The 54,478-nt window shown below is 70.0% G+C and carries 63 protein-coding genes and 2 tRNA genes (1 of these 65 only partly in view); 48 read left to right on the top strand and 17 right to left on the bottom strand.

From position 1 onward, the window contains the following. The first annotated feature begins 66 nt into the window (after positions 1-66). Both DP107_RS01140 and DP107_RS01135 read left to right on the top strand, forming a co-directional pair. A complete protein-coding gene (locus DP107_RS01140) occupies positions 67-618 on the top strand; it encodes a hypothetical protein (protein ID WP_144260292.1) in 552 nt (183 codons plus the stop codon). Positions 619-837: 219 nt separating this feature from the next. Beyond that, positions 838-1,410, top strand: a complete 573-nt coding sequence (locus DP107_RS01135) for a GNAT family N-acetyltransferase (protein ID WP_144260291.1) — start codon at positions 838-840, stop codon at positions 1,408-1,410. Positions 1,411-1,655: 245 nt separating this feature from the next. Here DP107_RS01135 and aroC read toward each other — a convergent pair whose 3' ends face one another. Beyond that, positions 1,656-2,894, bottom strand: a complete 1,239-nt coding sequence (gene aroC / locus DP107_RS01130) for a chorismate synthase (RefSeq protein WP_144260290.1) — start codon at positions 2,892-2,894, stop codon at positions 1,656-1,658. Between the two features lie 145 nt (positions 2,895-3,039). On the opposite strand from aroC, the gene DP107_RS01125 reads away from it, so the two are divergent. Beyond that, the gene (locus tag DP107_RS01125; RefSeq protein ID WP_144260289.1) at positions 3,040-3,765 is read left to right on the top strand and encodes a fumarylacetoacetate hydrolase family protein; all 726 of its coding nucleotides are present in this window, start codon (positions 3,040-3,042) and stop codon (positions 3,763-3,765) included. Positions 3,766-3,814: 49 nt separating this feature from the next. Here the strand turns inward: DP107_RS01125 and DP107_RS01120 are convergent, their stop codons facing one another. Then, entirely contained in the window at positions 3,815-4,234 is a 420-nt protein-coding gene (locus DP107_RS01120; protein ID WP_144260288.1) for a universal stress protein, read from the bottom strand. 100 nt (positions 4,235-4,334) lie between these two features. Between DP107_RS01120 and DP107_RS01115 the strand changes: the two genes are divergently transcribed. From DP107_RS01115 to DP107_RS01070, 10 genes are all read left to right on the top strand, one after another. Beyond that, positions 4,335-4,691: a winged helix-turn-helix domain-containing protein gene (locus DP107_RS01115; RefSeq protein WP_144260287.1), complete on the top strand. Its 357-nt coding sequence runs from the start codon at positions 4,335-4,337 to the stop codon at positions 4,689-4,691. 69 nt (positions 4,692-4,760) lie between these two features. Further along, entirely contained in the window at positions 4,761-5,054 is a 294-nt protein-coding gene (locus DP107_RS01110) for a DUF7521 family protein (RefSeq protein WP_144260286.1), read from the top strand. A 193-nt stretch (positions 5,055-5,247) separates the two neighbouring features. Then, complete coding sequence (locus tag DP107_RS01105) at positions 5,248-6,156, top strand: 1,4-dihydroxy-2-naphthoyl-CoA synthase (protein WP_144260285.1); 909 nt, start codon at positions 5,248-5,250, stop codon at positions 6,154-6,156. Positions 6,157-6,228: 72 nt separating this feature from the next. After that, the gene (locus DP107_RS01100) at positions 6,229-7,485 is read left to right on the top strand and encodes a sensor histidine kinase (protein WP_144260284.1); all 1,257 of its coding nucleotides are present in this window, start codon (positions 6,229-6,231) and stop codon (positions 7,483-7,485) included. 58 nt (positions 7,486-7,543) lie between these two features. Next, positions 7,544-8,545: a PLP-dependent cysteine synthase family protein gene (locus DP107_RS01095; protein WP_144260283.1), complete on the top strand. Its 1,002-nt coding sequence runs from the start codon at positions 7,544-7,546 to the stop codon at positions 8,543-8,545. Between the two features lie 69 nt (positions 8,546-8,614). Further along, positions 8,615-9,064 (top strand): hypothetical protein, encoded by a 450-nt coding sequence (locus tag DP107_RS01090; RefSeq protein ID WP_144260282.1) that lies wholly within the window; start codon positions 8,615-8,617, stop codon positions 9,062-9,064. 134 nt (positions 9,065-9,198) lie between these two features. Next, entirely contained in the window at positions 9,199-9,813 is a 615-nt protein-coding gene (locus tag DP107_RS01085; RefSeq protein WP_144260281.1) for a HalX domain-containing protein, read from the top strand. A 218-nt stretch (positions 9,814-10,031) separates the two neighbouring features. After that, a complete protein-coding gene (locus tag DP107_RS01080; RefSeq protein WP_144260280.1) occupies positions 10,032-12,287 on the top strand; it encodes a PKD domain-containing protein in 2,256 nt (751 codons plus the stop codon). Between the two features lie 132 nt (positions 12,288-12,419). Continuing rightward, a complete protein-coding gene (locus DP107_RS01075; protein ID WP_238330732.1) occupies positions 12,420-12,932 on the top strand; it encodes a CAP domain-containing protein in 513 nt (170 codons plus the stop codon). Beyond that, a complete protein-coding gene (locus tag DP107_RS01070) occupies positions 12,925-13,977 on the top strand; it encodes a hypothetical protein (RefSeq protein WP_144260278.1) in 1,053 nt (350 codons plus the stop codon). The genes DP107_RS01075 and DP107_RS01070 overlap by 8 nt, the downstream gene beginning before the upstream one ends. A 30-nt stretch (positions 13,978-14,007) precedes the next feature. Here the strand turns inward: DP107_RS01070 and moaA are convergent, their stop codons facing one another. Then, positions 14,008-14,985 (bottom strand): GTP 3',8-cyclase MoaA, encoded by a 978-nt coding sequence (moaA, locus tag DP107_RS01065; RefSeq protein ID WP_144260277.1) that lies wholly within the window; start codon positions 14,983-14,985, stop codon positions 14,008-14,010. A 132-nt stretch (positions 14,986-15,117) separates the two neighbouring features. On the opposite strand from moaA, the gene DP107_RS01060 reads away from it, so the two are divergent. Then, the gene (locus DP107_RS01060; protein ID WP_185977119.1) at positions 15,118-16,263 is read left to right on the top strand and encodes a DUF7351 domain-containing protein; all 1,146 of its coding nucleotides are present in this window, start codon (positions 15,118-15,120) and stop codon (positions 16,261-16,263) included. A 27-nt stretch (positions 16,264-16,290) separates the two neighbouring features. Here DP107_RS01060 and psmA read toward each other — a convergent pair whose 3' ends face one another. Then, a complete protein-coding gene (gene psmA, locus DP107_RS01055; protein WP_144260276.1) occupies positions 16,291-17,031 on the bottom strand; it encodes an archaeal proteasome endopeptidase complex subunit alpha in 741 nt (246 codons plus the stop codon). Further along, positions 17,028-17,789 (bottom strand): proteasome subunit beta, encoded by a 762-nt coding sequence (locus tag DP107_RS01050; protein WP_144260275.1) that lies wholly within the window; start codon positions 17,787-17,789, stop codon positions 17,028-17,030. Before DP107_RS01050 ends, psmA begins: the two co-directional genes overlap by 4 nt. A 279-nt stretch (positions 17,790-18,068) precedes the next feature. Here DP107_RS01050 and DP107_RS01045 point away from each other — a divergent pair, with 279 nt between their 5' ends. The 15 genes from DP107_RS01045 (at position 18,069) to rpsB (ending at position 25,750) form a co-directional block, all read left to right on the top strand. Continuing rightward, complete coding sequence (locus DP107_RS01045; protein WP_144260274.1) at positions 18,069-19,127, top strand: Mrp/NBP35 family ATP-binding protein; 1,059 nt, start codon at positions 18,069-18,071, stop codon at positions 19,125-19,127. Then, the gene (locus DP107_RS01040) at positions 19,124-19,390 is read left to right on the top strand and encodes a hypothetical protein (RefSeq protein ID WP_144260273.1); all 267 of its coding nucleotides are present in this window, start codon (positions 19,124-19,126) and stop codon (positions 19,388-19,390) included. Before DP107_RS01045 ends, DP107_RS01040 begins: the two co-directional genes overlap by 4 nt. A gap of 172 nt (positions 19,391-19,562) precedes the next feature. Further along, a tRNA-Ser gene (locus DP107_RS01035) sits at positions 19,563-19,644 on the top strand. Positions 19,645-19,663: 19 nt separating this feature from the next. Then, a complete protein-coding gene (locus DP107_RS01030) occupies positions 19,664-20,194 on the top strand; it encodes a 30S ribosomal protein S13 (protein WP_144260272.1) in 531 nt (176 codons plus the stop codon). Continuing rightward, on the top strand, positions 20,194-20,718 hold the full coding sequence (locus tag DP107_RS01025) for a 30S ribosomal protein S4 (protein WP_144260271.1): 525 nt from the start codon (positions 20,194-20,196) through the stop codon (positions 20,716-20,718). The genes DP107_RS01030 and DP107_RS01025 overlap by 1 nt, the downstream gene beginning before the upstream one ends. After that, positions 20,715-21,113 (top strand): 30S ribosomal protein S11, encoded by a 399-nt coding sequence (locus DP107_RS01020; RefSeq protein ID WP_144260270.1) that lies wholly within the window; start codon positions 20,715-20,717, stop codon positions 21,111-21,113. The genes DP107_RS01025 and DP107_RS01020 overlap by 4 nt, the downstream gene beginning before the upstream one ends. A 1-nt stretch (position 21,114) precedes the next feature. After that, positions 21,115-21,873, top strand: coding sequence for a DNA-directed RNA polymerase subunit D (locus tag DP107_RS01015; RefSeq protein WP_144260269.1), 759 nt, complete (start codon positions 21,115-21,117; stop codon positions 21,871-21,873). A gap of 200 nt (positions 21,874-22,073) precedes the next feature. Next, positions 22,074-22,158 (top strand) — tRNA-Leu (locus tag DP107_RS01010). A 27-nt stretch (positions 22,159-22,185) separates the two neighbouring features. Next, on the top strand, positions 22,186-22,542 hold the full coding sequence (locus tag DP107_RS01005) for a 50S ribosomal protein L18e (protein ID WP_144260268.1): 357 nt from the start codon (positions 22,186-22,188) through the stop codon (positions 22,540-22,542). Next, the gene (locus DP107_RS01000) at positions 22,539-22,976 is read left to right on the top strand and encodes a 50S ribosomal protein L13 (RefSeq protein WP_144260267.1); all 438 of its coding nucleotides are present in this window, start codon (positions 22,539-22,541) and stop codon (positions 22,974-22,976) included. The genes DP107_RS01005 and DP107_RS01000 overlap by 4 nt, the downstream gene beginning before the upstream one ends. 2 nt (positions 22,977-22,978) lie before the next feature. Beyond that, a complete protein-coding gene (locus DP107_RS00995; protein ID WP_144260266.1) occupies positions 22,979-23,377 on the top strand; it encodes a 30S ribosomal protein S9 in 399 nt (132 codons plus the stop codon). Positions 23,378-23,404: 27 nt separating this feature from the next. Continuing rightward, positions 23,405-23,599 (top strand): DNA-directed RNA polymerase subunit N, encoded by a 195-nt coding sequence (locus DP107_RS00990; RefSeq protein ID WP_144260265.1) that lies wholly within the window; start codon positions 23,405-23,407, stop codon positions 23,597-23,599. Beyond that, positions 23,596-23,790, top strand: coding sequence for a DNA-directed RNA polymerase subunit K (locus tag DP107_RS00985; RefSeq protein ID WP_394348509.1), 195 nt, complete (start codon positions 23,596-23,598; stop codon positions 23,788-23,790). The genes DP107_RS00990 and DP107_RS00985 overlap by 4 nt, the downstream gene beginning before the upstream one ends. Then, positions 23,787-24,989 (top strand): phosphopyruvate hydratase, encoded by a 1,203-nt coding sequence (gene eno, locus DP107_RS00980; RefSeq protein WP_144260264.1) that lies wholly within the window; start codon positions 23,787-23,789, stop codon positions 24,987-24,989. The genes DP107_RS00985 and eno overlap by 4 nt, the downstream gene beginning before the upstream one ends. Then, complete coding sequence (rpsB, locus tag DP107_RS00975) at positions 24,986-25,750, top strand: 30S ribosomal protein S2 (protein WP_144260263.1); 765 nt, start codon at positions 24,986-24,988, stop codon at positions 25,748-25,750. The genes eno and rpsB overlap by 4 nt, the downstream gene beginning before the upstream one ends. Before the next feature lie 138 nt (positions 25,751-25,888). On the opposite strand, the gene DP107_RS00970 is transcribed toward rpsB, so the two are convergent. Next, positions 25,889-26,086: a hypothetical protein gene (locus tag DP107_RS00970; protein ID WP_144260262.1), complete on the bottom strand. Its 198-nt coding sequence runs from the start codon at positions 26,084-26,086 to the stop codon at positions 25,889-25,891. A gap of 97 nt (positions 26,087-26,183) precedes the next feature. Then, a complete protein-coding gene (locus DP107_RS00965; protein WP_185977118.1) occupies positions 26,184-26,735 on the bottom strand; it encodes an NUDIX hydrolase in 552 nt (183 codons plus the stop codon). Positions 26,736-26,855: 120 nt separating this feature from the next. On the opposite strand from DP107_RS00965, the gene mvk reads away from it, so the two are divergent. The 3 genes from mvk to DP107_RS00950 all read left to right on the top strand — a co-directional run bounded on the left by mvk (position 26,856) and on the right by DP107_RS00950 (position 29,240). Continuing rightward, on the top strand, positions 26,856-27,866 hold the full coding sequence (mvk, locus tag DP107_RS00960; protein WP_144260260.1) for a mevalonate kinase: 1,011 nt from the start codon (positions 26,856-26,858) through the stop codon (positions 27,864-27,866). Then, entirely contained in the window at positions 27,863-28,654 is a 792-nt protein-coding gene (locus DP107_RS00955; RefSeq protein WP_144260259.1) for an isopentenyl phosphate kinase, read from the top strand. Before mvk ends, DP107_RS00955 begins: the two co-directional genes overlap by 4 nt. A gap of 202 nt (positions 28,655-28,856) precedes the next feature. Beyond that, positions 28,857-29,240, top strand: coding sequence for a DUF7522 family protein (locus DP107_RS00950; RefSeq protein WP_144260258.1), 384 nt, complete (start codon positions 28,857-28,859; stop codon positions 29,238-29,240). 21 nt (positions 29,241-29,261) lie between these two features. Here DP107_RS00950 and DP107_RS19710 read toward each other — a convergent pair whose 3' ends face one another. Then, entirely contained in the window at positions 29,262-29,417 is a 156-nt protein-coding gene (locus DP107_RS19710; RefSeq protein ID WP_185977117.1) for a hypothetical protein, read from the bottom strand. A 257-nt stretch (positions 29,418-29,674) separates the two neighbouring features. Between DP107_RS19710 and DP107_RS00945 the strand changes: the two genes are divergently transcribed. The 4 genes from DP107_RS00945 (at position 29,675) to DP107_RS00930 (ending at position 33,731) form a co-directional block, all read left to right on the top strand. Further along, the gene (locus DP107_RS00945) at positions 29,675-30,688 is read left to right on the top strand and encodes a hypothetical protein (protein ID WP_144260257.1); all 1,014 of its coding nucleotides are present in this window, start codon (positions 29,675-29,677) and stop codon (positions 30,686-30,688) included. Positions 30,689-30,735: 47 nt separating this feature from the next. After that, the gene (locus DP107_RS00940) at positions 30,736-31,632 is read left to right on the top strand and encodes an MBL fold metallo-hydrolase (protein WP_144260256.1); all 897 of its coding nucleotides are present in this window, start codon (positions 30,736-30,738) and stop codon (positions 31,630-31,632) included. A gap of 92 nt (positions 31,633-31,724) precedes the next feature. Further along, positions 31,725-33,209, top strand: coding sequence for an IMP dehydrogenase (guaB, locus tag DP107_RS00935; RefSeq protein ID WP_144260255.1), 1,485 nt, complete (start codon positions 31,725-31,727; stop codon positions 33,207-33,209). Between the two features lie 117 nt (positions 33,210-33,326). Then, a complete protein-coding gene (locus tag DP107_RS00930; protein WP_144260254.1) occupies positions 33,327-33,731 on the top strand; it encodes a pyridoxamine 5'-phosphate oxidase family protein in 405 nt (134 codons plus the stop codon). Between the two features lie 27 nt (positions 33,732-33,758). Here DP107_RS00930 and DP107_RS00925 read toward each other — a convergent pair whose 3' ends face one another. Both DP107_RS00925 and DP107_RS00920 read right to left on the bottom strand, forming a co-directional pair. Then, a complete protein-coding gene (locus DP107_RS00925) occupies positions 33,759-35,639 on the bottom strand; it encodes a PAS domain-containing sensor histidine kinase (RefSeq protein ID WP_185977116.1) in 1,881 nt (626 codons plus the stop codon). 76 nt (positions 35,640-35,715) lie between these two features. Continuing rightward, positions 35,716-36,087: a DUF555 domain-containing protein gene (locus DP107_RS00920; RefSeq protein WP_144260252.1), complete on the bottom strand. Its 372-nt coding sequence runs from the start codon at positions 36,085-36,087 to the stop codon at positions 35,716-35,718. A 187-nt stretch (positions 36,088-36,274) separates the two neighbouring features. Between DP107_RS00920 and twy1 the strand changes: the two genes are divergently transcribed. Next, a complete protein-coding gene (gene twy1, locus DP107_RS00915) occupies positions 36,275-37,252 on the top strand; it encodes a 4-demethylwyosine synthase TYW1 (protein WP_185977115.1) in 978 nt (325 codons plus the stop codon). Position 37,253: 1 nt separating this feature from the next. Here twy1 and DP107_RS00910 read toward each other — a convergent pair whose 3' ends face one another. Next, positions 37,254-38,366, bottom strand: a complete 1,113-nt coding sequence (locus DP107_RS00910; RefSeq protein ID WP_144260250.1) for a chymotrypsin family serine protease — start codon at positions 38,364-38,366, stop codon at positions 37,254-37,256. Between the two features lie 355 nt (positions 38,367-38,721). Here DP107_RS00910 and DP107_RS00905 point away from each other — a divergent pair, with 355 nt between their 5' ends. From DP107_RS00905 to DP107_RS00890, 4 genes are all read left to right on the top strand, one after another. Continuing rightward, positions 38,722-39,426 (top strand): DUF120 domain-containing protein, encoded by a 705-nt coding sequence (locus DP107_RS00905; protein ID WP_144260249.1) that lies wholly within the window; start codon positions 38,722-38,724, stop codon positions 39,424-39,426. After that, positions 39,423-40,112 carry a 3,4-dihydroxy-2-butanone-4-phosphate synthase gene (gene ribB, locus DP107_RS00900; RefSeq protein ID WP_144260248.1) on the top strand — a complete coding sequence of 230 codons (690 nt, stop codon included), beginning with the start codon at positions 39,423-39,425 and terminating at the stop codon, positions 40,110-40,112. Before DP107_RS00905 ends, ribB begins: the two co-directional genes overlap by 4 nt. Positions 40,113-40,255: 143 nt before the next feature. Continuing rightward, the gene (locus DP107_RS00895; RefSeq protein WP_144260247.1) at positions 40,256-41,185 is read left to right on the top strand and encodes a branched-chain amino acid transaminase; all 930 of its coding nucleotides are present in this window, start codon (positions 40,256-40,258) and stop codon (positions 41,183-41,185) included. A gap of 194 nt (positions 41,186-41,379) precedes the next feature. Continuing rightward, positions 41,380-42,303, top strand: a complete 924-nt coding sequence (locus tag DP107_RS00890; protein WP_144260246.1) for an alpha/beta fold hydrolase — start codon at positions 41,380-41,382, stop codon at positions 42,301-42,303. Positions 42,304-42,560: 257 nt separating this feature from the next. Here DP107_RS00890 and thsA read toward each other — a convergent pair whose 3' ends face one another. Together thsA and DP107_RS00880 are read right to left on the bottom strand one after the other, a co-directional pair. Beyond that, the gene (thsA, locus tag DP107_RS00885; protein WP_144260778.1) at positions 42,561-44,255 is read right to left on the bottom strand and encodes a thermosome subunit alpha; all 1,695 of its coding nucleotides are present in this window, start codon (positions 44,253-44,255) and stop codon (positions 42,561-42,563) included. A gap of 183 nt (positions 44,256-44,438) precedes the next feature. After that, positions 44,439-45,071, bottom strand: a complete 633-nt coding sequence (locus DP107_RS00880) for a KH domain-containing protein (RefSeq protein ID WP_144260245.1) — start codon at positions 45,069-45,071, stop codon at positions 44,439-44,441. 210 nt (positions 45,072-45,281) lie between these two features. Here DP107_RS00880 and lrpA1 point away from each other — a divergent pair, with 210 nt between their 5' ends. From lrpA1 to DP107_RS00855, 5 genes are all read left to right on the top strand, one after another. Further along, a complete protein-coding gene (lrpA1, locus tag DP107_RS00875) occupies positions 45,282-45,710 on the top strand; it encodes an HTH-type transcriptional regulator LrpA1 (RefSeq protein ID WP_144260244.1) in 429 nt (142 codons plus the stop codon). Positions 45,711-46,018: 308 nt separating this feature from the next. After that, the gene (locus DP107_RS00870) at positions 46,019-46,498 is read left to right on the top strand and encodes an SRPBCC family protein (protein ID WP_144260243.1); all 480 of its coding nucleotides are present in this window, start codon (positions 46,019-46,021) and stop codon (positions 46,496-46,498) included. Positions 46,499-46,540: 42 nt separating this feature from the next. After that, complete coding sequence (locus DP107_RS00865) at positions 46,541-47,077, top strand: hypothetical protein (protein WP_144260242.1); 537 nt, start codon at positions 46,541-46,543, stop codon at positions 47,075-47,077. Positions 47,078-47,150: 73 nt separating this feature from the next. Beyond that, entirely contained in the window at positions 47,151-47,885 is a 735-nt protein-coding gene (locus DP107_RS00860) for a nucleoside phosphorylase (RefSeq protein WP_144260241.1), read from the top strand. 159 nt (positions 47,886-48,044) lie between these two features. Continuing rightward, positions 48,045-48,227: a hypothetical protein gene (locus DP107_RS00855; RefSeq protein ID WP_144260240.1), complete on the top strand. Its 183-nt coding sequence runs from the start codon at positions 48,045-48,047 to the stop codon at positions 48,225-48,227. A gap of 207 nt (positions 48,228-48,434) precedes the next feature. Here the strand turns inward: DP107_RS00855 and DP107_RS00850 are convergent, their stop codons facing one another. Beyond that, complete coding sequence (locus DP107_RS00850) at positions 48,435-50,327, bottom strand: LEA type 2 family protein (protein WP_144260239.1); 1,893 nt, start codon at positions 50,325-50,327, stop codon at positions 48,435-48,437. 186 nt (positions 50,328-50,513) lie between these two features. Between DP107_RS00850 and DP107_RS00845 the strand changes: the two genes are divergently transcribed. Beyond that, complete coding sequence (locus DP107_RS00845) at positions 50,514-51,317, top strand: shikimate dehydrogenase (RefSeq protein ID WP_144260238.1); 804 nt, start codon at positions 50,514-50,516, stop codon at positions 51,315-51,317. A 62-nt stretch (positions 51,318-51,379) separates the two neighbouring features. After that, positions 51,380-52,012, top strand: coding sequence for a helix-hairpin-helix domain-containing protein (locus DP107_RS21025; protein ID WP_144260237.1), 633 nt, complete (start codon positions 51,380-51,382; stop codon positions 52,010-52,012). Between the two features lie 157 nt (positions 52,013-52,169). Here the strand turns inward: DP107_RS21025 and DP107_RS00835 are convergent, their stop codons facing one another. The 3 genes from DP107_RS00835 to DP107_RS00825 form a co-directional block, all read right to left on the bottom strand. Then, positions 52,170-52,859, bottom strand: a complete 690-nt coding sequence (locus DP107_RS00835) for a competence/damage-inducible protein A (RefSeq protein ID WP_144260236.1) — start codon at positions 52,857-52,859, stop codon at positions 52,170-52,172. Between the two features lie 76 nt (positions 52,860-52,935). Further along, positions 52,936-53,856, bottom strand: a complete 921-nt coding sequence (locus DP107_RS00830) for a DUF5803 family protein (RefSeq protein ID WP_144260235.1) — start codon at positions 53,854-53,856, stop codon at positions 52,936-52,938. Continuing rightward, on the bottom strand, positions 53,853-54,478 hold the 3' portion of the coding sequence (locus DP107_RS00825) for a DUF2110 family protein (RefSeq protein ID WP_144260234.1). It continues 52 nt past the right edge of the window; only the last 626 of its 678 coding nucleotides appear in the window; its start codon lies off the right edge, out of view; the stop codon is at positions 53,853-53,855. Before DP107_RS00825 ends, DP107_RS00830 begins: the two co-directional genes overlap by 4 nt.

The raw sequence follows: 54,478 nt of genomic DNA, 5'->3' as shown, positions 1-54,478 counted from the left end.
ACACCTCGGGCCCCGTGACCGCCCGCGGGCGACACGCTCTTGAGCCCGACGGCCGGATGCGCCCACATGCGCGCTCGCGACCGGCAGGACATCGTCGAGGAGGTGGTCGAGTCGAACGCCGACCCGGCCGGCTGGCGCGCCATCGCCGGCGACCGCCGTGACGGTCTCGGCGAGGACCTCTTCCTCGGCCACCCCGACGCGGGGGTGTTCCAGCTCAAGACCTACGCCCGGACCCCGTTCGACGTACAGGGCGTCGGCGGCGAGGTGGCCCGGCGCATCGACGACGACCTCGACCCGCTGTTCCCCGACGAGGATGACGGCGGCCGGTTCGGCGTCCAGTCGGCCCCCGAGGACGAGGACGCCGAGACGGAGGTCGCCGAGGAACTGGAAGCGGTCATCGAGACCCACGCCGACGCGCCGACGACCGGCGACGCGCTGTTCGCCGACGTGATGGAGGCGCTTGACGCCCCCGCCTTCGGCCCGATGGAGTACGAGTTCGACGACCGGCCCGACGAACTCGACGACCTCTCGGACGTCTTCGAGGCGGCCGACGAACTGCTCTCGACGGAGCTCGACGACCTCATCGAGGCCGACGGCGTGGGCCGCGGGTTCCACTGAACGAGGGCCCGTCCCACCAGCTCGTTCCTGTTATCGGTATCTTACCTCGTGTGTGGCGTATAATAGGGCAAAAATGTCCAAAATCGACTTGTAGTGAGTATTATAGATATATGTGGGTCGGTGTCGAAGAACCGCCCGCCCGGCCCGGGACGGGCCCGCCGAACCCACTGCCGACACCACCGACGCCACATCTATGCGACCGCCAACCCAACACGAGCCATGTCCTTCCTGTGCGGTGAGCGGGTCGAGCTGGAACCGCTGGACCCGGACGACGGGACCCACGTCGAGGCGTACCGAGAGACGCGGAACCTGCAGCCGATGCGCGAGACCGGCGGCTACGAGGCCGGCCTGACGGCCGCGGAGGCCCGCGACCGCATCCGCGAGCGGCGCGGGACGGAGGGGGCCATCTGCGCGATACGCGCCGAGGGGACGGTCCAGGGCTGGGCGGGGGTCGCGCTGCACGACGACCGGGCGCGCGAGGGCGAGGTCAGCTACTACGTCCTGCCGGGCGGCCAGGGGAAGGGGTACGCCACCGACGCCGTCCGGACGCTGGCGGCGTTCGCGTTCGACTCGCTGAACGCCCACTCGCTCGTGGGCCGTGTCCGCGCGGACAACGACCCGAGCCGCCGCGTCGTCGAGAAGGCCGACTTCACCCACGAGGGGACGCGCCGGGAGTCGCTCTACACGGACGGGACGTACCACGACGTCGCCATCTACGGGCTGCTCCGCGAGGAGTTCGAGGCGGCCCGAGCCCCGGACGACGCGGAGGAGGGGGCGGACGAGCAGGACTGACCCGAACGGCGCCTGAAGCCTCATGCCCGCCCGGCACGGGAGGACGGACCTGCGACGGCGGGCGTCCGCGGCGGCTGCTCCGGGCAACGGGACCGTGGCCCGGCGGGTCCTCCGACGGGTCGATTTCCGGGCCGGCAGCCGGCGCTTCCGCTTCGACGGCGACCGGTTCCGGGCGACGGTCGGGTCCACACGCCGGAGCCGTGACCCGGACGGGAGCCGGAACGACCGCCCCCGGGTCGGGGTAGTCAGTCGTCGTCCTGGTCCACGACCTCGGCGCTGGTGGCGGCGTCGTCGGGGTCGTTCCGCGGCGAGGAGGGGTGGTAGTCGGTCTCGTACTCGCCGGGACGGCCGTCGACCCGGTCGGGGTTGATGCGGCCGGCCAGCAGCATGAAGTCGAGCACCGTACAGTGCAGCATCGCCTCGACGACGGGCACGGCTCGCGGCGGGAGCGAGGGGTCGTGGCGGCCGACGACCTGCACCTGTTTTTGTTCCTCCGTCTCCCAGTCGTAGGTGGTCTGCTCCTTCGGGATGCTGGTCGGCGCGTGCCAGGTCATCTCGCCGTAGATGGGCTCGCCGGTGGTGATGCCGCCCTGGAGCCCCCCGTGGTCGTTGCCGACGGGGACGGGGTCGCCCGCCTCGGCGACGACGTCCTCCGGTGCGTCCTCGGCCCCCATCCGGGTCCAGTCCTCGTTCCGGTCGATGCCCCGGACGGACGCGGCCTCGCGTCCGAGGCCGAACTCGAAGGCCGTCGTCGCCGGAACGGACAGCATGGCCTGTCCGAGCCGCGCCGGGAACGAGTCGAACCGGGGCGCACCCAGCCCCCGCGGCACCCCGCGCATCTCGAACTCGATGACGCCGCCGATCGAGTCGCCCTCCTCCTGGTAGCGGTCGATGGCCTCACGCATCTCCTCGGCGGTCTCCGGGTGGGCACAGCGCACCTCGTTCTCCTCGGTGTGTTCGAGCATCTCCTCGAAGCTCACCTCCGGCGCCCGGATGTCGCCGATCTGGTTGACGTGGGCCTTGATCCGCACGTCGTGGTCGCTCGCCGCCAGGACCGCCTTCGCGACGGCGCCCGCGGCGACCCAGTTCACCGTCTCCCGGGCCGAGGAGCGCCCGCCGCCGCCCCAGTTCCGAGTGCCGAACTTCGTCGAGTAGGTGTAGTCGCCGTGGCTCGGCCGCGGGGCCGTCACGAACGGCTCGTACTTCCCCGAGCGGGCGTCCTTGTTCTGGATCACCATCCCGACCGGCGTCCCGGTGGTGTAGCCGTCCTGCACGCCGGACTTGATCGACACCTCGTCGGGTTCGCCCCGGGAGGTCGTGATCATCGACTGGCCGGGCTTGCGCCGGTCGAGCTCGCGCTGGACCGTCTCCTCGTCGATGGGGACGCCCGCGGGACAGCCGGAGACGGTGCAGCCCATCGCCTCGCCGTGGCTCTCGCCGAACGTCGTGAACCGGAAGAGCCGGCCGAACTCGTTGCCGTTCATTGGTATCGTTTGTGTGGTGGTCGCATTTAGGTGGTGCGTTCCGGGCAGGACTGGACCGCCCGGAGGGTGGCGTCGGTGGCGGGTTCGCACCCGCCGGCGAGCCGGAACCGACAGGTTCCTACCGCCGACGGCCGCGCACCCCGTCATGCCCAAGCTAGCGCGCATCGAGACGGACGCGGGCGTCGAGCGCGGCGAGTACGAGGATGGCGTGGTCACGGTCGACTCGGGGACGTACGACGTGGCGACCGACGAGGCGACGCTGCGTGCGCCCTGCGAGCCGTCGGTGTTCTACTGCGTCGGCCGCAACTTCGGCGAGAAGGTCGAGCAGATGGACTACGAGATCCCCGACGAGCCCGACTTCTTCATCAAGCCGCCCGTCTCGCTGCACCCGCCCGAGCAGCCAATCCCGTACCCCGCTTTCTCCTCGGAGCTGACCTACGCCGGCGAGCTGGCGGCGGTCATCGGCGAGCGCTGCACGCACGTCGCCGAGGACGCGGTCGACGACGTGATCGAGGGGTACACGATACTCAACGACCTGGACTGCCTGGACCAGGAGCGCCGCACGGCGCGGAAGGCGTTCGACGCGAGCGGCCCGCTCGGACCCGTCGTCGACACGGACGTCGACCCCGTGGGTCTGGAGATGGAGACCCACATCAACGGGGAGCGCCGCCAGCACGACAACACCGAGAACATGTTCATCGGGCCGCGCGAGGTGGTGGCGTTCATCTCCGAGCGGTTCACCCTGACGCCCGGCGACGTGGTCTCCTTCGGCTCGCCGGCCAACCCCGGCCTCGTCGAGCCGGGCGACGAGATCGAAATCCGGTACGAGGGCATCGGGACGCTGCGGAACACGGTCGGCGCGCGCGACTAGCCCCGGCCGGGCCGGGGGTGCGTGCAACCGCAGCGTGGCCCCCGCCCCCCTACCGCACCACCAGCACCGGCCTGTCGGCCCCGTTCACGACCCGCTCGGCCGTCGAGCCCATGTTGATCCGTTTCTCGCGCCCCTCGCGGCCGTGTGTGCCGACGACGATGAGGCCCACGTCCACGTCGGCCGCGCAGGCGAGCACCTCGCGGAAGGGGACGCCGTCGCGGACATCCGTCTCGACGTGGACCCCACTGGCGCTCGCGGTCCCGGCGGCGTCGTCGACGGCCGTCTGTGCGCGCTCGCGCAGTTCCGCCCGAGTGTCGTCGGTGTCGTCGGCCGCGAGCGCGATGCGCTCGTCGGCGACCGAGAGGGCGTGCAGCGTGGCGCCGTGGGCGTCGGCGGTCGTGACGGCGTGGTCGAGCGCGGCGCCGGCGGCCTCGCTGCCGTCGGTCGCGAGCAGGATGGCGTCGTACATGTCCCGGCGGAGGCAGTGGGGATACTTGAAACCGCCCCCGACGCCGCGCCGGCGGGGGGGTGGCAGAAAAGCCTTTGACCTGCCCCTCCGACCTCCGCGTGTGGATGAAGAGCGCAGTATCGAGGAGATACTGAACACGATCGGCGATGAACACGCCAGAAGGGTCCTCGCGGCCATCAGCCGGAACCCCCGCTCGGCGAAGGAGTTGGCCGGCGAGTGCGACCTCTCGCTGCCGACCATCTACCGGCGGCTAGAGCTACTTCAGGAGCACGAACTCATCACCGAGCGGACGGCGGTCGCGGAGGACGGCAACCACTACAACATCTACGAGTGTAACTTCGACTCTACCGTCATCAGCTTAGAGGACGAGGAGTACAAGATGCGCATCTACCGGGAGGAGAACCTCCCAGACCGGTTCGGCAAGCTCTGGGACGAACTCGGCGCCGAGTCCGAGTGACGGGGCGGCTCCCGAGTCGGAAACCGACCGGGTGGTTTTTTGACCCGGTGGGACGCCTCCACAGTAAGGATGGTCGACGTGTTGCAGGGGGTGCTCATCCTCATGCGGCTGATACTGTTCGGGCTCTCGCTGGGACTGACCGTCATCAGTTTCCAGTCCTACCAGCGCCGGCAGTCCCAGCGGCTCCAGTACGCCTTCATCGGCTTCGCCTTCATCAGCATGGGCGTGGCCGTCACCAACCTCACCACGCAGATCGGCACCACGGGCGCGGCTGCCGGCTCGGAACTGGTCTACCTGCAGGTCGCCGAGACGGTCCCGTTCATCGTCGGGTTCCTGATGATCTACCTCTCGCTCTACCGCTGAGCGCATCCTGTGGGACGCCTCGAGTACCGCCATGTGGGTGAAATCGGTCGAACGGGCGACGGACTGCATCCGAGACACTGGCTCGTCGTGGCTATCCGCCGGACATCCCCGACACCGCTCGGTCTCGCGTCGCGCTCCCAGCCCGAATCGCCGCCGTCCGGGCGTTTTTGCCCCGTCCCGGCGAGACACCGGTATGTCCGTCTCCGAGACGTTCGACCCCGACGCATGGGAACCGGTCGACGGGTTCGACTTCCGCGACCTGACCTACCACCGGGGGACCGACGTGCCGGCCGTCCGGATCGCCTTCGACCGGCCCGCCAAGCGCAACGCCTTCCGCCCGGAGACCGTCGACGAGCTCTACACCGCGCTCGACGACGCCAAACGCCGGACGGACATCGGCTGCGTGGTCCTCACGGGGAACGGCCCCTCCCCGAAGGACGGCGGGCGCTCGTTCTGCTCGGGCGGCGACCAGGCCATCCGCGGTGACGCCGGCTACGAGTACACCGCCGGCGAGGACCCCGCTCCCGACGGCGGTGGTGGCCAGCAGGCACCCAGACTCCATATTCTGGAGGTGCAGCGGCTCATCCGGCATCTCCCGAAGCCCGTGCTCTGTGTGGTGCCGGGCTGGGCGGTCGGCGGCGGCCACTCGCTGCACGTGGTCTGTGACATGACGCTCGCGAGCGCGGAGCACGCCAAGTTCCTCCAGACGGACCCCGACGTGGCGAGCTTCGACGCCGGCTTCGGGTCGGCCTACCTCGCCAACCAGGTCGGCCACAAGAAGGCCCGCGAGGTGTTCTTCCTCGGGAAGACCTACTCCGCCGAGGAGGCCGTCGAGATGGGGATGGCGAACGCGGCGGTCCCTCACGACGAGCTGGAGGACGTGGCTCTGGAGTGGGCCGCCGAGATGACGAGCAAATCGCCGATGGCGATGCGGATGCTGAAGTACGCGTTCAATATGGACACGGACGGGCTGGTGGGCCAGCAGGTGTTCGCGGGCGAGGCGACGCGGCTGGGGTACATGACTGACGAGGCCGCCGAGGGCCGGGACGCGTTCAACGAGGGTCGTGACCCGGACTTCTCCGAGTTCCCCTGGCACTACTGAGCCGCTCGTCCCGACCGTTCGTCGCCGTCCGGCCACAGGTATCAAGTGGCGGGCTGGAATGAGAATCACGCAATGGGGGCTCGTTCCGAGCCGACGGAGTCGGCGAGCGACGTCGGTTCCGAACCGGTCGACACCCTCCGCGTCCGGGGTCCCTCGCTTCTCATACTCGCGTTCGGCATCGGGTTGCTGGCGACGACGGTCTGGAACTTCCTCCGCGAGCAGCGGACGCTGGCCGTCGAGTTGCCGCCGCTGGCCGCGGCGCTGATCGGGCTCTCGCTGTCGACCGGGCTGCTCTATGCCGGCGTCCGGCTCTCGCGGTCCGGGTTCGACCGCGGCGAGCGGTGGCGCGTGGCCCAGGTGACGCTCGCCGGCGGCGCGGTGTTCACGGGTATCATCACGCTGACAATGATCATCCGTGCGGCCGAGGGCCGGGTGATCGCGGAGGCGCTGTTCGTCCTGTTCACGGCGGCGGGCGGCGGCGGTATCGCGGGGGCGATCATCGGGGCACTGTACGCCCGCCAGCGCCGCGACGCCCGGGTCGCCGAGTACGCCCGCGAGGAGGCCGAACGCGCCCGCGAGGAGGCCGAGGCCAACCGCCAGCAACTGGTAGTGGCCCAGGAGGAGGCCGAGCGACTCCTCGAGGAGGCCCGCGAGACGAACGAGGACCTGAGGCTCATCAACCGCGTGCTCCGCCACGACATCAACAACAGCGTGATGATCATCGAGTCGCGGGCGGGGTTCCTCCGCGACGACTTCGACGGTGCCGGGACGGTCGCCGACATGGATGACCGGGCACCGGAGTTCCTCGAGACCATCGAGGCCCAGGCCGAGGAGATCGGGCGGGAGGTCGAGCGTACGGGCGCAGTCATCGACACCATCATCGACGAGGAGCCGGACCTCCGGGGGATGGACCTCGGCGCGGCGCTACGTGCGCAGGCCGAGACGGTCCGACAGTCGTTCGACGCGACGGTGACGGTCGAGGGGCTCCCCGACGGCGGTGGCCCGCAGGTCGTGGCCAACGAGATCCTCTCGGACGTGCTCGGCAACGTCCTGACCAACGCCGTCGCCCACCACGACGGTGCCACCCCGGGCATCCGGGTGACGGTCACGTCCGGTGAGGACCGCGTGACCGTCCGCGTCGCCGACGACGGGCCGGGCGTGCCGGACGAGCGGAAGGAGCGGGTCTTCTACCGCGGGGAGTCAAGCGGCGAGGGCGGGTTCGGCCTCTTCTTCGTCGACCGGATGATGGAGCAGTACGACGGCGATGTCCGCGTCGAGGACGCCGACCTGGGCGGCGCGGCGTTCGTGTTCGAGTTCCGTCGCGCCTGACCGCCCGCGATGGGCGGCTCCGTCGGGTTCAAACCCCGCCGTCTCGAAGCCGCAGCCAATGGACCAGGGTATCCTGCGGACGCTCAGGTCACCGCTCGTGCAGGTCGAAGCGCCGCCCGGGAGCGTGGTCGCCGCCAAGATCGAATCGCGCAACCCCGGCGGGAGCGCCAAGGACCGCCCCGCGGTCGCGATGGTGGAGGCCGCCGAGCGCGACGGCGACCTGGAGCCGGGCGACCGCATCGTCGAGCCGACGTCGGGCAACACCGGCATCGGCATCGCGCTCGTCGCCGCGGCGAAGGGGTACGACGCGACGCTCGTCATGCCGGCCTCGAAATCACCCGAGCGTCGGCAGGTGATGCGGGCGTACGGCGCCGATATCGAACTCGTCGAGGGGGACATCTCCGCGGCCAAGGACCGCGCCGACGAGCTCGAGGCCGAGGCGGGCGCCGTCCAACTCCAGCAGTTCGACAACCCGGCCAACCCCGAGGCCCACTACCGGACGACCGGGCCGGAGATCCTGGATCAGGTCGGGGACGCGGAGATCGACGCCCTGGTTGCCGGCATCGGCACCGGGGGCACCATCACCGGGGTCGGCCGGCGGCTCCGCGAGGCGTTCCCCGACATGGAGGTCATCGGCGTCGAGCCGGCCGAGAACGCCGTCCTCAGTGGTGGCGAGCCCGGCGACGACGACTTCCAGGGGATGGGTCCCGGCTTCGTGAGTCCGAACCTCGACACCGACCTCCTGGACGGAGTGGAGACGGTCGACATCGACAGCGCGGAGGCGGAGGTCCGCCGACTCGCCTGTGAGGAGGGCATCCTGGTCGGCCAGTCCTCGGCCGCGTCGAACCTCGCGGCCAGGCGGGTCGCCCGCCGACTCGCCGACGACGGCCCCCACGCGGGCGGCGACTGCCCGACCCCCGACAACCAGACGCGGCTGCTGTCGGACGAGCCGGCCGACGAGGGGGTCGCGGTCCCCGAGGACTGCCCGCTCGTCGTCACCGTCTACTGGGACTCCGGGGAGCGGTACGTCTCGACCGGGCTGTTCGACCGCGAGGACTGAGTCCATGGAGGGGGGGTCGGCGCCGCCGCGAACGCGGGACCTTTGCCGCCGTAGCCCCTCCACCCGGGCATGTACACGGGCAAGACGGGACAACCCTGCTGCCTCTGCGGTCGCGAGGAGACGACGGCCCGCATCGAGATTCCCCCGCGCGCGGTCCAGCTGCTCGATAACTCCGGTCCCATCGCCTGGCGCGACATCGAGGGCGACGTCTCGCTGCACTTCTGTGAGTCCGACTGGGAGACCGTCACCGACGTCGTGCTGGACGCGGGGATGAGCCCGCTGCCACGGTGCAACGTCGCCCACGCCTCGTTCGTCCTCCGGGAGGACTTCGAGGCGCTGCTGAACGACGTTCGGGACGAGCCGGACCAGCGCCCGCTGGAGCAGGAGATGCGGACCGATGCCGAAACGGTCGTCACCGAGTACGACGACGACGACGCGCTCCACGACGAGCGCGACCTCGTGGAGGCCCGCATCGTCCGCATGGCGTTCGACGAACTGGAACGGGACGCGACTGCCTGACTGTTCGTTAAACAAAAATCAGCCCCGAAACCCCGGCAAACTACCAGTTGACCTGTTGTTTAGAAGATTATACAGTTGTCTGACGCAAGAACTATGCAATATCCGGGTGTCCGTCCCTCATACGGGGGCTGCTCATGCCGAATGGTGACCGCGCGACCGTCCTGGTCGTCGATGACGAGCCCGACATCGTTGACCGGCAGGCCACACGGCTGGAGAGCACCTTCCGGGTCCATCGTGCCTACGGCGGCCGAGAGGCCCTGGCCGAATTCGACGGGGCGGTCGACGTCGCGCTCCTGGGCCGGCGGATGCCGGATCTGTCCGGCGACGAGGTGCTCTCGCGGTTCCGCGAGGCGGGCCACGACTGCCGCGCGGTGATGCTGATCGGCGTGGGGCCCTCCCCCGATATCGCCGAGACGGGGTTCGACGACTACCTCCGGAAACCCGTCGACGAGGACGCCCTGTTCGACTGCGTCGAGAGCCTGCTCGCCAGGCGGACGTACGACACCGTCCTGCGGGAGTTCTACTCCGTCGCCCGTCGCACCGCCCTCATAGAGACCGAACACGGCGCCGCCGAGCTGGCAGACCACGGCGCCTACCGGCGACTCGTCGAGCGGCGCAGGGAGCTCCAGGACCGGCTGGATGACGCTGTTGATGACCTCCGGGAGATGGAACGGTTCGCCGTCGCCATCGGCGAGGCCATCCCCGACTCGGAGGATCCTGGCAGCGGGCCCCGCGCCGACAGCGACTGATGCCGCCCGGATCAGGCCCCGAGCCCCAGCACCATGCGTGTCTCGCCGGCCACCTCGGCCATGATGCCGATTCTCGGCGGCAACAGTCCCCCATGGTTCGCCCCTGTTCGCACTGTGCGGTACCGGTCTAAACGCTATTAGCTACTGTTCGGAGTTCTGATCAGGCGCTGAATCACGTAATTTTATGTACTGGTCTGGGTAAATCCAATACAAGGAAGATGAACGGAAGCACTCTCCGACCAGCGTGGCTCCTCGTGGTGGTGCTGGCGGCGGCGCTCGGCACCGGCGGGGTCGTGGCCGCCGGTGAGGCACCGCTCGCCGATGCCGGCCTCGACCAACAGGTCTCCCGGAACGCGACGGTCCTCCTCGACGCCGCCGGGTCCCGTGACCCGGACGGTGCCGTCCGAACGTACCGCTGGAGCATCGAGACGCCGGCCGGACTGACCGTCCGACCCGCGAACGCCAGCGCGGCGCGGACGAGCTTCGCGGCCCGCCAGCCCGGCCGCTACGAGGCGACTGTGACCGTCTGGGACGACGACGGCCACTCGGCCTCGGACACGCTCTACGTCGACGTGGCGTCCGGCGGTCCGCCCCCGTCCGCCCCCGCCCCGGATACGAGCCCCCCGTCAGGTCCGGAGAGGCCGTCCGAGCCGACACCGACCGGGAGTTCGGACTCGGCCGGGACGACAACAACGTCCTCCACTGGCCCCGGCTCCGGGTCAGTCCCAGCCTGCCCCGACGGCGAGCGGTACCTCCGGCCGTTGGGCCAGTGCGGTGGCGTCACCGACCAGCCGCCGACCATCACCATCAGCGGCCCGACCGTCGTGGCGCCGGGGTCGAGCCACACCTTCGAGGCCGACGCGCGAGACTACCCGGACGGTATCGACCGCGTCGAGTGGGCCGGTGGCGAGACGGGGACCATTGTCCTCCGACAGTTCCCCGACGCGGCGACCGAGCGCACGCTCCGCGCGACCGTCCACGACGGCGAGGGGAACACGCGGACCGCCCGGCATACCGTCTACGTCGGGAGCCAGGACCTACCACCCGAAACGACGGTGTCGGTCTCCGGTACCAGCTGTGTCGGGGAGCCGGTGAGGTTAGACGGCACGACCACGCCACGGGCCGGTGACCGTATCGAGCGGACCTGGTGGACCGGTGGCGACGCCAGTTTCACTCCGGGTGAACCCGGCGTCTACTCGCGCACGTTCCACGCTGCCGACGACGACGGCCAGAAGAGCACGGCTACCGGGCAGATTCGTGTGGAAGAGTGTGAAAGGACAAAAATCCGTGAGTCTGAAATTGGAAGACCGACAGAGACTGACCGAGTGATCATCATCGGCTCGGACACAAACGTCCAAGCAACCAGTGACGTACGGGGCTTGACACGAGAGACGTACGGCGAGGACGCAGAACGTATGGGTGGTGGGTTCGTCGGAAGCGTCGCCGACGCGGGAGAGGGATTCGTCCACATCGCCCGGAACTCCGGTGAGACCGTGGCAGGACAGGAGGAGCGAGTGTTACGCCGAGAGCGTGTCGACGAATCGACCGCGCGGCGCGCAGTGCGAACGAGCCAGGGTGAATACGGCAGGGTCGAAACCGCTCCCGACGAGTCACCGTCGGAGTTGCTGTTCACCGATGATCGGGCACTGACCGACCCCACCGTTGTCGACGGGGTCGACCCGGATGCGGACCGGTACGTTGTCGTGGTCAAGCAGGACTCCAGACAGGACATCGTGAACCGGTTCCGGAACGGCCCCGAGGACGTCGATAGTGAGGCCGCGCCGATCGAGTCATCCGAGCAGTCCATCGCTCCTGCTCCGGCTGAACGCTCCGAGAGCGGTGGCACTCCCCTCGATACCATCGATCCGGTGACGGAGGTTGGAGCGTCGGCCGCCGACCGTGCGGAGAACGTCTACTACGAGGGCCTGACGCTCAGGGATCGACTGCTCGACGATGGCACCTCCGTCGAGGATGCCTCCGATATCCTCGGGGACCGGGCAGAGGACGCGCTTGAGGGTACCTCAGCAGGGACGACCTCGGCCCCCGATTCGGACGACAGTTCGACGGGGTCATCTGAGGAGAGCAAGCCCGAACCCGCCGGTGGAGAGGCTAGCTCCGTGACCGATGGGAGCGCACCCGACGGCGTGGATGCCAGCAGTTCAGTCGGGTCCAGTGCTCGGCAGACCTCCTCGCGAGAGGGACCACCGAGCGATAGCAGCGACGGACCCGCGGATACAGTAATGGATGCTGTAGATGCGCTGAACCCGCTCTCCGACTTGGAATCCGGCGCCGATGACTCCACATCCAGCGATGGTTCGAGCGACGATGGTACGGACGGACCCTCGTGGAACATCCCCGATTCAGCCAGTGGCACAGACGACAGCTCCGAGTCGGATACGGCCAGTTCTTCGGGTTCCGGCAGTTCGAACGGCCCCGATATCAGCCCCGGTTCCGACTCCGCATGGGACCTGTAAATATGGATTCCGCGTGATCATCGAATGAACAGACGACGACTGCTCCTCGGAATCGCCGGATCATCGATTCCGCTCACCGGTTGTAGTGGAATCGGCGACACTGGCTCCACGCCGTCTCCTACACCGAAACCGATGACCGATTTCGTTGCCAGCGAACATACCGAGGTCGACGAGGTCGTCCCGTACGAGCTGGCGATCCATGAGGAGACCAATCGGGTACGGGAGAGTCGGGGGCTCGAGACAGTTGCCTATGACCCACAGATTGCCTACGTGTCAAGAAAGTATAGTCAAAAATTAGCTGACTTAGACGAGGTAAAGCACAATATCGGCGGAAGTAGTTCAGAACGGATGGAAGCTTTTGACATATACTGCACAGATATTTCAGAGAATCTGTACATGTCAGATATAACACAAAAAGGAGCGAAATCAATATCTGGTGACATGATGGCTACATTCGCCACGAATTATTGGCTCGCTTCCGAAGAAGGCCATCGCGAGAACCTCCTCAGCGACGAGTGGGCATACGAGGGAATCGGCGTCTACGTGACCGCCGACGCCCGGGTGTACGTGACACAGACGTTCACGGCGCGGGACTGCGACGGTCCGGGGGACCCGCCGCGGTACGGCGAGGGATACGATGGATAGGCGGTCGTTCGTGGTCGCGGCCGCGGCCTTCATCGCCGGATGTGGAGGCACGACCGACGACGGGGACGAACCCACATCGAGGACGGGGACGACGGACGCACCGACGTTCACCACGCCATCGGCGAGTCCGAGCCCCACACCGCGGCCGGGGGCGGTCAAAGCGGCGATCGAGGAGTCTCGAAGCCAACTGGCCGACGCACTCGGGGCTATCGAGGCCGCCGAGGTCGTCGAGGACGACGGCCCGGGCATATACAGTGAGGACGGGTCACCGGGCTACTCCGAGGGCCTGAGTGCGGCCGAGGAGCGGACCGTCGCCGCGCGAGAGCGACTGGAAGCGGTGAGCAGCGATGCGACCGGAGAGCAGGCAGCGACCGTCGAGCGACTGCTGCGGCTCTCGCTGTACCTGCGGGCGAAACGGTTCGTCCATCGGGGCCTGCTGAACGCGTTCATCGACTACGAACTCGGTGTCGGGAGCCTGCAACAGCGTCCCGGCGAGGCAGCCGAGACCCTGCAACAGGGGGCCGAGCGCTTCGGACGGGCGAACGAACTCCGTGCGCGTGCTCGGGCACGGTTGGAGGAGGTCAGGGAGACGGAGGGGCCGGTCGCCGTCGACGGGTTCGAACTGCCGACCGAGCGCGACGGACTAAGGGCTGCCGGACGCATCGTCGGTCGGTTCCGTCCCTCGGCGGCGGGGTTCGCCACCTTCGGGTTGACATTACGGTCGCTGTCCCGGGCCGAGGAGCGTCACCGAGACGATGGGGATCACGAGGGCGCACGTTCGGCCTTCCAGGCGGCTGTGTCCAACGCGGCGGAGGGCGCTCCCTCGCTCAGAACGGCCGCCCGGCGCGGTATCGCGACGGACGCCGAGCACCGGGAGTTCGCCTGTCGCCTGTCGGAGCTCGAGGGCGGAGCGCGGGCCGGCGCCGACGCGATGGGAGCGTTCGCGGCCGGCGACGAGTCGAGAGGGAAGGACCTCTACCAGCAGTATCGGTCGGTGATCGAGAACGTGACCGACATCTGTGCCGAGGCGGCCGAAGGCGACTGACCGGACCGCACTGGAGCGGCTGTCGTCCGCTCAGGCGCCGATGTACTCCTCGTTGATCACCCAGTCACCGTCGTCGTCCCGTATCATGTACTCGCCGTAGTACGGGACGCGGTCCTCGACGGTCTCGCGGAGGGTCTCCCGGATGTCGGGCTTCGTCATCTCGCCCATCGGCTTCAGGTCGTCGTTGCGGTTGAGACAGCCCTTGAGATAACCCTCGTGCGTGACCCGCACCCGATGGCAGTTGGCGCAGAACTCCTCGTTGCCAACGGGGTCGACGATCTCGACCATCCCCTCGCCGTCGCCGTCGTCGTCGGGGACCCAGTAGCGGCGCCGGTCGTGCATCTCGCGGTGTTCGATGCGGTCGGCCTGCTCCTCGAGCCAGCCGTGGACGCGGTCGATGTCGACGGCCCACTCGGGGCGGCCGGCGAGCTCGGGCATGTACTCGATGAGCTGGAGCTGGAGCCCCTCGTTGGCGGCGACGTGGTCGACCATCTCCGGGACGTAGCCCGCGGTCTGTTCGAAGACGACCATGTTCAGCTTCACCGGCGTCAGCCCGGCGTCGACGGCGGCTTGCACACCCTCCAGCACAGCGTCGTACTGTGTGCTCTGGGTGACATCCTCGAACGCGGTCGGGTCGAGCGCGTCCTGTGAGACGTTCACCCGGTCGAGCCCGGCCTCGCAGAGTGCCTCCGCCCGCCCGGGGAGGAAGGTCCCGTTGGTGGTGAGCGAGGTCTCCATGCCGTCCGGTGCGCGGCGGACGATCTCCTCCAGGTCCTCGCGGAGCATCGGCTCGCCGCCAGTGAACTTCACCTTCCCCACGCCGAACTCGGCGACGACCTCGAGGAAGCGAACGACGTCGTCGGTCCCCATCTCGTCGTCGGCGGGCTCCATCGGCCCACGGGTGTCGCCGAGCCCCTCGTTGTGGCAGTAGACGCAGTCGAAGTTACAGCGATCGGTCAGTGACACCCGGACCCCTGTCAGCTCCCGCCCGAAACCGTCCACTAACATACCCGCCAGTTCGTCCGGAGATGTTTAACGATACGGCTAGACAACGCCCGAGCGTAACTGTTCGAGGTTACGCCACCGGTGGCGATTGCGGGTGCCGGGTGGCTTAACCGCGTTCCCGACCAATCAGGTGTAATGAGTGACGCCCCGTCGGCCCCAGCCAGCGACGCCAGGGCCGAAGCGGAGGAGTCGGTGGCAAGCGATACCTTCGGTGCGCTCGGCAGCGAGACGCGGATGGGAATCGTGCGGACGCTGTTCGAGGCCGAACGCGACGAGGGCGCCCCGGCGACGCGCCCGTTCTCGGCGCTGTTCGAGGCGAGCGACGAGGAGACGACTGCCGGGTTCGCCTACCACCTCCGCCAGCTCCCGGACACCTATCTGGAGAAGGTCGCGCTCGACGACACGGACCGTGACGCCGGCTCCGACGCGAGCACGGACGATTTCGAGGGGTACCGGCTGACCGCCGCGGGGCGTCGTGTCGCGCGAGCCGTCGTGTCGGGGGCGCTCACGGAGAGCGTCGACCGCGACCCGGTCGAACTGGATGCGCCCTGTCCCTTCTGTGCGGCGTCGGCGCTGCAGGCGGCCGGCGACGACACCGTCCTGACGGTGGGTTGCACCGGCTGCGAGCGCGAGGTGCTCGCGCTGCCGTTCCCACCGGCGGGCTACCGGACCCACGACGACAGCGCGCTCCCGGGGGCGGTCGACCGCTACCACCGCGGGCGCATCACCACCATGGCCGGCGGCACCTGCCCGGAGTGTGGCGGTTCCGCGGAGACGGTGGCCGAACTCCCCGACCGGCCGGCCGAGGGCGACGGGAACGCTGCGGCCAAGGATGAGGATGACGTCGCGGCTCCCGCCGCCCGCGCCCGGATGACCTGCGGGGCCTGTGGCTACCGGCTCCGCTGTCCGGTGACGCTGACGGTGCTCGACGAACCGGCGGTCGTCTCGACGTTTCACGCGGCCGGCATCGACCTCTCGAAGCGGCCGCTCTGGAACGTCGGTCCGGAGTGGCGCGAGCGCGTCGTCTCGACGGACCCGCTCGCCGTCCGGGTGAGTGCGGCGGTCGGCGGCGAGGCGGTCGCCTGCTTCGTCGCGGGTGACCTCTCCGTGCTCCACACCGACCGCACGTCGCTCGATGACGACCCTGACGGCGACGGGGAACCGCCCCGGGCCGAGGACGCGAGCGAGCCGCTCGAACACGGGAACGGGTCCACCGAATCGGAAACCGAGGTTCGCGGGGAGACGGGCGCGAGCGTCGAGGCGGACGCCGCGACCGCCTGAGTTGGGAACGAGCGCCGCGGTAGGTCTCTACTCCTCGTCCAGCAGTCCGTTCTCGTCGAGGTGGTCGGCGATCTCCGAGCGCTCGAGCGTCTCGAAGCTGCCGGTCTCGACGGGGATGGTCGCCGCGCTCATGCCCTCCGGGGTGAGGCCGCCGTCGGCGGTGGCGGCGAGCGCATCGAACGCCAACTGGAGCCCGTCGTCGACCGTCTCGACCTCGGGGTAGTTCGCCTCGAGTTCGTCCTGTGCCTCGCGCTGGTTGCCGCCGACCGCGACGGCCTTCCACTCGTAGGGAGTGCCCGACGGATCGGTCTCGAACAGGCGGGGGGAGCCGTCCTCGTCCACGCCGCCGATGAGGAGCGCACAGCCGAAGGGCCGCGCGCCGCCGGTCTGGGTGAACTCCTGGATGTTGTCGGTGATGGCCTTTGTGAGCGTCTCCACGTCGACGGCCTCGCCGTAGCGGAGCCGCTCGACCTGGGCGCGCCGGCGGGACAGATCGACGAGCTGGCGCGCGTCCGCCGCGTGACCGGCGGTCGCGATACCGAGGTGTTCGTCGGCCTTGTGGATCTTCTCGACGCTCTCGGCGACCTGCAGTGAGGAGCGCAGGCGGCCGTCGGCGGCGAGCACGACGCCCTCCGGCGTGCGGACACCGACTGCCGCGGTCCCGCGTTTCACGGCCTCACGCGCGTACTCCACCTGGTAGAGCCGGCCGTCCGGCGAGAAGATGGTGATACCGCGGTCGTACGCCTGCTGTTGGCTGTTCTGCATTATTGGATATCTCCGGTCGCCCCGTTCATGAGGGCACCGGTCCCGTCACGCCTCTCCGTCTCTACGCCGTCGCTCGTCACCCGCGCCACGACAACACCGTTGCCCGAAGCGGTGTCACGCTCGCTGGCCGCCAGCACCGCATCGACCGCCGTCGGGACGACCGCCTCGATATCGGCGTCGGGGTCGTACTCGCGCTCCAGCGCCCCGGTCGCGACCGTCATCCCGCTGCCGGTCGCGGCGTAGGCCGACTCCTCGATTCGGCCGCCGGCGCCGTCGAGCTGGTAGAGGTGTGGCTCGGCGCCCTCCGTGCCGGGGTCGACGCCGCCGAGCAGCGGGCTCACCGGCAGGCCACGCAGCAGGCCGCTCGCGACGCTGGAGAGTGCCTCCATGCTCATCCGCCGGTCGCGGCGGGTCCGGTAGAGGTCGCTCTCCGCGCGGAGCTGCTTGATGTATGCCTGCGCGGCCCCGACCGAGCCGGCGATGGTGAGCGCCGCCGTCGGGTGGACCTGCTCGACCTTGACCACGTCCTTGTTCGAGACGAACCGGCCGCCGAGCGAGGCCCGCCGGTCGGTCGCGAGGACGACGCCGTCGGCCGCCACCAGCCCGACCGTCGTCGTGCCGGTGCTGTACTCGGCGGCTCCGTCGCCGGCGACCCCGTGGTCCCCGTCGGCGAAGCCGTCCTGAAGGCCCGCGCCCGTCTCGAACCGGTCGCCGGTCGGCGACCCGTCCGCCCCGAGCGTCGGGCGGTCGTTGGGATTCATACGACCGATACTCGGGGCGGGATGGGGATACGTGCTCGCTAAAATTTCCCGTAGCCGAACGTCTCTCGAAAACTCGGACCGTCCGAGCCGGACGGGTCGGCCGCGGGAGGCGGAGATCGTCGGCCTGTCGCTCGGGGGGCCTCTCCCTGGGAGCCGTCGAGGCCGGCGGGGCCCCCTGGCTATGGCCGGTATCCGCGGTGGTGCTCGGCCCCTTCGACCCGGGGGACGCCCGTCCGGGCGTCACAATCCTTATCGCTCGCAGGGCGCCTATCCTCGGTAATGGTAGACAGGGACGCCGTTCTCGACGCGCTGCGGACGGTACAGGACCCCGACCTGGGCGACGACATCGTCTCGCTGGGGCTGGTCAACGACGTGACCGTGGGCGACGCCATCGAGGTGGACCTCGCGCTGGGGGCGCCGTACTCCCCGACGGAGACCGGCGTCGCCGAGGACGTCCGCGGGGCGCTGTCGGGCTTCGGCCTGTCGGTCGAGCTGTCGGCGAGCGTCGACCGCGGGGTCGCGCCGGAGGACCAGATCCTCCCGGGGGTGAAGAACGTCATCGCCGTCGCCTCCGGCAAGGGTGGCGTCGGCAAGTCGACCGTCGCGGTCAATCTGGCGGCCGGGCTCGCGGACCGCGGCGCCCGTGTCGGCCTGTTCGATGCCGACGTGTACGGCCCGAACGTGCCCCGCATGCTCGACGCCGGGGAGCAGCCCAAGGCGACCCAGGACGAGACGATGGTCCCCCCCGAGCAGTACGGGATGAAGCTGATGTCGATGGACTTCCTGCTGGGCGAGGACGACCCCGTCATCTGGCGGGGCCCGATGGTCCACAAGATCATCACCCAGCTGTGGGAGGACGTCGAGTGGGGGGCGCTGGACTACATGATCGTCGACCTGCCGCCGGGGACCGGGGACACCCAGCTGACGATGCTGCAATCGGTGCCGGTGTCGGGCGCGGTCATCGTCACGACCCCGCAGGAGGTCGCGCTGGACGACGCCCGGAAGGGGCTGCGCATGTTCGGCAAGCACGACACGCCCGTTCTGGGCATCGTCGAGAACATGGCCGGCTTCCGCTGCCCGGACTGCGGGAGCACGCACGACATCTTCGGGTCCGGCGGCGGCGAGCGGTTCGCCGAGGAGAACGACATGCCGTTTCTGGGGAGCGTCCCGCTTGACCCTGCCGTCCGCGAGGGTGGCGACGCCGGGGAGCCGGTCGTGCTCGACGACGACAGCGAGACCGGGGAGTCGTTCCGCGGGTTCGTCCGGACGGCCGCGAACATGCAGGGAATCGTCCACCGGCGCCGCGAGCAGGGGGCGGCGCGCACGCCGGAGCAGTGAGCGACGACGCGACCGCCGGTCCGGGGGGCGAGGGCGGGACGGGAACGCCTGAGGACGACCCCGAACGGGCGGCGCTCATCCGCGAGGTGGCCCGGGACGTTCGGGGCGAGAGCGACGAGTCCGAGCGGGTGGCTGCCGTCCTGTTCCGGGTGTCGGACCTGTACGACCCGGGCGAGGAGACGGACTCCGGATCCATCTACCGGAACATGCGAACCATCCTGCAGGTGAGCGAGCGCGGGACGCTCGCACGCGACCGGGACTGACCACGACGCCGAGACGGCCCCGGAGCGTCGGGACACGTCCTGGCACACCGGAACGGCATCACTACGTTTTTATGCACCTGCACGGTAGTTCCGGACGCAAACACTGTAGCGGGTGCTCGGCACCCGCGAGTTCCGGCTCGGCCGGGGCGAGATTACCACAAAGAACGGCTTAGCGGCGGTGGCCGAGTGGTCTAAGGCGCAGGGTTGCTAACTCTGTGGCGCAAGCCTCCGGGGTTCGAATCCCCGCCGCCGCGCTAGCCACACCAACAAGACATGAGTGCAGAAGACCCAGACGCGGACGAGGCGGAGTCCGAATCCGAGGAGGAGGACATCCGCTACTTCGTCCGTATCGGACAGACCGACCTCGACGGTACCAAGTCCGTCGAGCGGTCGCTAACGGAGTTGAACGGCATCGGTCACCGGGCCGCCCGCCTCATCGCGGAGAAGGCGGAGGTCGACCGGCGCGCCGTCTTCGGCAAGCTCGACGACGAGACCATCGAGGGTGTCGTCGAGCTCGTCGAGGGGTACGCCGACGAGGTGCCCGACTGGATGAACAACCACCGCACCGACTACTTCAGCGGGGAGACGACCCACGAGATCGGCAACGAACTCGAGATGACGCGTCGTCAGGACATCAACCGCATGAAGATGATCGACTCGTACAAGGGTACCCGCCACGAGCGGGGCCAGAAGGTCCGCGGACAGCGGACCAAGTCGACGGGCCGAACGGAGGGCACCATCGGCGTCAACGTCGAGGCGATCAAGGAAGAGCAGGCCGAGGAGGCCGCGGCTGAGGAGGAATAATGGCACTCGGTAGCAACACCAAGTTCTACGAGACACCGAACCACCCGTACCAGGGCGAGCGCATCAACGAGGAGTCCGGACTGCTCGACCGCTACGGGCTGAAGAACAAGGAGGAGCTGTGGCGGACGCAGTCGACGCTGCGCTCGTTCCGGCGGGAGGCCCGCTCGCTGCTGGGCCAGACCGAGCCGGACGCGGCGGCACAGCGGGCCCGCGACCAGTTCCTCGCGCGACTGCGCCGCATCGGCCTCATGGGCGAGGACGACGGGCTGGGCGACGTGCTGGCCCTCGAGGTGACCGACATCCTCGAACGGCGACTGCAGACGGTCGCCTACCGGCAGGGGCTGGGCAACACGGCCGACCAGGCGCGACAGTTCATCGTCCACGGGCACGTTACCGTGCGCGACGCCCGCGTCACGCGGCCGGGCTACACGGTCGATACCGCCGAGGAGGACCACATCGAGTTCGACGAGTCGAGCCCGCTGGCCGACGACCTCCATCCCGAACGAGCAGGTGAGCAGGAATGAGCTCCCAGGAAGACGTATCACAGGACCGATGGGGTGTCGCCCACGTCTACGCGTCGTTCAACAACACCGTCATCACCGTGACGGACCTGACCGGCGCCGAGACCATCGCGAAGTCCTCCGGCGGGACCGTGGTGAAGCAGAACCGCGACGAGGCCTCGCCGTACGCCGCGATGCAGATGGCCGAGGTCGTCGCCGAGGAGGTCCAGGCCGCCGGCCTGAAGGGCCTGCACGTGAAGGTGCGGGGTCCCGGTGGCAACCTGCAGAAGAGTCCCGGTCCGGGCGCCCAGGCGACCATCCGTGCGCTCGCCCGTGCGGGCCTGGAGATCGGCCGCATCGAAGACGTCACGCCCATCCCGCACGACGGGACGCGGGCACCGAAGAACAGCGGGTTCTGAGATGAGCGAGGACTACGAGGTGGAGTTCATCGACCGGGACGAACGGGACGCGCGGTTCGTCGTCCGGGACATCACGCCGGCCTTCGCCAACGGCATCCGCCGGGCCATCGTGTCGGACGTCCCCACGCTGTCCATCGACACCGTCCGTGTCATCGAGAACTCGTCGGTCATGTTCGACGAGCAGATTTCGCTCCGCCTCGGGCTCGTCCCGCTGACGACGCCCGACGACTACGACGTGGGCGAGACGGCCACCCTCGCGCTGGACGTCGAGGGGCCCGACACCGCGTACTCGGGCGACCTCGTATCGGCCGACGACCGGGTGGAGCCCGCCGACGACAACATCCCCATCATCGACCTGAAGTATCCGGAGGGGGCCGACTCCCCCCAGCGCCTCGAGATCGAGGCCGAGGCGGTGATGGACCACGGCAAGAGCCACGCCAAACATCAGGGTGGCGTGGCCGTCGGCTACCGACACCTCCAGCGGATCGAGGTCGTCGGCGACGCCGCCGACTGGGAGGACGAGCCGAACATCCTGCGGGGCGTCATCGAGGACGACGGCGAACTCGTCCCGACGGAGTCGTTCGACCACGACCTCTCGAAGCGCTACCCCGGGAAGGAGGTCGAGGTGCACGACGTGCCCAACGCGTTCGTGTTCAGCATCGAGAGCGACGGTTCGCTCCCGGTGTCCGATCTCGTTCTGAACGCGGTCGACTCGCTGGCTGACCGCGCCGACGAACTCGAGCAGGCAGTCCAGCTGTAACGACGACCGAACCACACACCCACCAACCGCGATGAATCCACGACCCCGACGCCGCGCCGCGGCTCGCGCCACGGCCGGCACACGACCGCTCACATGGGGCCCCTCCGGGGCCGACGAGCGGCGGGGCTCGATGGCCCGCGACGCCCCCGGTTGCGGGACCGAAAGCGGTTTGAAGGGTAGCAACGAACGGGTGGACGCGCGCAGGGATAGCCAAGTTTGGCCAACGGCGCAGCGTTCAGGGCGCTGTCCCGTAGGGGTCCGCAGGTTCAAATCCTGCTCCCTGCATGCCACCCTTCTGCGGAACTCACAACAATGAGCAGTAACAAGACGAACCCGAGGCTCGCCAGCCTCATCGCCGACCTCAAGACCGCCACCCGCAACGGTGGCGGCGACGTGTGGGGCGACATCGCGGCCCGGCTGGAGAAGCCGCGCCGCACCCACGCGGAGGTCAACCTGGGCCGCATCGACCGCTACGCCCAGCCCGAGGAGACCGTCGTCGTGCCGGGCAAGGTGCTCGGCTCCGGCGCGCTCCGCACGGACGTCACGGTGGCGGCCGTGAACTTCTCCGGCACCGCCGAGACGAAGATCGAGGCGGCTGGCGAGGCCATCACGCTAGAAGAGGCACTGGACCGTAATCACGAAGGCTCCGACGTCCGGGTGATCCGATGAGCTACGCCGAGTACGACGCCGACGTCGTCGTCGACGCACGGGACTGCATCCTGGGTCGCGTCGCGAGCGAGGTCGCCGAGCGCGCGCTCGACGGCGAGCGCGTCGCCATCGTCAACGCCGAGGACGCGGTCATCACCGGCCGCGAGGAGTCGACGATGGAGAAGTACCGCGAGCGGCGCCGCGTGGGCTCCGACCGGGGGCCCTACTACCCCAAGCGGCCGGACGGCATCTTCAAGCGTGCCGTCCGGGGGATGGTCCCGCACGAGACGACCCGCGGACGCGAGGCGTTCGAGCGCGTCCGGGTCTACGTCGGAAACCCCTACGAGGAGGACGGTACGGTCATCGAGGGGACCTCGCTGGACCGGCTGTCGAACATCCGCTTTACCTCGCTGGGCGATATCAGCGAGGAACTCGGCGCCAACGTCACCTGGTAAGCATGGTCACGAACACCTCAGGCAAGAAGAAGACCGCCGTCGCCCGCGCCACCGTGCAGGACGGCAGCGGCAAGGTACGAATCAACTCCCAGCCGGTCGAGCTGGTCGAGCCCGAGCTCGCGCGACTCAAGATGACGGAGCCGTTCCGCATCGCCGAGGACGAGCTGCGAGAGGGCGTCGATATCGACATCTCCGTGCAGGGCGGTGGGTTCTCCGGGCAGGCAGACGCCGCCCGGACCGCCATCGCCCGCGGGCTGGTGCAGCACACCAACGACGCCGAACTGCGGGAGGCGTTCATGAACTTCGACCGCTCGCTGCTGGTCAACGACGTCCGGCAGTCCGAGTCCAAGAAGTGGGGCGGCCCCGGCGCACGGGCCCGCTACCAGAAGTCCTACCGCTGACCCAGATACACACAAGGTGATACACCAATGATGGTACCCGTCCGATGCTTCACGTGCGGCAAGGTCGTCGGCGAGCACTGGGAGGAGTTCAAGACTCGCACCCGCGAGGGTGACGATGATCCCGAACAGGTGCTCGACGAACTCGGCGTGGAGCGCCACTGCTGTCGCCGGATGCTCGTCTCGCACAAGGACCTGGTCGACGTGGTGGCACCGTATCAATGATGGCGGGGCCAGGCAACCGCTACGAGAAGGCACGCATCATCGGCGCGCGAGCGCTGCAGGTGTCGTTCGGGGCACCGGTCCTCATCGAGACCGACCAGACCGAGCCCATCCTCATCGCGGCCGAGGAGTACGACGCCGGCGTCCTGCCGTTCACCGTCCGCCGGACCGGGCCCGGAGGCGACGCCGAATGACACTCATCACCGAGGTGCGGCTCCGTCGCATCCTCGACTCCCGTGGCTCGCCCACGGTCGAGGCCGAGGTGTACACGGAGTCGGGCGGTCACGGCCGCGCCGCGGCGCCCTCCGGGGCGTCGACCGGCGAGTACGAGGCCGTCGAGCGACCCGCCGGCGAGGCCATCGCGGCGGCCCGCGAACGAGCCGTCCCTCGCATCGAGGGGCAGGTGTACGCGGGCGACCAGCGGAGCGTCGACGCGGCGCTCCGGGCCGCCGACGGCACGGAGGCCTTCTCCGAGATCGGCGCCAACAGCGCCGTCGCCGTCTCGATGGCGGCCGCGAAGGCCGCTGCCGACGTGCTCGGGGCGCCGCTCTACCAGCATCTCGGTGGTGCGTTCCGGGGCAACGAGTTCCCGACCCCGCTGGGCAACGTCGTCGGCGGCGGCGAGCACGCCGCCGATGCGACCCACATCCAGGAGTTCCTCGCCGCGCCGGTCGGCGCGCCCTCGGTCGCGGACGCCGTCTTCGCGAACGCCGAGGTCCACGGCGCCGTCGCCGACATCCTCGAGGATCGGGGCGTCCCGGCCGCCAAGGGTGACGAGGGTGCCTGGGCGCCCGCCATCGACGACGCGACCGCGTTCGAGGTCGTCGCCGAGGCCATCGCGGCCGTCGAGGACGCGGTCGGCTTCGAGATCCGGATAGGGCTGGACGTCGCCGGGGCCGAGCTGTACGACGCCGACGCGGGCGTCTACCGCTACGGGGACCGCGAGCGGAGCCCCGCCGAGCAGCGCGACTACATCGCCGACCTCGTCGACGAGTACGACCTCGTCTACGTGGAGGACCCGCTGGACGAGGACGACTACGAGGGCTTTGCCGACCTCACCGCGCGGGTCGGCGGGGACTGTCTCGTCTGTGGTGACGACCTGTTCGTCACCAATGTCGCGCGGCTGGAGACGGGCATCGCGCGGGACGCGGGCAACAGCATCCTGGTCAAGCCCAACCAGATCGGCACGCTCAGTGACGCGTTCGACGCCGTCGAGACGGCCCACCGGGCCGGCTACGACGCCGTCGTCTCCCACCGGTCGGGGGAGACCGAGGACACGACCATCGCACACCTCGCCGTCGCGACCGCGGCCCCGTTCATCAAGACGGGCGCGGTCGGGGGCGAGCGAACCGCCAAGCTGAACGAACTCATCAGAATCGAGGAATCCGCATGAGCGACAACGAGGAAGGCCTTGAGGCAGAGACCGAGGCGTCACCCGACGCCGAGGCCGACGCCGAGGTCGACGACGACGCACCGCCCGCCGCCACGGAGGCGGCCGACACAGAGGACGCCGAGGAGGCCGAGGCCGAGACGGCCACGCCCGTCCTCGACGAGAACGTCATGCCGGACGAGGAGGCCGACCTCCTCATCCCGGTCGAGGAGTACCTGCAGAGCGGGGTCCACATCGGGACCCAGCAGAAGACGGAGTCGATGGAGCGGTTCATCCATCGGGTCCGCACGGACGGGCTGTACGTGCTGGACGTGTCCCAGACCGACCGGCGCATCCGCACGGCGGCGTCGTTCCTCTCGAACTACGCCCCCGAGCAGATCCTGGTCGCCTCCTCGCGCCAGTACGGCCGGTTCCCGGCCGAGAAGTTCGCGGAGGCCGTCGGCGCCCGGGCCCGGACCGGCCGGTTCATCCCCGGCACGCTGACGAACCCGAAGTACGACGGCTACATCGAGCCCGACGTCGTGGTCGTCACCGACCCCATCGGTGACTCCCAGGCCGTCAAGGAGGCCATCACCGTCGGCATCCCGGTCGTGGCGATGTGTGACTCCAACAACACCACCTCGAACGTGGACCTGGTCGTCCCGACCAACAACAAGGGCCGCAAGGCGCTCTCGGTCGTCTACTGGCTGCTGGCCAACGAGACGCTGGACCGCCGCGGCGCCGAGCCGACCTACGCGCTCGAGGACTTCGAGACGGAACTGTAACCGCGCAACGACCCTCGTTATCCGTCGATATCTCCCGAGTAGCGGCGGCCGCGTTCGGAACTGGCGGTTGCGACTCGAGACAATCAGATATCTCGGTTATCGGGTGCACAAGCCCGCAACCGGTCGGCACGGCGCCGGTCACTCGTCGGTCCCGTCGCCCGACCCGGGGTCCGGCGTGGTCGCCTCGGCGATGACGAGAAGAAGCGTCGCGAGGAGCAGGACCCCGCCGCCCAGCATCAGGTAGAGGTTCGTTTCGACCCCCGCGAAGTCGTCGTCACAGCATTCGGTCGGCGTCGCGGTCGCAGACTGTGCATGCGCGGGGACAGCCGTCGCCATCACGGCGAGTAGCAGGACATCGACCAGCAGGGACCGATGCGTACCGGTAGATTCATGCGCGATGGAAACTGTCTCCTGCCGACTCCCTGGTCGGTGTTCACCGCACGTCCGGCACCGCGGGCCGGAGGTCCTCGTACAGCAGGTCCGCGGGGAGGTCGTCGGGCCGGAACCAGTCGGCGGCGGTCACGCCGTCGCCGGGGACCGGCGTCGGGGCGCCGCCGCGCTGCGGGGTGGCCTCGAAGACGAGCGCCGGGTCCGGTAGCGGCGGCCGGTCGAAGGGGTCCTCGGCGACGTGGACGTGGACGGCGGTCAGGTCGTCCAGGCGGGCGGCGATGCCGGTCGCCTCGCGGACCGCGCGGCGGGCGCACTCCCGGTAGTCCTCGCCGGGGCGACGGGCGTCACCGGGGTCTGCCCAGGGGCCGTCGGCCCGCCGGACCAGCAGCAGCCGTCCCTCCGGGTCCCGGACCCGGGCGGTGGCGCCGCCGACCACGTCGAACGCCTCGAAGGCCTCCGCCAGCGCGTCGTAGGAGGCGGGGTCGGCGTCCCAGCGCCGCCGGACGACCTCCAGCTCGCCGTGCTCCGCGGCGAGGTCGCTCAGCAGGGCCCCCACGTGCCGGCGGAGCCGTGCTGCCGCGTTCGAACGGTACACGGACCGATGGTCGGCCCCCGCCGGCAAGGGCGTGTCGGCTTCGGACGTGGCGACGAGCGGTGGCCGGAGCGGCCCGGTCGTGTGGTCAGAGTCAAGTGCCCGCCACGCCGACGCCGGGGTATGACAGTCGCCTCGGCCCCCGGCAAGGTCTACCTGTTCGGGGAGCACGCCGTCGTCTACGGCGAGCCCGCGGTGCCCTGCGCCATCGAGCGCCGGGCTCGCGTGACCGTCGAGCGCCGCGACGACGACCGCGTCCGGGTCGACGCCGATGCCCTCACGCTGTCCGGGTTCACCGTCGCGTGGGGTGGTGACGCCGGCGAGACCCCCGAGCTGGACGTGCCGACGACCCTCGTGGAGGCGGCGATGGGCTACATCGACGGGGCGGTCGCGCAGGCACGGGACGTGGCCCGCGAGGCCGGCGCCACCGACCCGGACGCGGGGCTGAACATCGGTATCGAATCGGAGATCCCGCTCGGCGCGGGGCTGGGCTCGTCGGCCGCGGTCGTCGTCGCGGCCATCGACGCCGCGAGCCGCGAACTTGGCGCCGACCTCCCCCGCGAGGCCCTCGCCGACCGTGCCTACCGCGTCGAACACGAGGTCCAGGACGGCCAGGCCTCCCGGGCGGACACCTTCTGCTCGACGATGGGCGGCGCCGTCCGCGTCCAGGGCGACGACTGCCGGCGTCTGGCGGGGGTCGGCAACCTCCCCTTCGTCGTCGGCTACGATGGCAGCGCCGGTGACACCGGTGAACTCGTGGCGGGGGTCCGGGCGCTCCGCGAGGACCACGACTTCGCCGCCGACACGGTCGCCGCTATCGGCGACATCGTCCGGGAGGGCGAGACGCTGCTCCGGGGTCAGGAGACGCCCCTCGGCGAACTCGGCGAGCTGATGGATTTCAACCACGGCCTGCTCTCGGCGCTGGGCGTCTCCGCGCGCTCGCTGGACGCGATGGTATGGGCCGCCCGCGAGTCGGGCGCGCACGGCGCGAAGCTCACGGGCGCCGGCGGGGGCGGCTGCATCGTCGCGCTTGACGACTCGGCCGGCGCGAGGACCGCACTCGACTACACCCCGGGCTGCGAGGAGGCGTTCCGCGCGGAGCTGGATACGGACGGCGTCCGGAGGGGGCCGTGACGACCGTCCTGAAGCTCGGCGGGAGCGTCGTGACGGCAAAGGACAGCCCGGAGACCGTCGCTACGGAGCGACTCGAACGGGCGGCCGAGGCGGTCGGTGCGGCCCACGGACGAGACGCGACCGCTGCCGACCCGGACGCCGACATCGACCCGGCCGACCTCGTCGTCGTCCACGGCGGTGGGTCGTTCGGCCATCCGGCGGCTGAGCGCCACGGCGTCACGACCTCGGCGGGCACTCGCGATGCCGCGGCCGTCAGGGAGGTCCACGGCGCCATGCGGGCGCTCAACCGGACCGTCGTCGGGGCGCTGGCCGCGGCCGACGTCCCGGCGGTACAGGTGGCGCCGCTGTCGACCGGCTTCCGCGTCGAGGAGCGGTTCCACCAGCCCGCCGACGCCGTGGCCGCGCTGCTGGCCGAGGGGTTCGTCCCGGTGCTCCACGGTGACGTGGTGGCGACGGCTGGCGCGGGCGCCACGGTCGTCTCCGGCGACGAGCTCGTCACCGCGCTCGCGGAGGGGCTCGACGCGGACCGGGTCGGGCTCTGCTCCGACGTGCCGGGCGTGCTTGATGCCGACGGGACAGTCATCGACCGCATCGAGCGGTTCGAGGACGCCGCCGACGCGCTGGGCGAGAGCGAGGCGACGGACGTGACCGGCGGGATGGCCGCCAAGGTCCGGACGCTGCTGGCCCTCGACACGCCGGCGTCCGTGTTCGACCTCGACGGCCTCCCGGCGTTCCTGACCGGGAGGTCGCCGGGGACGCGTATCGCGAGCGACGGACGGGTTCCGTAGCTACTATCCCTATTATCGATAAAGCGGCGAATATCGAGGGGTACGAGGCGATATGCCGGTAAACACGATATGTAATGCGGTCACTGCCGATGGGTCCGGACGGGGAGTCGGGGCGTCTCGACCGCCGGCCGTGCGGGGACCCGGCCGACATCGGTGTTGAGACTAAGTGTGCTCGGTGCTATCACACGACAGGTGAAGAGCGATGTCACGACACGACTCCGGGCTTCTGGCGGAGGACCGGGCGTCGGACCTGGTCCGTGCCTGTCGAACCACCGTCGGCGACCAGCTCCGGTCGATCACGTACTTCACGCCGGAGGACTACACACAGCTGTATCTCCGTTCGGACCTGTCCTCGGACGCCGACCTCGGCAGCTTCGTCGAGCACGAGGCTGTCGGGTTCGAGGCGCACACCTCCTACCGGGACTCCGAGCTCGGCGACTACCGCTACAGCATCCGCGTGTTCGAACACGGCTTCCTCGTCCGCGTGACGAACGGCCACGAGGGCGTCTTCATGACGACCGACGGGCTCACGCTGCGTGACTTCGACGAGGTGGCCGTCGCCGCCGGACGCATCCTGGACCGCTGACGCTACGGGGTCCCCGGACCGTCACCCCCGGAGCGGCACCTCCCCGTCGAGTACCGCCCGGCCCTGTTCGGCGAGCACGAACGGCACCATCCGCATCGCCGGATAGGTCGGCTTGGCGTTCGGCGAGTCGTCGAGATGGGTCCGGAAGAACCCCTCCGTGATGACGCCGAGCTTCAACGTTCCGAGCGCGCGGTAGAACTCGTCGTGACGGTATGGCCGTCCCGTGATTGCCCCGTAACGGTCGACGATGTGGCCCCGCCCCGGGGAGCTCCCGGATGACGACCGTCTCGACCGGGCCGACGACGGCGGCGAGCGCTGTGGCCAGCGCCGTCCCGTCACCCGCCCGCGCGGCGTGCGCGGTGATGTCCATGGCTTCCGTACACCCGGGCGCGGGCTGTGGTAAACGTTATCCCGGCGCGACCGGCAGACGGGGTATGGAGGCACGCCACGAGTTCTTCCACGCGCCCGGCGACGGGGAGTTCTGGTCCGAGAGCCACTACCTCGACGTCGTCGGCGACGACGTCGCCGCGCATGCCCGTATCGGCTTCTACCCGAACCGCGACACCGCCAACGTGTTCGCCTACCTGCTCGACGGGCTCGACGCCGACGCGACCGTCTACCGCCTCCGCGACGACGCGGTCGCTCTCGACCACGTACACGGGCTGACGGTGGACGCGCCCGACCTCCGCTTCGAGATGGTGCCCGAGCGGGTGGGGCGTGACTGGCGGGTCGCGTTCGGGGGGCGAGCGGCGCGCTGTACGGGCGCCGAGGCGGTTGTCGCCAGCGCGGGCGAGCCCGTCGAGGTCGACGTGGAACTCACCACGCGGGCCCGCCACGAGCCGTTCCGCTACTCCAGGGGGACCGACTGGCCCGGCGGCGAGACGGAGGACCGCTACGAGGTCGCCACCCGCGTCGAGGGGGCGGCCCGCATCGGCGTCGGCGACGGCGACCCGGACCGGACGTTCGAACTGAACGGGCCCGGCGAGCGGGACCACTCCTGGGGCCGCCGTGACTGGACCGACGGCGAGTGGCTCTGGATCTCGGGGGCTTTCGATGACGGCACCGCGTACAACCACCTCTCGGCGTGGCCGGCGGGCCACGGCCCCAGCGAGATGGACCCGGTCATCACGAACGGGTTCTGGTTCGACGGCGACGAGACCCACGCCATCACGGACGCGACGGTCGGCGCCGACCCGGTCTTCGGCGCACCGACGGGGAGCGAGTGGATGGAGACCGGCGCCGCACCCGACATCGACCTGACGCTGTCGTGGGCGGGCGGTAGTGCGGACCTCACGGTCTCGCCCGGCGCGACCACGCCCGTCGACTGGGCCGGCGAGGGCACCGGCCACCGCGCCGTCCTGAACCGCTCGCCCTCGGTCCAGACGAGGGACGGCGGCGTCGCCGGCCGTGGCTGGCTGGAGAACATGACCCAGCTGGAGCAGGGGTAGGAGCGGTCACGGCAAGCCGTTAAGTCCCTCGTGGCCGACGGCGATGCATGGATATCCAGCGGCTCGAGTTCCAGCAGCCCATGTGGGGCGGGGTGAACGTCCTCCGGATCGGCGACACGCTGGTCGACACCGGTCACGTCCGGTCGACCGACGCCGTCCGCGAGGCGCTCGACGGCGGGCTGGCGGGCGTCGAGCGCGTCCTCCTCACCCACCCCCATATCGACCACGTCGGCGGCTCACAGACGGTCGACGCGATCGCGGACCTCCCCCACGTCGGCTTCGAGGGCGTCCCGTCCATCGTCCACGGCTACGCCGACTACCTGCGCGAGGCCCGGGCGGACATGACCCGCCTGCTGTCGGGGCTGGGCGCCACGGAGTCACAGTGGGACGTCTACTTCCCTGTCGACGGGTCGTACCACCAGGACCGCATCGCGTTCGAGCGCGAGGTCGGCGACGGCGAGACCGTCCGCATCGGCGACTACGAGCTGGAGACGGTCCACACGCCGGGTCACTCCGCCCAGCACGCCGCGTTCTGGCACGAGCCCTCCGGCACCTGCCTGTCGGGCGACCTCGTGAGCGAGAACGGCCACTTCATGTACGCGCCGCTGTACTGCGATATCGACGACTACAAGCGGTCGCTCAGGCGGCTCCGGGCACTTTCCCCCGACCGGCTGGTGCCGATGCACGGCCCGGAGATGACCGACCCCCGCGAGCGCATCGACGACTGCCTCGCCAAGGCCGAGGCGACAGCGGCCGAGTTGCGGTCGTGGCTCGACGAGCGCGGGCGCTTCTTCGCCCGCGAGTTCGCGCGGGAGTCGTTCGGCGCCGACGGCGCCGCGGTCGGGTTCCTCACGCTCGTCGTCCACGAGTACGCCACCCACCTCGCCGAGCAGGGGGCGTGCTCGGTGGCGGTGACCGGCGACGGCGTCGAACTATCGCGGTAGGGCCGGGGTCCGGCCGGAACCCGGTGTGTCGACGGCTCCCGTGCCCGAGCGGGTCGCACAACGCTTTTGGGCGGTGCCGCCGCACCGTTTACATGGCGAACGACGCTCCACAGCCGTTCTCGGAGAAGCTCCGCGTGCCGGAGGCCCTCACGTTCGACGACGTGCTCCTGCGACCGAAGGAGAGCCGTGTCGAGCCCGACGAGGCCGATACCCGGACGAGCGTCTCGACGTCCGTCGACCTCTCGATTCCGGTGCTGTCGGCGGCGATGGACACCGTCACGGAGGCCGATCTGGCCATCGAGATGGCTCGACAGGGTGGCCTCGGCGTCCTCCACCGGAACATGACCGTCGAGGAGACGGTCGAACAGGTCGAGCGGGTCAAGCGGGCCGACGAGCTCGTCATCCGCGACGTGGTGACGGCCGACCCGGACCAGACCGTCCGCGAGGTGGACGCGATGATGAGTCGCGAGGGCGTCAGCGGCGCCCCCGTCGTCGACGAGGACGACCGCGTGCTCGGCATCATCTCCGCGACCGACATCCGCCCGTTCCTCGAGGTCGGCGAGGCCGACGCCGTCCGCGAGGCCATGACCGACGAGGTCGTCACGGCCCCGGAGGGCGTCACGGCCCGCGAGGGGCTCGAGCTCATGTACGAGCACAAGATCGAGCGCGTCCCGGTCGTCGACGACGAGGAGCGCCTGACCGGCCTCGTCACGATGCAGGGCATCCTCGCCCGCCGGGAGTACGACGACGCCGTCCACGACGAGGCGGGCGGCCTCCGCGTCGGGGTCGCCGTCGGCCCGTTCGAGGCGGACCGCGCCACCGCCGCCGACGAGGCCGGGGCGGACGTCCTCTTCATCGACTGCGCGCACGCGCACAACGCCAACGTCATCGATTCGGCCCGGAACATCAAGGCCGAGGTCGACGCGGACGTGGTCGTCGGGAACGTCGGCACCCGCGAGGCCGCGGAGGCCGTCGTCGACTTCGCCGACGGGGTGAAGGTCGGCATCGGCCCGGGCTCCATCTGCACGACCCGCGTCGTCACCGGCGCCGGGATGCCCCAGATAACCGCCGTCTCCGAGGTCGCCGACGTGGCGGCACCGGCCGGCGTGCCGGTCATCGCCGACGGCGGCATCCGGTACTCCGGCGACGCGATCAAGGCCATCGCCGCGGGTGCCGACGCCGTCATGCTGGGCTCGTACTTCGCGGGCACCGACGAGGCGCCCGGCCGTGTCATCACGATGAACGGGAAGCGCTACAAGCAGTACCGCGGGATGGGCTCGGTCGGCGCGATGCAGTCCGGCGGCGGCGACCGCTACCTCAAGGAGGACGACGAGGAGGAGTACGTCCCCGAGGGCGTCGAGGCCGCGACCCCGTACAAGGGCCCGCTCGCGGAGGAGCTCCACCAGCTCGTCGGCGGGATGCAGTCCGGCATGGGCTACGTCGGCGCCGAGACGATTCCCGGATTCAAAGAGCGCGCCGAGTTCGTCCGCGTCTCCAGCGCCGGGCAGACCGAGGGCCACCCCCACGACGTCGTGATCACCGACGAGGCGCCGAACTACTCCCCGCAGAACGAGTAGGCGGCGAACTGTCACGATACGAGTCGCGTCGTTCGACTGTCCGCGTCTCGGAACGATAACGGCGACCGCGCGCCGGTCGGCCGTCGGTTTCTTTCGATAGCGGCTCCTCCCCCGAGCATGGACGACACCCGCGAGTTCCTCCGGGAAACGGTCGCGAACGCCCGCACGAGCGCCCACCTGGCGACCAGTCGCGACGACCGGCCCCACGTCGCGCCGGTGTGGTACACCTACGAGGAGCGCGACGGCGAGGGCGTCTTCTCGATCATGACCGGCGGTCGGAAGCTGGCGAACGTTCGCGAGAACCCGCGGATCGCGCTCTCCATCGAGCGGGCCGCCGGGTCGGACACCCTCTGGCGGGTCATCGCCTTCGGGACCGCCGCGGTCGTGGACGACCGCGACCGCACCGATGCCGCACAACGCGCGGTCCTCGAGAAGTACGAGGGCTCCGTCGAGGCCGCCGACGAGGGTGGTGGGCGGCTGGTCGAGGTGACGGTCGGTAGCGTCGACATCGAGCGGTACTGAACGGGGACACGCGGCGTCGCCCGTCCCTCAGCCGGATGGCGGCTCGACCCACTCGACGCCCCTCACGCCGAACCGTGCTCCGCCGGTCCCGCTCTCGCCGACCTCGACCGTCCAGCCGTGCGCCGTGGCGACCTCGCTGACGATGTCCAGCCCGAGCCCGGTCCCGTCGCCGCCGGTGACGCCGCGCTCGAAGACGCGGTCGCGCTGCTCGGGCGGGATGCCGGGACCGTCGTCGGCGATGTAGAAGCCGTCGGCCGTCGTGCCGAGGGTCACGGACACCTCGGAACCGGCGTGGTTGACGGCGTTGCCGAACAGGTTCTCCAGGAGCCGCTGGAGATGGGTCTCGTCGGCCATGAGGACGCCCTCGCCGTCCACGGAGAGGGTCGCCCCCGAGGCGTCGCCGGCGGTCCTGGCGGTCCGCCAGGCCTCGCCGCCGGCGTCGGGGAGCGACACCGGTGCCGGATCGATGCCGGACAGTCCCTGCGTCAGCGCGAGCACCCCCTCGATGAGCGTCTCCATCCGGGCGTGAACGGACTCCAGGTCGTCGAGCCGCTCGACGACATCGCCGTCGGCCTCGGCCCGGGCGAGCGTGGTCGTCGCCATGGCGGTGTTGAGCGGGTCCCGGAGGTCGTGACTCAGGACCGCCGAGAGCCGCTCCAGCCGGTCGTTCGTCCCGCGGAGCTGCTCGGTCGCGGCGACGCGATCGAGCGTGTCCGTCAGCGACGACGCCAGCGTGTGGGTCAGTCGGACGGACTCGGCATCGAACTCGCTGTCGCCCAGATGGCCGGTTATCATCACCCCGTGATCGCCGAGCGGGAGGACGAGTTCGGCCGCGGCCGCCGTGTCCGGGTTGTAGACCCCCTCGGCCGTCCCGGGGTCGTCGTACCGCTGTGCCTCGCCGGTGGTGAAGGCCCGCCAGGCGAGGCTCTCGCGGTCCCCGTCGAACGCGGGAACGTCGTCGAACGTCGCCGCGACCGCGTCCGTGTAGGTCGCCGGGTCGAGCCGCGCCCCGTCGTCGGTGGCGAGGTAGACCGCCGACAGCGGGAGGTCGAGCGCCCGCTCGGCGGCCTCGACCGCGACCTCGGCCGCGCGTTCGCGGTCGGTCGCCGAGAGGAGGTCGCCGGTCGCCTCGCGAAGCGTCCGCAGCGTCCGCTCGTGGCGGTGCTGCTCCGTCCGGTCCCGGACGATACAGACGATGCAGCCGTTCGGGAGCGCCGACAGGGCCAGCTCCTGCGGGAACGGTTCCCCGTCACGGCGCCGGGCCACAGGTTCGCCTCGCCACTCCCCGGCGTCCTCGAAGACGGGCGCCGCGTCCGCCGCCAGCCGGTCGGCGACCGCGTCGTCGTACAGGTCGCGCCAGTGCCCGCCGACCAGTTCCGCCGGGTCGTCGTAGCCGTACAGCTCGGCGTGCGCCGGGTTCACGTAGCGGTAGCGACCGTCGGCGTCGAGGACGGCGATCCCGTCGGCCGCGGTGTCGAGCGCCTGCCGGAGCAGCTCGGCCCGCGACGGGGTTGGCTCCGCCCCGTCCGCCCCGGCGTCGCGCCGGAACGAGAGCAGCCATCCCTCCTCGACGGCTCTGACGGCCGTCGAGAGCGTGGCCCCCGAGCCGATGGTCGCGCGAAGCGAACACTCCCCTGGCTCGTCGGGGTCGGTGGCCTCGACGGCCTCCTCCAGGGCCGCCAGCAGGTCCGACGAGCCGGCCGCTCCGGACGGCACGGCGAGCAGGTCGGCCGCCAGTCGGTCGGTCAGCGCCGCCGGCCCAGCCGCGTCCCCTGTCAGGACCTCGGCGACGGCGCCGTTACCGTAGCGGACCCGCCCCTCCTGGTCGAGTACGACGACCGGCTGGGGGCTCTCATCGACGAACGCCCGGAGCGCCCCGGGGACGACAGCGCTGTTCGTGTCACTCACTTCCCGAAACTCCACGCCTCGCGGTCGTTAACGGTTTGCCTATGCTTCTAGAACGGGTCTCCCCCTTCCGGCAGCGTCAGGCGCCCGCGGCCTCCTCCTCCTCGCTCTCCGTCTGGACCGTCTCGATGACCTTCAGCGGGACGTTCCGCAGCGCGCCGCCGACCTCGCTGGTGGCGATGCGGCTCGCGTGCTCCTCGGACTCGGCGTCGAAGATCTCCAGCTCCAGCGCCAGCCCCACGAGCGCGGTGTCGGCCGCCACGAACGCGGCGTCCAGCCCCTCGCCACAGGCCGGGCAGGTGGTGATGCCGACGTCCATGTCGACGTACTCCAGGTCGGCCTCGTTGAGTCGTTTCCCGGCCTCGCTGATGGCGACCCCGATGGCGTCGTTCGCGTCCTCGACGTCGCGCACGAGCCAGGCCGCCTCCATCCGGACGTAGTAGTTGCTCATACAACTGGCTGTGTCGCCGCGGGGGAACTGGCTTGCGGTTCCCGTCCACGGGCCGACGCCGACGAATCCCGGCCGGAACCGGACGACTCCGAACGGTCAGGGGCTGGAGTGGCCGCCCCGACCGGTCGGCCGACCGTCGCGCCCGCGGCACACAACCCATATGTGGGTGCCCGCGCCACTGCCGGGCATGAGCGATTCCGGGCCGAGACAGGTGGACGACCCGGACTACCACAGCCGGAACCACACCGCCGCCCAGACCTGCGGCTGGACGGCCAACGCGCTCCGGGGGGAGGGCCGCTGCTACAAGAACACGTTCTACGGCATCCAGAGCCACCGGTGCATCCAGATGACGCCCGTCGTCAACTGCAACGAGCGGTGTGTCTTCTGCTGGCGTGACCACCAGGGCCACTCCTACGAACTCGACGGGGTCGAGTGGGACGACCCGGAGGCCGTCGTCGAGGCGAGCATCGAGCTCCAGCGCCAGCTCCTGTCGGGCTTCGGCGGCAACGACCAGGTGCCCCGCGAGGCGTTCGAGGAGGCCATGGAGCCCCGGCACGTCGCCATCTCGCTGGACGGGGAGCCGACGCTGTACCCGTACCTGCCCGAACTCATCAAGGCGTTCCACGACCACGGCATCACCACCTTCCTCGTCTCGAACGGCACCCGCCCGGAGATGTTGGCCGACTGTGACCCGACGCAGCTGTACGTCAGCGTCGACGCTGCCGACCGGGCGACGTTCGACGACGTGGTCGGCGCGACGGAGGACGACGCCTGGGACCGGCTCGTCGACACGCTGGACGTGCTCGCCGCCAAGGGTGAGACCCGGACCGTCCTGCGGACGACCGTGCTGCAGGGGTTCAACGACCACCATCCCGAATGGTACGCCGGGATGTACGACCGCGCGGACGCCGATTTCGTGGAGCTGAAGGCGTACATGCACGTCGGCCACTCCCGCGGCCGGCTGGACCGCTCGGCGATGCCCGACCACGAGGAGGTACTCGCGTTCACCGGGGCCGTCCAGGAGTACCTGCCCACGCATCCGGTCCTGCGAGACGTCGAGGACTCACGGGTCGCGCTGCTGGCCCGCGACGAGGACACCTGGGTCCCGAAGCTGAAGGGCGGCAGCGAGTTCTGGAACGGGCCCGACGAGGCCGGCGTGGACTGAGCTACGAGGTGACGTCCTCGGTCGCCCGGACGACCTCCAGGTCCAGATCCAGCTCGTCGTCCTTCGGCATCTCGATGCAGCGCGTGACCGTCGTGCCCGCGACGCCGGCCGTCGTGAGGTGGGTGAGGACGCCCGTCGCGTCCGTCCCGGAGCCGAACTCGTACTCGACGAGCGGGGAGCCCGAATCACCCGGCGAGGCACGGAGGGCCGCGTACCAGCTCTCGGGGGAGCCGAGGTCGCCCTCGCTCACCCCCCGCGTGGCCATCGTCGGGAACACCTCGCCGTTGGCGACGCCGGCCCCGTACTGGCAGACCGTCTCGCCGGCCGGGACGGTGCCGTCCTGTACGTCGATGGGACCGCCGAACTGCGGCATCGACGGGTCCACTGCCGGGCGCAGCTCGTCGGGTACCCTGACCAGCCCGAAGTCGTGGCCGACCTCCTCGCCCTCGGTGCCCTCGTCGTCAGGGAGTGCCTGCCGGGCGTAGACCACCTCGCCGAGTTCGTACACCTCACCGGTCGCGACGGCGAGCCCGGTCAATCCGCCGACGTTGCAGTTCTTGCAGACCCTCACGGTCAGCTGCGAGACGTCGTAGGTCCTCTCGGAGTCGTCGCCGGCGCGGTCGTCGGCCGTCGCGTCCCCCTCGATGAAGCAGTGGCCGGCCGCGCCGATGTAGAGGTCGTCGGTCTCCTCCGCCGGTCCGGCCTGGGTGTCGGCGTCATCCGGGTCGTCCGAGTCATCGGAGTCGTCGGGGTCCGAGGCGGCAGTATCACCGCTACCGTCGCCCTCGTCCGCTCCGCTGACGCTGCCGACGCTCGACCCGCTCGTGTCGCGCCAGATGAAGTTGGCCGTGCAGCCGGCCGTCGTCCCGTCCGGGTACTGGATGAACATCTGGGAGCCGGGCTGGATGCCGGTCGCCTGGTCCGGGAGCGGTTCGGAGGCCGATACCGTGGTCAGGTCGACGGCGTCGAACGTTCGGCAGGGGATACGACCGGTCACCTGTGGGTCCGTGTCCGTCCCGGCGCCCCCGCCGGCGACGGTCCCGGTGGCGCCGAAGCCGGCGGCGGTCGCAGCAGTCGCACGAAGCAGGTTCCGTCGCGTGAACTCGTCGGACATCTACCCGTGATGTGTCCGACCGACGGAAGCCGTTTCCGCCGAATATACGCGTGTATTCATACAAAGCGTCGAGTAAATCGGATATATGCCGAATATGCAGTCGAAGTATCGGCCTCTGAATGAACAATCAGGCACGCCGACTTCCGGGGCCCTCAGAGCGGTCCGCCGACCCGCGCTCGGTACTGGCTGGTCCGCATGGACCGCCCCAACCGCCATCCTTTTGCGAGTGACTGCCCCACATAGAAGTACGGACGCTCTTCGTCCTGCGATCCTCCGCCGTTCCGCTCCGCGTCACGTCTTCGTTACGCATCACACAAACGATACACTTATCGGCCCTGTTACCCTACTGGGGAGTATGTCAGAGACACGAGCCGCGGTCGGCGCCGCGGAGGTCGCTACCCTCAAGGAACTCGCCCTGGGGGGGGCGCTGACCGGGACCACGGTCACCTGTGCGGGGCTGGCCGAGCGGCTCGACGCCTCGAACCAGACCGCCTCACGCCGGCTCCAGCGGCTGGCCGAGGTCGGCGCCATCGACCGGGAAGTGCTGAACGACGGCCAGCGCGTCGAACTGACGGCCGACGGCGAGGCGCTGCTGCGCCGCGAGCACGCCGACTACCGCCGGATCTTCGAGGGCGAGGACGCCGACGTGGCCCTCGACGGGACCGTCACGACGGGGATGGGCGAGGGGCGCCACTACATCTCGCTGCCGGGCTACATGGAGCAGTTCATCGACCGGCTCGGCTACGAGCCGTTCGCCGGCACGCTCAACCTGGACCTCGACCCCGAGAGCGTCCGGGAGCGGGCCCGGATGGACGCACTCGACCCGGTCCGCATCGACGGCTGGGAGGACGACGAGCGCACCTACGGGCCGGCCTTCTGCTGGCCGGCCACCGTCGAGACCGACGCGGGACAGTACGAGACCGCCCACGTCATCGCGCCCGAGCGGACCCACCACGGCGACGACCAGTTGGAGGTCATCGCCCCGGACCGCCTGCGCGACGAAATCGGCCTGGAGGACGGCGAGTCGGTCACCGTCCACGTCGCGGGTGAGGACGCATGACCCGCGCCGACGCGTCCGACGTGCCCGCGACGACGACGGAGGCCGACCCCGTTGAGGCGGCCATCGACGCGTTCCGGGCCGGCGAGCCGGTGCTCGTCCACGACGCCGCCGACCGCGAGGGTGAGACGGACCTCGTCTACCCGGCGGCGGCGGTCGACCCGGCCGCGGTCGCGCGGATGCGCAACGACGCCGGCGGGCTGGTCTGCGTGGCGCTCGCCGACGCCGTCGCCGACGCGTTCGACCTCCCGTTCGTCCAGGAGGACATCGACCACCCGCTCGCGGCCGACCACGAGCTCGCGTACGACGAACGCTCCTCGTTCTCGCTCACGGTCAACCACCGCGAGACGTTCACCGGTATCACCGACGAGGACCGCGCGCTCACCGTCCGTGAGCTCGGCCGGCACGCGGCGGACCCGAGCATGGAGGCCTTCGTGGAGTCGTTCCGCGCCCCCGGCCACGTCCACCTGCTGCGCGCCGCACCGGGGCTGCTCGCCGACCGCGAGGGCCACACGGAACTCGGCATCGCGCTCGCGAACGCGGCGGGCACCGAGCCCGCGGTCGTCGTCTGCGAGATGCTGGACGACGAGACCGGCGGCGCCCGCTCGCCCGTTGACGCCCGGGCGTACGCGGCGCGGCACGACCTCGTCTACGTCGAGGGCGCCGCCCTCGTCGACGCGCTCCGCTGACCGGCCGGCGACCTCGCCGCTCCGGCCCGGTCCTGCCACCCGTGACGGGCAGCGGTCCCCCGACCAGTGGGAGCCAGTGCCGCGACGCCCCGCGAATCCTCGGACCGTCAACACTCAAGAGGCTTCCAGTCGAGGTTCATGACATGGGATTTGAGGAGATGGACGTCGACACCATCTGGATGGACGGCGAGTTCACCGACTGGGCGGATGCCCAGGTCCACGTGCTGACACACAGCCTCCACTACGGGACGGCCGTCTTCGAGGGGGTCCGCTGTTACGACACGGAGCAGGGGCCGGCGATCTTCCGCTGGGAGGAGCATCTCGACCGGCTCTACCAGTCGGCCGCCGCGCTCGACCACGAGATCGAGCACACCCGCGAGGAGCTGACCGAGGCGACCCTCGAACTCATCCGACGCCAGGACCTGCGGTCGTGCTACATCCGGCCGCTGGTCTACTACGGCTACGACTCGCTGGGCGTCTCCCCGGAGGAGTGCCCCACCGACACGATGATCGCCTGCTGGCCGTGGGGCGCCTACCTCGGCGAGGAGGCCCTGGAGGAGGGGGTCGACGTGATGGTCTCCTCATGGCGCAAGCACCACTCCAGCATGATCCCGACGAACGTGAAGGCGACCGGTGCCTACATCAACTCCATGCTGGCGGGCGAGGAGGCCCGCGGCAACGGCTACATCGAGGCCATCGTCCTCAACAAGGAGGGCGACGTGGCCGAGGGGCCCGGCGAGAACGTCTTCATGGTCAACGACGGGGAGATCTACACTCCCGGCCTCGCCGAGTCCATCCTCGACGGTATCACCCGGCAGACGGTGATCGACATCGCGACCGACCTGGGCTACGAGGTCCACGAGGAGGCGAAGATCGCCCGCGGCCAGCTCTACACCGCCGACGAACTCTTCTTCACCGGGACCGCCGCCGAGGTCACCCCCATCCGGACCGTCGACGACAAGGAGATCGGCGCCGGGACCCGCGGCCCGGTGACCGAGGAGATCCAGCAGCGGTTCTTCGATGTCGTCGAGCGCCGGACTGACGACTACGACGACTGGTTCAGCTACGTCTAGGAGCTCTTTTCCGCGGCGGGTCGGCTTGTCGGCCGGCCTGCGGCCGTCTGCGGCGACCGCTCGCACAAAAAGTTCAGAAACATGCCGGCAGGACACTCGTTCGATGCCGGTGAAACGCGCGCCTTCGGCGCGTATGCAACGACTGCTCGAAGCCGTCCCGCCGTGCCTTTGCCTCCACCCGCCGGAGGAGGTATATGCCACCCCGCCTCGCCACCGACGCCTCGCTCCTCCATGACCCCGCTATCAACTCCGTCTACCGTGACATCGACGGCCTCGAACTGCACGCCGTCGTCGCCGGCGACCCCGACGACCCGCTGGTGGTCCTCCACCACGGCTTCCCGGAGTTCTGGTGGGGCTGGGCCGACTACGTCCGCCCACTCGTCGATGCGGGCTACCGCGTGCTCGTGCCGGACGGACGTGGCTACAACCTGAGCGAGGCGCCGGATACGCTGCCGGAGTACACGACCGACCGCCTCTCGGCCGACGTGGCGACCTGGATACGGAGCGAGGGGAAGGAGTCGGCCCACGTCGTCGGCCACGACTGGGGTGCGGCCGTCGCGTGGGACGCCGCGCTGCGCCGGTCCGACCTGGTCGACCGGCTGGTGACGATCAACGTCCCCCACCCGGCCGCCTTCGCGGGGGCACTGATGCCCAGCCGCGAGCGGTGGCGACTGAACCTCCAACAGTGGCGCCGGAGCTGGTACATCCTGCTCTTCCAGCTGCCCTGGCTCCCGGAGTGGCTCAACCGTCGCCGCGACTACGAGGGGATGGCCCGCTTCCTCCGGCAGGCCTCGCCCGGCACCTTCTCCGACGCCGACATGGACCGCTACCGCGCGGCGTGGAGCCGCCCCGGCGCGCTGGGAGCGATGCTGGACTGGTACCGCGCCGCGGTCCAGCATCGGCCGGACCTGCCGGGCACCACCGTCGAGCAGCCGACGCTCGTCATCTGGGGCGAGGACGACGACGCGCTCCTGCCGGAACTGGCCGAGCGGAGCGTCGGGTTCTGCGAGAACGGCCGCCTCGAACGGTTCCCCGACGCGACCCACTGGGTGACGCATGAGCGGCCCGAGGCCGTGACGGAGCTGATAGTAGACCATCTCGGCGGGGGAGGCGGTTAGGTGGACAGGGACCCCATTCAACGGATATGATGGTCGCTATTTGCAATATGAGGCACGATGTTCCGCAGATTTACAAATAAAATCGCAATCACGGGAGCGGCGCTATCGGTCCGTCGGTAAAGAGAGCGGGTCGTTCGGTGAGCGGTGCGAGCGTGGCGGAGACAGCATGCATCCGCGTGCCGAAGGCGCGGGGTTCACTCGTCCGAGGCGAGCGGTGAGTCGGCCGAAGGCCGACGAACCGCCTGCCGAAAAACGCTCTACATCATGCCGCCCATGCCGCCACCCATACCGCCGCCCATGCCACCCATACCGCCGCCCATGCCGCCGGGGGCGCCACCGGGGCCGCCGGGGCCGCCCTCGTCGTCGTCGTCGCCGGTCTGGCCACCCTTCAGGTCGCCGGCGGCGATGACGTCGTCGATGCGCAGGATCATCACGGCCGCCTCGGTGGCGGACTCGATGGCCTGGGTCTTCACGCGCAGCGGCTCGACGACGCCGTCGTCCTCCATGTTGACGATGTCGCCGGTGTAAGCGTCGAGCCCCGCGCCGGTGTTGCCGTCGTCGTGCTCGGAGCGCAGGTCCACGAGCGAGTCGATCGGGTCGTGGCCGGCGTTCTCGGCGAGCGTGCGTGGGATGACGTCGATAGCGTCGGCGAACGCCTCGACGGCGAGCTGCTCGCGCCCCTCGACGGAGTCGGCGAAGTCACGCAGCCCCATCGACAGCTCGATCTCGGGCGCGCCGCCGCCGGGGAGGACCTTGCCGTCCTCCAGCGTGACGCGCACGACGCCCATCGAGTCCTCGATGGCGCGTTCGACCTCGTCGACCACGTGCTCGGTCCCCCCGCGGAGGACGAGCGTGACCGAGCGGGCCTCGTCGACGTCCTCGACGAAGATGCGGGTGTCGCCGCCGATGTCCTTCTCGGCGACGGAGCCGGCGAAGCCGAGGTCCTCGGCCGTGATGTCGTCGATGTTGGAGATGACGCGGCCACCCGTCGCGCGGGCGAGCGCCTTGATATCGGACTTCTTGGCCCGCCGGACAGCCAGGATGCCCTCCTGGGCGAGGTAGTGCTGGGCCATGTCGTCGATGCCCTTCTGGCAGAAGACGACGTCCGCACCGGCGTCGTTCAGCGTGTCCACCATCTCGCGGAGCTGCTCCTCCTCCTGGTCGAGGAACTGCTGGAGCTGGTCCGGGGAGTCGACGTTGACCTCGGCGTCGATCTCGGTCTCCTTGACCTCGATGGCGGTGTCGAGCAGCGCGATGTCGGCGTCCTCGGCCATGTACGGCATGTTGTCGTGGACGCGCTCCTTGTCGACGATGACGCCCTCGACGAGTTCGGAGTTCTCGACGGCGCCGCCGACGACCTTCTCGATCTTGACGTTGTCAGTGTCGACCTCGCCGTCGTCCTCGGCGACGGCCTGGACCGCGGCGACGACGAGCGACGAGAGCGTGTCCCGCGCGTTCTCGGCGCCCTTGCCGGTCATCGCCGTGGCGGCGATCTGCTCGAGGTAGTCGGTGTCGTCCGGGGCGACCTCGATGGCGTTCTCCTCGAGGATCTCCTTGGCGCGCTGGGCGGCCTGCCGGTACCCCTGTGCCAGGATGGTGGCGTGGATGTCCTGGTCGAGGAGGTCCTCGGCCTTGGCGAGGAGTTCGCCGGCGATGACGACGGACGTGGTGGTGCCGTCACCGACCTCGTCCTCCTGTGTCTCGGCGACCTCGACGATCATGTTGGCCGCCGGGTGCTCGATGTCCATCTCCTTGAGGATGGTGACGCCGTCGTTCGTGACGACGACGTTGCCCGTCGAGTCGACGAGCATCTTGTCCATCCCCTTCGGACCGAGGGTCGTTCGGACGGATTCGGCGACTGCCGTTCCTGCCGTGATGTTCATCGACTGGGCGTCGCGCCCGGAGGTCCGCTGGCTTTCCTCGCTGAGTACGATGAGGGGCTGGTTACCCATCTGCTGAGCCATAGTCAGTAGAATCTTTGATTGTGGTTCTACATAAAACCTTCTGAACCGGCTTACAGAACCGACGGACGGGGCGTGGGTCTGCCGTGTGGCAGGGCATAGCGGAGAAGTATTTATATGGCGGACCGAACGCCGGTGCGGGCCGTCAGGAGGGCTGAAGATGTCGCCGGCTGGTCAGCCGCTCGGCTCGGGCCCGTTCGACCGGTCGGGTCCGGACGGGGCGGTCCCGGCGCCGGCGTCGGAGCCGGTCGACTCCTCACCGCCCGGGAACTCGTGGTACTCGATACCGGTCGACTCCATCTCGTTGTGCTTGCGCTCCAGGAAGGAGTAGACCGCGCCGTGGGGCGCGCCGTCGAGGATCATCTCGGCGGCCGACCGGACGGCGTCGACCTGCTCCGGCTCGCCGATGACCCCGAGCGTGGTGCCGTAGATGACCACCTCGGCGCCGGTGAGGTCGGCCATCAGCTGCCGGGTCCGGCCGTCCTCGCCGATGAGCCGGCCCTTCTGGCGCCGGAGGTCGTTCTCGTTGCGGGTCGCGCTCTTCAGGTCGACCAGGTCGAACATCCGCATATCGCCCTCCAGTAGCGAGAGTGCCGCCTCGGGCGAGAAGCCGCGGCCCACTGCCTTCACGATGTCCGGCCCCTTCAGGCCCTTCACCGGGTCGCCGACCGTCTCCACCCGCACCGACCCCGTCTCGCTGTCGATATCGAGACGGACCTCCGCACGGGACTCGATTTCGCGCATCGTCTCGCCGCCCTCGCCGATGAGGGCCCCGATGCGGTCCTGCGGAATCGTCACGTGCTGCATGTCACGCCGTTCGTGACGGTCCCGTTTAAGACTTCGCTGTGGGCCGAGCGCCCACGGGAGCCCGCCACACGGCCCGTTCCGGGCGGTCCCGGCAACGTGGTCGAGCGGGCTCCTCCGCGCCGTTTCCGGGCCGAGACCCCCGGTCCGACCGACGCGAACTTCCCTTTTCCTTTCCGAAAGAGGTTTTTCATCGGCCCCAAAAGTAGGGGTATGAGCGCGGAGTCAACGGAGGACCGCATCCTGTCCGTCTTGGAGGAGGACGCACAGGCCTCCTACGCCGAAATCGCTGACCGGGCAGGCGTCTCGAAGCCGACCGTCCGGAAGTACATCGACCGGCTGGAGCAGGAGGGGGTTATCGTCGGCTACTCTGCCGACGTGGACCCCAAGAAGCTGTCGGGCCAGTCCATCGCCATGGTCGGTATCGAGGTCGCCAGCGAGTCGTACGTGGAGGCCACGCGCGAACTGAAGGCCCTCGACGCCGTCGAGGCCCTCTACTCCTCCAGCGGCGACCACACCCTGATGGCCGAGGTCCGCGCGGCCGACGGCGACGGGCTCGGCGAGATCATCGCCGACGAACTGCACGGGATCGAGGGGGTCGAGGAGGCCCACCCGTCCTTCCTGCAGGAACGGCTCAAGTAGCGCCTCTCTGACGGCTCGGGTGTCCTCGGCGCGGCTTCGCCGCGTCTGCGGGCACCGCTCGCTGCAAAACGTTCAAAAAACGCCGGCACTCGGGTGCTTCACGTCCCCGTGCCGGTGACCCGCGCTCACTTCGTCTACTCACGGGCGGCGAGGCCGCCCACTCGCACGGCCAGCGAGACGGCGGTGCTGTCTCGCCGCGGCTCGCGCGGACGTACGTTCCCTATCGGCTCCCGCGCTTCGGTGTCGTCTCGCGCCCACCGCTCGCCGCGACGGTCACCGTTATCCACCACCCGGACCTATCCGTGGACATGCCGACCTACGAGCGGACGACGCGCGTCGCCGCGCCGCTTTCGGACGTGTGGGAGTTCCACTCCCGGGTCGAGGGGCTGGAGGCGCTGACGCCCGGATTCATGAACCTGCGCGTCGAGCAGACCGTCGGTCCCGACGGCGAGGCGGACCCGGACGTGCTGGAGTCGGGGGCCCGCATCGACATGTCGATGCGCCCGTTCGGGGTCGGCCCCCGGCAGACGTGGACCTCCGTCATCGGCGCCCGGCAGGCCCACGACGGCGCCGCCTACTTCCGGGACACGATGGAGGACGGTCCGTTCCCGACGTGGGAGCACACCCACCTGTTCTACGCCGACGGCGGGACGACCATCTGCCGGGACCGGGTGAACTACCGGCTTCCGGGCGGGCGGCTGGGTCGGCTGGCGGAGCCGTTCGGTGACCTGGGCTTCGGACCGATGTTCGCGGGTCGTCACCGGAAGACCAAGCAGCTGCTGGAGTGAGAAACCGGGAGCGCTTTCAGCCCACCGGTCCCGGAGGTCGATATGGACTGGTTCGCCGTGGCCCACGCGGGCGACGCCGGCGTCGGCCTGGGCGCGGCCGCCGGACTCGGCGCGCTCGCCGGCCTGCTCGCGACGGTACCGATGAATCTCCCGATGCAGCGGCTCCCGGAAGGCAGCACGCCACCGTTCGTCGCCGCCGGCGCCCTCACCGGCGAGGCGCTGTCGGAGGTGTCCGCCGGGCTCGCGAGCCTCGCCCACTACGCCTCCGGGACGCTCGCCGGGGTCGGGTTCGTCCTCGTCGCGGAGCTGGTCGAGCGGTCCGTCCAGGCACGGGGTGGCGCCCCGGGCTTCGACATCGCGCTCGGCGGGACCGGCCTGCTGCTGGTCCCCCACCTCATCGCCGCGGCGGTCACGTTCTCGGTGCTGTTCGTCTTCTTCGCGTACGTCGTGCTCCCGCTGTTCGGCAAGGAGGCCGCGAGCCGGGCCCGACAGGTGCGCAACGACTGGGCCATCGCGGCGACCGTCTACACCGTCGCACTGACAGCGCTGCTCCCGGCGTTGACGTTCGTGCTGGTCTGAGCGGTCGTCACGGGGCACCCGTCAGCCCGGGCGAACCGCCCGGACTTTTCCCCCGTCGCCACGCAGGCCGGATATGGCCAAGCAGCCCCACATCCTCTGTGAGCCCGGCGACGTCCACGATATCGCGCTGGTCCCCGGCGACCCCGGGCGAGTCGAGCGCATCGCGGCCCAGTGCGATAGCCACGAGACCGTGGCGGAGAACCGTGAGTACCGCGTCGTCAACGCGACCCACGACGGCGTCGACCTGACGCTCTGCTCGACCGGCATCGGCGCCCCCTCGACGGCCATCGCCGTCGAGGAACTCGCCGCGGTCGGCGTGGAGACGTTCTGCCGCGTGGGGACCACTGGCGCGCTCCAGCGCGGAATCGAGATCGGCGACATGGTGGTCGCCACCGCGGCGGCCAAGGACGAGGGCACCACGAGGCGGTACGAGGACGTCGCGGTGCCGGCGGTCGCGAGCCACGGCGTCGTCTCGGCGCTGCTGGATGGAGCACGCGCCCGCGACGAGGACCTCCACGTCGGGCCCATCGCCACCGACGACGCGTTCTACGCGGAGACCGAGGGCGTCGTCGAGCGTTGGGAGGCCGCCGGCCTGCTCGCCGTGGAGATGGAGGCGGCCGCGCTCTTTACCCTGGCTCGGCGGAAGGGCCTGGCCGCCGGCGCCATCTGCACCGTCGACGGGAACCTCGTCGAGGGAACCCAGAAGGGAGAGACCGAGGCGGACGAACTCCCGCCGAAGGCCCGCGACAACGTCGAGCGTGCCATCGGCATCGCACTGGACGCGGTCACCGTCCTCGCGGGCGACTGAGCGCGACGGCCGGCACCTGACCGGGCCTGTGCCCGGCCGAAGCCGGATGAACGTTCCTCGAATATAACTATTGTTCACGATCTTGCCCGGCATATGATGTCCCTTAGTGATATATTATCTCACGATATTCTTATTATGCCACACCCAGTGGATGGTCCCATGCATCAGCATGCGGTTCGGACGGCGATGGCGCTGTACACAGGTGGGACCCTCGACCTGGAGACGGCAGCCCGGCAGGCGGGCGTCTCGACGGACCGCATCGAGCGGGCCGCTCGACGCTTCGGCCGGACCCGAACGACGGCCAGCTCGACCAGCGACCGACTCAGCGTCTCCGCGGACTGACGACCACGCCCGGTCCGGGGCGGTCACGACGTTCCCGCTCCCGGAACCGTCCCCTCCCGTTCTCGACATCCAACAGCTGCTTCGCCCCCGTGATATCCCGGCTGTCCTCTAGACAACTGGGCTATCGCCGAAAGATGCGGAATATATCGGCCGTATTCTAATAGCCCGCCGCCCGGCCCGACCGCTGTCCTGCGGGGAACGCCCGCGTCAGTTCGGCTCGGCGGCGGCCACCGGTGGGGCGAGCGCGTTCGTCCCCTCGGTGTCGGTCGTGCCGTCCGACTCCGTGCCGAGGAAGTCCGTCTCGATGGTGGTGTCGTTGCCGAGCAGGTCGAAGGGGACCGACTCGGTGCCCCGCGGCGTGTCGACGACGGCGGTGGTGTCGGCGGTCATCCGCGTGACCTCGTCGTTGCGGATGTGGGTTGGCCACCACTCGTCCATCCGCTGGTTGTCCAGGTAGATGGTGTAGGTGACCTGCCGCGTCTGGCCGGGCGCGATGGTCCTCGCGTCCGTGTTGCTGTCGTCGGCGACGGTGACGCTGTTGAGGTTCACCACGTAGTCGACGCGCTCGATGGTGACCGACTCCAGCGTGTTCTCGTTGCGGATCTCCGTCGTCACGAGCAGCGGGGCTCGCTCGGGCGTAGACTCGCCCCACTCGGCCTCGACCTGCGTGATGGTGAGCACGTGGCGGCCGTCCTCGGTCGTGACGCGCCGGTCCTCCTCGGTCTCGATCTGACCGAGCACGTCCGTCGACTGCGTCCGCTCCTCGTCCGGAAGGTCGAGGTCGAGCGCGGTCACCGCGACGTCGGCGACCCCAGTGGCGTTCGTCCGCACGGTCGACCGCTCGCCGCTGTTGATATGCCGGGACCACCACTCCGGAACGGCGTCGTTGTCCGCGTCGGCGGACAGCGTGAACGAGCCGTTGCCCGGCGGCAGCCCGTCGACTGTCGTACTGTTCTCGGCGAACGTGACACCGTTGACGGTCGTCGTCCGGTCCACCTGCAGCGTGAGCAGGTCGTCGTACGCACCGTCGTTCGGATTGCTCGTCCCGACGGTCGTGACGATCTCCGTCGTCTCGTCGCCGACCTCGCCCCATCGGCTGCTGGTGTCCCGGACCTCGGGCTCCTCGAAATCGGGGCTCTCCACGGCGTCGGCGGGTAGCTCCTCGACGACCGTGGACTCGTCACCCAGGAAGTCGGTCCGGAACTCGAGCCGCCGGTCGAAGACGTTCAGCGGCACCCGCTTGCGCTCGCCGTCGTTGCGAACCAGGCCGTACACCTCGACGCGAAGCTCCGTCGCCTGGTCGTTGCGCAGGTGGCTCACCCACCACTGCTCCATCCTCGGCGTGGAAAGCGCGGCGTTGGCGGTGAAGCTGTCCGACTCCCCCGGCTCGAGGACGATGGAATCGTTCGTCCGTCCCTCGCCGACAGTGACGTTGTTCATGACGATGCGGTACTCCGTCCCGTCCAGCCGGACCGGCCGGTCGTGGACGTTCGCCAGGTCCACCGAGAACGCGATGGGCGTCCGCTCGGCGTCGGCGGCCCCCCACGCGGCCCGCTGGTTCGAGACGGTCATGATCTCGCTGTCGGAGACGGTGACGGTGCTCGACCCCTCGCCGGCGAAGGCGTCGAGCAGGTCCGTCTCGATGGAGCGGTTCTGCGGCGGCAGCGACGCGCCGAACCCGGCCACGCCGACGCTGGCCCGGGTGGAGACGACCGTCCGCTCGCCGCTGTTGACGTGGGTCACCCACCACGCCGGGATCTCCCCGTTGTCGAGTTTCGCGGTGAAACCGACCTCGTTGCGCCCGGGTTCGAGGCCGATGCCGCCCTCCGACCCGTCCGCGACCCGGACGCTGTTCATATATATCTCGTAGTCCAGCGAGGCGGCGCCCGGGAACGACTGGTTGTTCGGGTTGGTCACCACCACCTCCGTCTCCACGTCCGTCGCCGTCGTGGAGACGCCGCCGAACTCGCTCTCGACCGACTGGACGACCGGCTGCTCGAAGCTGAGGTCCCCACCAGTGAGGTAGAGGGCCGCGACCCCGCCCGCTGCGGCGAGCACGACGATTCCACCCACGGCGACGGCGACCTTCGTGGATACCACTGTTGGCTGCTCTACCCGATGCCGGTCTTAAAGGGTGTTGGCCACTGATAGACACCGCAGACCGCATTAGCGCCCGTGAACGCCGGGTAGATCGCCTCCGCCCTGGCCGCCCTCGGTGCGCTCCCCGTGACGGCCGAGTGAGGCGGAACCGCCAGCATCAACCCCCGACGGGCCCAGTCCTCGCCCATGCAGGTCTACGGACTCCTCGGCAACCCCGTCGGGCACTCGCTGTCGCCACCGATGCACGAGGCGGGCTACGACGAGCGCGACATCGACGCGCGCTACGTCACGTTCGAACCGGACCCGGACGCGTTCGACGCGGCCGTCGACGGCGCACGGGCGCTGGGGGTGCGCGGGTTGAACGTCACCGTCCCGTTCAAGAGCGACGCGCTGGCACACCCGGCCGTCGAGGCCGACCCGCTCGCCCGCCGGATCGGCGCCGTCAACACCCTCGACCTCGGCGGCGAGACGGTAACCGGTCACAACACCGACGCGACGGGCGTCACGCGCGCCCTCGAACACCACGACATCCCGCTGGAGGGCGCGGGCGTGGTCGTGGGCGCCGGCGGCGCGGGTCGTGCGGCCGCTTTCGCCCTCGCCGACGCCGGCGTGGACGTGGCCATCGCCAACCGGACGACGGCGAAGGCCGTCACCCTCGCCGACGAGGTGCCGGGGGCGTCGGGACACCCGCTCGACGCCGTGCCGGACCTCGTCGCTGACGCCGACCTGCTGGTGAACGCAACCAGCGTCGGGATGGAGGAGGACGTCTCGCCGGTCCCCGCGCCGGCGCTCCACGGCGACCTCGCCGTGCTGGACGCGGTCTACACGCCCGTCGAGACGCGGCTGCTCCGGGACGCGGCGGACGCCGGGGCGACGACGGTCGATGGCGCCTGGATGCTCCTGTTCCAAGGGGTCGAGGCGTTCGAGCGCTGGACCGGCGTCGACGCGCCCGTGACGGAGATGAACCGGACGCTCAGGGCGGCGCTCTGACCCGGAGTACGGGTTCCGTCGTCACGCCGGGCTTTAAGTAGGGGCCGGTTCTCGATTCGACTATGACCCTGCTCGACACCATCCTCTCCGTCCTGGGGCTGAAGTCGTCGGATCAGGACCGGCAACGGACGACCGACGTGACCGTCGAGCACGACCCGGACACCGAGAACGAGGCCGAGGTGAAGGGGACCGACCTGGCCGACGATACCGCCTCCGAGTCGGCCGCCGCGGGGACGGACGCGACGGGCTCGACCGGCAGCATGACCGAGACGCCGCCGGGTGACGGCGGGACCGCCGAACCCGCGGAGGCGACCGACGTGACCGAACATGCCGGCACCGACCACGAGGCCCCCGAGCCAGCCGAGGCCGCGGGTCCGGTCGGCGGCGAACCCGACCCGGAGGGGACCGAACCCGCGCCGGTCGACGGGAGCCCGGAGGCCAACGCTCACGCCGCGAGCGAGGCCGACGCCGCCGACGAGGACGCGGGGTCGGAGCCGGAGGACGGCCCCGCCGCGGACCCGGTCGACAGCGTCAGCGGCATCGGCCCCGCCTACGCCGAGAGGCTGGCCGACACCGACATCGAGACCGTCGGCGACCTGGCCGACGCCGACCCGGCCGCGCTCGCCGAAGCGACGGGCATCTCCGAGAAGCGACTCACCCGCCTCGTCGAGCGCGCCGGCGAGATGCTGGCGTAGCAACCACATCGGTTAAGACCGCGACGGGAAAATCGGGAGATATGTACCCACCACTGCAGGCCGTGAACACCGGTATCATCGACGCGACCGGCTGGTTCGTCGGACTGGCGAGTCTCGCCTTCGTCGTCGGCTGGCTCGTCTACCTCTTCCGGTAACGTCACTCCTCGACGGTCTCGACCCGATCCCGGAGCCAGGCAGCCGCCTCCTGGACGACCCGCTCCTCGTCACCCTGGATCTTCACCCGGACGTGCTCGCCCGGGTAGGAGCCGACCTGCACGTCGAACCGCTCTCGGAGCCGCTCGAACCGCTCGATGAGCGCGCTCTCTGGCTCGTCGACCCGGACGGCAGTGACGTGGGTCTCGCTCCCCACGAACCGGTCGCCGACGGACTCGAACATCGCCTCCATCTCCGCCGGCACGCCCGGCAGGACGTAGACGTTCCCGATGATACAGCCCGGGGCGACGCCCGCCTCGTTGTGGAGGGGCTCGGCACCCGCCGGGATGTCGGCGGTCCCCGCCGCCAGGTCCCCGCGGGCGTAGCCGTTCTCGGCCAGCCACGCCAGCGCGGCCTCGTTCTCCTCGACGGGGACGCCGAAGGCGGTTCCGACCGCGTCCATCGTCATGTCGTCGTGGGTCGGACCGAGGCCGCCCGTGACGAGCACGGCGTCGTACCGGTCACGGTACTCGTCGACGACGCCGGCGATATCGTCCACCCGGTCCGGGACGGTGGTCGAGCGCTCGACGTCGACGCCGCGCTCGGCCAGCTGCCGTCCTAGCCACGCCGCGTTCGTGTTCACCGTATCGCCGACCAGCAACTCGTCCCCGACGGTGACGATGGCTACGCGCATGCCCTGTTTTCATTCCGGGCGGGCAAAAACCTCCCCCGCCCGCGTGGCACGGTGCTCGGGGGCCGGGAGGGACCACCTACCCCATCCCGGGAGGCGGGTCCCGGTCGTCGTCGTCGTCGATGTCGATGTCGATACCGACCTCCTCGCGCCGCTGGACCGTCTCGCGGATCTGGAGATAGTAGTAGCCCGCGCCGGCGATGCCGACGAGGAGCATCAGTGCCACCAGTCCGCCGAACAGGTAGAGGTCACGCACCAGATAGTAGCGGACGATGACGGAGCTGGCGCGGGTCACGGAGTCCCACTTGACGTGGACCCGGTTGTCGGCCAGCTCCGTGCCGCTGCGCGAGGGCTGGACTTGCGCCAGCACTGGCAGGCCCACGCGGGCGCCCTCCGGCAGCGCCATCTCGTAGGAGCCCTCGATGAACGTGGGCGTGGCCACCTGCTTGCCGTTCTTCGGGGCGGTGAACGCCAGCTGCCCGGACCGGTTTGTCGGGAGCTGGACGGTCGTCCGGCGGCGCGACTTCGAGACGGCCAGCTTCTCGTCGGGGACGTCTGTCGTCTCCCCGTTCTTGACCATCACCAGCGTCGCGCCGTCGTCGGTCCCCTGATACCGGAGGACGGTGCCGTTCTCGTAGCGGAACTGGAGCGAGGACGGGTCGAGCGGCTGGTCGGTCCCCAGCGCGTCACGAGTGTACAGCTCCATGGTGAAGTCCTCGCCGGCCTCCGTGCTCCCGGTGGTGCGGTTGGCCACCTCGTAGACGGCGGTGTAGTTGTTCTTGTTGACCTCGAGGTAGCCGTCGACGCCGGTGTCCCAGTCGTATGGGGTCCCGGGGTCGGCGGCGAGTTCGCCCTCCTGGACCGGTCCCGGGCCGAGGACGGTGTTACAGCCGCTCAGAGCCAGCAGCGCCCCGAGCAGGACGGCTGCCACGACCAGCCGCCGGCGACCGCGTGGGGCCGGGGGCGCCCCGTCCCCGCTGTCGTCCACGTCACCGGTCATGGCACGACGCAGAGCAACTCCGCGGGGAGGTACTCGCCGACGGCCGACAGCAGCCCCGGCGGGTCCGTTCCCTCCGTGCAGATGACGGACTGTTCCAGCAGCCCCAGCCGCTCGACGGTCACGATGTCCTGGGCGTGGCCGGCGCGGTTGACGGTCGCGCGGACCTCCGCCCGGGTCGCGCTGTTGACGTTGAGCCGACCGGTGCCACGGGTCCACTCGTAGAGGCGGTCCTGCTCGACCTCGGCGAGCGAGGCGACCCCGTCCTCGTCCAGGGTGTAGCGCAGCGGGAGATGCTGGACCATGCCGAACCGCTGGCGGATCTGCGCGGCGTCGCCGGGGCCGAGCCCCAGGTCCGCGGCCGCGATACGGACCGTCTCGCCGAACCCGACGTCGAGCGAAACCCCGTCGTCGTCCCAGCGCGAGAGCGTGCCGACGTAGGTCTCGCCCGGCTCGCGGTGGGGCGTGAGTTCGCCCCACTCCGCGGCGAGCGCGTTCCGCGCGACCGTCGCGTCCGGCCCCGAGACGGTGACGCTCGGGAACTCGTCGTCACGGACGCCCAGCGACGACTCCACGTCGAGTTCGCCGACGGTGTTCCGGACCTGCGAGCGGAGCGAATCCAGCG

Source organism: Haloglomus irregulare (assembly GCF_007421925.1).
GTDB classification, from domain to species: domain Archaea; phylum Halobacteriota; class Halobacteria; order Halobacteriales; family Haloarculaceae; genus Haloglomus; species Haloglomus irregulare.
Note: the sequence above shows the minus strand (reverse complement) of the source record. Positions and strands in the feature narration are given on the sequence as shown.

Bases quoted from the DNA above. Each gene is read 5' to 3' on its own strand.
- DP107_RS01025 (WP_144260271.1), top strand. From the start codon at position 20,194: ATGGCACTCGGTAGCAACACCAAGTTCTACGAGACACCGAACCACCCG.
- DP107_RS00940 (WP_144260256.1), top strand. From the start codon at position 30,736: ATGGATATCCAGCGGCTCGAGTTCCAGCAGCCCATGTGGGGCGGGGTG.
- DP107_RS01050 (WP_144260275.1), bottom strand. From the start codon at position 17,789: ATGAATCCCAACGACCGCCCGACGCTCGGGGCGGACGGGTCGCCGACC.
- DP107_RS00995 (WP_144260266.1), top strand. From the start codon at position 22,979: ATGGTCACGAACACCTCAGGCAAGAAGAAGACCGCCGTCGCCCGCGCC.
- DP107_RS00855 (WP_144260240.1), top strand. From the start codon at position 48,045: ATGCATCAGCATGCGGTTCGGACGGCGATGGCGCTGTACACAGGTGGG.
- DP107_RS01000 (WP_144260267.1), top strand. From the start codon at position 22,539: ATGAGCTACGCCGAGTACGACGCCGACGTCGTCGTCGACGCACGGGAC.
- DP107_RS01105 (WP_144260285.1), top strand. From the start codon at position 5,248: ATGTCCGTCTCCGAGACGTTCGACCCCGACGCATGGGAACCGGTCGAC.
- aroC (WP_144260290.1), bottom strand. From the start codon at position 2,894: ATGAACGGCAACGAGTTCGGCCGGCTCTTCCGGTTCACGACGTTCGGC.
- DP107_RS00860 (WP_144260241.1), top strand. From the start codon at position 47,151: ATGGCCAAGCAGCCCCACATCCTCTGTGAGCCCGGCGACGTCCACGAT.
- DP107_RS01045 (WP_144260274.1), top strand. From the start codon at position 18,069: ATGGTAGACAGGGACGCCGTTCTCGACGCGCTGCGGACGGTACAGGAC.
- DP107_RS01110 (WP_144260286.1), top strand. From the start codon at position 4,761: ATGGTCGACGTGTTGCAGGGGGTGCTCATCCTCATGCGGCTGATACTG.
- DP107_RS00930 (WP_144260254.1), top strand. From the start codon at position 33,327: ATGGACGACACCCGCGAGTTCCTCCGGGAAACGGTCGCGAACGCCCGC.
- DP107_RS01075 (WP_238330732.1), top strand. From the start codon at position 12,420: ATGACCGATTTCGTTGCCAGCGAACATACCGAGGTCGACGAGGTCGTC.
- DP107_RS01030 (WP_144260272.1), top strand. From the start codon at position 19,664: ATGAGTGCAGAAGACCCAGACGCGGACGAGGCGGAGTCCGAATCCGAG.
- rpsB (WP_144260263.1), top strand. From the start codon at position 24,986: ATGAGCGACAACGAGGAAGGCCTTGAGGCAGAGACCGAGGCGTCACCC.
- DP107_RS00865 (WP_144260242.1), top strand. From the start codon at position 46,541: ATGGACTGGTTCGCCGTGGCCCACGCGGGCGACGCCGGCGTCGGCCTG.
- DP107_RS01100 (WP_144260284.1), top strand. From the start codon at position 6,229: ATGGGGGCTCGTTCCGAGCCGACGGAGTCGGCGAGCGACGTCGGTTCC.
- DP107_RS01120 (WP_144260288.1), bottom strand. From the start codon at position 4,234: ATGTACGACGCCATCCTGCTCGCGACCGACGGCAGCGAGGCCGCCGGC.
- DP107_RS01005 (WP_144260268.1), top strand. From the start codon at position 22,186: ATGAGCAGTAACAAGACGAACCCGAGGCTCGCCAGCCTCATCGCCGAC.
- DP107_RS01140 (WP_144260292.1), top strand. From the start codon at position 67: ATGCGCGCTCGCGACCGGCAGGACATCGTCGAGGAGGTGGTCGAGTCG.
- DP107_RS00890 (WP_144260246.1), top strand. From the start codon at position 41,380: ATGCCACCCCGCCTCGCCACCGACGCCTCGCTCCTCCATGACCCCGCT.
- DP107_RS00895 (WP_144260247.1), top strand. From the start codon at position 40,256: ATGGGATTTGAGGAGATGGACGTCGACACCATCTGGATGGACGGCGAG.
- eno (WP_144260264.1), top strand. From the start codon at position 23,787: ATGACACTCATCACCGAGGTGCGGCTCCGTCGCATCCTCGACTCCCGT.
- DP107_RS00835 (WP_144260236.1), bottom strand. From the start codon at position 52,859: ATGCGCGTAGCCATCGTCACCGTCGGGGACGAGTTGCTGGTCGGCGAT.
- thsA (WP_144260778.1), bottom strand. From the start codon at position 44,255: ATGGGTAACCAGCCCCTCATCGTACTCAGCGAGGAAAGCCAGCGGACC.
- DP107_RS00870 (WP_144260243.1), top strand. From the start codon at position 46,019: ATGCCGACCTACGAGCGGACGACGCGCGTCGCCGCGCCGCTTTCGGAC.
- DP107_RS01090 (WP_144260282.1), top strand. From the start codon at position 8,615: ATGTACACGGGCAAGACGGGACAACCCTGCTGCCTCTGCGGTCGCGAG.
- DP107_RS01085 (WP_144260281.1), top strand. From the start codon at position 9,199: ATGCCGAATGGTGACCGCGCGACCGTCCTGGTCGTCGATGACGAGCCC.
- ribB (WP_144260248.1), top strand. From the start codon at position 39,423: ATGACCCGCGCCGACGCGTCCGACGTGCCCGCGACGACGACGGAGGCC.
- twy1 (WP_185977115.1), top strand. From the start codon at position 36,275: ATGAGCGATTCCGGGCCGAGACAGGTGGACGACCCGGACTACCACAGC.
- DP107_RS21025 (WP_144260237.1), top strand. From the start codon at position 51,380: ATGACCCTGCTCGACACCATCCTCTCCGTCCTGGGGCTGAAGTCGTCG.
- DP107_RS01070 (WP_144260278.1), top strand. From the start codon at position 12,925: ATGGATAGGCGGTCGTTCGTGGTCGCGGCCGCGGCCTTCATCGCCGGA.
- DP107_RS00970 (WP_144260262.1), bottom strand. From the start codon at position 26,086: ATGGCGACGGCTGTCCCCGCGCATGCACAGTCTGCGACCGCGACGCCG.
- DP107_RS00985 (WP_394348509.1), top strand. From the start codon at position 23,596: ATGATGGCGGGGCCAGGCAACCGCTACGAGAAGGCACGCATCATCGGC.
- DP107_RS00880 (WP_144260245.1), bottom strand. From the start codon at position 45,071: ATGCAGCACGTGACGATTCCGCAGGACCGCATCGGGGCCCTCATCGGC.
- DP107_RS01125 (WP_144260289.1), top strand. From the start codon at position 3,040: ATGCCCAAGCTAGCGCGCATCGAGACGGACGCGGGCGTCGAGCGCGGC.
- moaA (WP_144260277.1), bottom strand. From the start codon at position 14,985: ATGTTAGTGGACGGTTTCGGGCGGGAGCTGACAGGGGTCCGGGTGTCA.
- DP107_RS01095 (WP_144260283.1), top strand. From the start codon at position 7,544: ATGGACCAGGGTATCCTGCGGACGCTCAGGTCACCGCTCGTGCAGGTC.
- DP107_RS00920 (WP_144260252.1), bottom strand. From the start codon at position 36,087: ATGAGCAACTACTACGTCCGGATGGAGGCGGCCTGGCTCGTGCGCGAC.
- guaB (WP_144260255.1), top strand. From the start codon at position 31,725: ATGGCGAACGACGCTCCACAGCCGTTCTCGGAGAAGCTCCGCGTGCCG.
- DP107_RS00945 (WP_144260257.1), top strand. From the start codon at position 29,675: ATGGAGGCACGCCACGAGTTCTTCCACGCGCCCGGCGACGGGGAGTTC.
- DP107_RS00905 (WP_144260249.1), top strand. From the start codon at position 38,722: ATGTCAGAGACACGAGCCGCGGTCGGCGCCGCGGAGGTCGCTACCCTC.
- lrpA1 (WP_144260244.1), top strand. From the start codon at position 45,282: ATGAGCGCGGAGTCAACGGAGGACCGCATCCTGTCCGTCTTGGAGGAG.
- DP107_RS01015 (WP_144260269.1), top strand. From the start codon at position 21,115: ATGAGCGAGGACTACGAGGTGGAGTTCATCGACCGGGACGAACGGGAC.
- DP107_RS01135 (WP_144260291.1), top strand. From the start codon at position 838: ATGTCCTTCCTGTGCGGTGAGCGGGTCGAGCTGGAACCGCTGGACCCG.
- DP107_RS01020 (WP_144260270.1), top strand. From the start codon at position 20,715: ATGAGCTCCCAGGAAGACGTATCACAGGACCGATGGGGTGTCGCCCAC.
- DP107_RS00910 (WP_144260250.1), bottom strand. From the start codon at position 38,366: ATGTCCGACGAGTTCACGCGACGGAACCTGCTTCGTGCGACTGCTGCG.
- DP107_RS01080 (WP_144260280.1), top strand. From the start codon at position 10,032: ATGAACGGAAGCACTCTCCGACCAGCGTGGCTCCTCGTGGTGGTGCTG.
- DP107_RS01060 (WP_185977119.1), top strand. From the start codon at position 15,118: ATGAGTGACGCCCCGTCGGCCCCAGCCAGCGACGCCAGGGCCGAAGCG.
- mvk (WP_144260260.1), top strand. From the start codon at position 26,856: ATGACAGTCGCCTCGGCCCCCGGCAAGGTCTACCTGTTCGGGGAGCAC.
- DP107_RS00950 (WP_144260258.1), top strand. From the start codon at position 28,857: ATGTCACGACACGACTCCGGGCTTCTGGCGGAGGACCGGGCGTCGGAC.
- DP107_RS00830 (WP_144260235.1), bottom strand. From the start codon at position 53,856: ATGACCGGTGACGTGGACGACAGCGGGGACGGGGCGCCCCCGGCCCCA.
- DP107_RS00845 (WP_144260238.1), top strand. From the start codon at position 50,514: ATGCAGGTCTACGGACTCCTCGGCAACCCCGTCGGGCACTCGCTGTCG.
- DP107_RS00990 (WP_144260265.1), top strand. From the start codon at position 23,405: ATGATGGTACCCGTCCGATGCTTCACGTGCGGCAAGGTCGTCGGCGAG.